This window comes from Pseudidiomarina sp., from assembly GCF_048268165.1.
GTDB lineage: Bacteria > Pseudomonadota > Gammaproteobacteria > Enterobacterales > Alteromonadaceae > Pseudidiomarina.
Map to the genome: position 1 here is coordinate 1 of NZ_JBLWWA010000003.1, position 57,671 is coordinate 57,671.

General features: G+C 47.4%; 57 protein-coding genes and 2 tRNA genes (1 of these 59 running past the window's edge). 25 read left to right on the forward strand and 34 right to left on the reverse strand.

Going from position 1 to position 57,671, the window contains the following annotated elements; all coding sequences use genetic code 11:
* Positions 1-137: 137 nt before the first annotated feature.
* A complete protein-coding gene (locus tag ACN0UY_RS08320; protein WP_417666219.1) occupies positions 138-1,790 on the reverse strand; it encodes a S8 family serine peptidase in 1,653 nt (550 codons plus the stop codon).
* A gap of 209 nt (positions 1,791-1,999) precedes the next feature.
* On the opposite strand from ACN0UY_RS08320, the gene trmA reads away from it, so the two are divergent.
* On the forward strand, positions 2,000-3,097 hold the full coding sequence (trmA, locus tag ACN0UY_RS08325; RefSeq protein ID WP_417666220.1) for a tRNA (uridine(54)-C5)-methyltransferase TrmA: 1,098 nt from the start codon (positions 2,000-2,002) through the stop codon (positions 3,095-3,097).
* 3 nt (positions 3,098-3,100) lie between these two features.
* Here trmA and ACN0UY_RS08330 read toward each other — a convergent pair whose 3' ends face one another.
* From ACN0UY_RS08330 to efp, 3 genes are all read right to left on the reverse strand, one after another.
* A complete protein-coding gene (locus tag ACN0UY_RS08330; protein WP_417666221.1) occupies positions 3,101-3,481 on the reverse strand; it encodes a MerC domain-containing protein in 381 nt (126 codons plus the stop codon).
* A gap of 63 nt (positions 3,482-3,544) precedes the next feature.
* Positions 3,545-4,516, reverse strand: coding sequence for an elongation factor P--(R)-beta-lysine ligase (gene epmA / locus ACN0UY_RS08335; protein WP_417666222.1), 972 nt, complete (start codon positions 4,514-4,516; stop codon positions 3,545-3,547).
* 11 nt (positions 4,517-4,527) lie between these two features.
* Positions 4,528-5,097, reverse strand: a complete 570-nt coding sequence (efp, locus tag ACN0UY_RS08340; RefSeq protein ID WP_128353000.1) for an elongation factor P — start codon at positions 5,095-5,097, stop codon at positions 4,528-4,530.
* A 111-nt stretch (positions 5,098-5,208) separates the two neighbouring features.
* On the opposite strand from efp, the gene epmB reads away from it, so the two are divergent.
* Positions 5,209-6,207, forward strand: a complete 999-nt coding sequence (gene epmB / locus ACN0UY_RS08345; protein ID WP_417666223.1) for an EF-P beta-lysylation protein EpmB — start codon at positions 5,209-5,211, stop codon at positions 6,205-6,207.
* On the opposite strand, the gene ACN0UY_RS08350 is transcribed toward epmB, so the two are convergent.
* From ACN0UY_RS08350 to ACN0UY_RS08360, 3 genes are all read right to left on the reverse strand, one after another.
* Complete coding sequence (locus ACN0UY_RS08350) at positions 6,204-6,716, reverse strand: DUF3016 domain-containing protein (protein ID WP_417666224.1); 513 nt, start codon at positions 6,714-6,716, stop codon at positions 6,204-6,206. The two genes, epmB and ACN0UY_RS08350, sit on opposite strands and share 4 nt — an antisense overlap.
* A gap of 152 nt (positions 6,717-6,868) precedes the next feature.
* Positions 6,869-8,503 (reverse strand): chaperonin GroEL, encoded by a 1,635-nt coding sequence (groL, locus tag ACN0UY_RS08355; protein ID WP_417666225.1) that lies wholly within the window; start codon positions 8,501-8,503, stop codon positions 6,869-6,871.
* A 13-nt stretch (positions 8,504-8,516) separates the two neighbouring features.
* A complete protein-coding gene (locus ACN0UY_RS08360; protein ID WP_128353004.1) occupies positions 8,517-8,810 on the reverse strand; it encodes a co-chaperone GroES in 294 nt (97 codons plus the stop codon).
* Positions 8,811-8,987: 177 nt separating this feature from the next.
* Here ACN0UY_RS08360 and cutA point away from each other — a divergent pair, with 177 nt between their 5' ends.
* From cutA to purD, 11 genes are all read left to right on the forward strand, one after another.
* The gene (gene cutA, locus ACN0UY_RS08365) at positions 8,988-9,311 is read left to right on the forward strand and encodes a divalent-cation tolerance protein CutA (protein ID WP_417666226.1); all 324 of its coding nucleotides are present in this window, start codon (positions 8,988-8,990) and stop codon (positions 9,309-9,311) included.
* Between the two features lie 5 nt (positions 9,312-9,316).
* Complete coding sequence (locus tag ACN0UY_RS08370) at positions 9,317-11,092, forward strand: protein-disulfide reductase DsbD (protein ID WP_417666664.1); 1,776 nt, start codon at positions 9,317-9,319, stop codon at positions 11,090-11,092.
* Between the two features lie 145 nt (positions 11,093-11,237).
* Entirely contained in the window at positions 11,238-11,702 is a 465-nt protein-coding gene (aroQ, locus tag ACN0UY_RS08375; RefSeq protein WP_417666666.1) for a type II 3-dehydroquinate dehydratase, read from the forward strand.
* 31 nt (positions 11,703-11,733) lie between these two features.
* Positions 11,734-12,195, forward strand: coding sequence for an acetyl-CoA carboxylase biotin carboxyl carrier protein (gene accB / locus ACN0UY_RS08380; RefSeq protein WP_417666227.1), 462 nt, complete (start codon positions 11,734-11,736; stop codon positions 12,193-12,195).
* A 23-nt stretch (positions 12,196-12,218) separates the two neighbouring features.
* Positions 12,219-13,568, forward strand: a complete 1,350-nt coding sequence (gene accC / locus ACN0UY_RS08385; protein WP_128353009.1) for an acetyl-CoA carboxylase biotin carboxylase subunit — start codon at positions 12,219-12,221, stop codon at positions 13,566-13,568.
* Positions 13,569-13,573: 5 nt separating this feature from the next.
* The gene (prmA, locus tag ACN0UY_RS08390) at positions 13,574-14,455 is read left to right on the forward strand and encodes a 50S ribosomal protein L11 methyltransferase (RefSeq protein ID WP_417666228.1); all 882 of its coding nucleotides are present in this window, start codon (positions 13,574-13,576) and stop codon (positions 14,453-14,455) included.
* Between the two features lie 124 nt (positions 14,456-14,579).
* Positions 14,580-15,545: a tRNA dihydrouridine synthase DusB gene (gene dusB, locus ACN0UY_RS08395; protein ID WP_417659008.1), complete on the forward strand. Its 966-nt coding sequence runs from the start codon at positions 14,580-14,582 to the stop codon at positions 15,543-15,545.
* A gap of 18 nt (positions 15,546-15,563) precedes the next feature.
* Positions 15,564-15,857 (forward strand): DNA-binding transcriptional regulator Fis, encoded by a 294-nt coding sequence (fis, locus tag ACN0UY_RS08400; RefSeq protein WP_128353012.1) that lies wholly within the window; start codon positions 15,564-15,566, stop codon positions 15,855-15,857.
* 68 nt (positions 15,858-15,925) lie between these two features.
* A complete protein-coding gene (purH, locus tag ACN0UY_RS08405; protein WP_417666229.1) occupies positions 15,926-17,494 on the forward strand; it encodes a bifunctional phosphoribosylaminoimidazolecarboxamide formyltransferase/IMP cyclohydrolase in 1,569 nt (522 codons plus the stop codon).
* 69 nt (positions 17,495-17,563) lie between these two features.
* Positions 17,564-18,415 (forward strand): class I SAM-dependent methyltransferase, encoded by an 852-nt coding sequence (locus tag ACN0UY_RS08410; protein WP_417666230.1) that lies wholly within the window; start codon positions 17,564-17,566, stop codon positions 18,413-18,415.
* 8 nt (positions 18,416-18,423) lie between these two features.
* On the forward strand, positions 18,424-19,713 hold the full coding sequence (purD, locus tag ACN0UY_RS08415; protein ID WP_417666231.1) for a phosphoribosylamine--glycine ligase: 1,290 nt from the start codon (positions 18,424-18,426) through the stop codon (positions 19,711-19,713).
* Positions 19,714-19,740: 27 nt separating this feature from the next.
* On the opposite strand, the gene maoP is transcribed toward purD, so the two are convergent.
* From maoP to ACN0UY_RS08435, 4 genes are all read right to left on the reverse strand, one after another.
* Entirely contained in the window at positions 19,741-20,106 is a 366-nt protein-coding gene (maoP, locus tag ACN0UY_RS08420) for a DUF413 domain-containing protein (RefSeq protein WP_417666232.1), read from the reverse strand.
* A 129-nt stretch (positions 20,107-20,235) separates the two neighbouring features.
* Positions 20,236-22,428, reverse strand: a complete 2,193-nt coding sequence (locus ACN0UY_RS08425) for a TonB-dependent receptor domain-containing protein (RefSeq protein ID WP_417666233.1) — start codon at positions 22,426-22,428, stop codon at positions 20,236-20,238.
* 2 nt (positions 22,429-22,430) lie between these two features.
* Positions 22,431-24,515 (reverse strand): cytochrome D1 domain-containing protein, encoded by a 2,085-nt coding sequence (locus tag ACN0UY_RS08430; protein ID WP_417666234.1) that lies wholly within the window; start codon positions 24,513-24,515, stop codon positions 22,431-22,433.
* Between the two features lie 125 nt (positions 24,516-24,640).
* Positions 24,641-25,927, reverse strand: a complete 1,287-nt coding sequence (locus ACN0UY_RS08435; protein ID WP_417666235.1) for an acetyl-CoA hydrolase/transferase family protein — start codon at positions 25,925-25,927, stop codon at positions 24,641-24,643.
* Positions 25,928-25,986: 59 nt separating this feature from the next.
* Here ACN0UY_RS08435 and ACN0UY_RS08440 point away from each other — a divergent pair, with 59 nt between their 5' ends.
* Positions 25,987-26,358: a DUF423 domain-containing protein gene (locus ACN0UY_RS08440; RefSeq protein WP_128353019.1), complete on the forward strand. Its 372-nt coding sequence runs from the start codon at positions 25,987-25,989 to the stop codon at positions 26,356-26,358.
* On the forward strand, positions 26,358-26,768 hold the full coding sequence (locus tag ACN0UY_RS08445; protein ID WP_417666236.1) for a hypothetical protein: 411 nt from the start codon (positions 26,358-26,360) through the stop codon (positions 26,766-26,768). Before ACN0UY_RS08440 ends, ACN0UY_RS08445 begins: the two co-directional genes overlap by 1 nt.
* A gap of 41 nt (positions 26,769-26,809) precedes the next feature.
* Here ACN0UY_RS08445 and ACN0UY_RS08450 read toward each other — a convergent pair.
* The 8 genes from ACN0UY_RS08450 to orn form a co-directional block, all read right to left on the reverse strand.
* A tRNA-Gly gene (locus ACN0UY_RS08450) sits at positions 26,810-26,885 on the reverse strand.
* Between the two features lie 34 nt (positions 26,886-26,919).
* On the reverse strand, positions 26,920-28,134 hold the full coding sequence (gene arsJ / locus ACN0UY_RS08455; RefSeq protein WP_417666237.1) for an organoarsenical effux MFS transporter ArsJ: 1,215 nt from the start codon (positions 28,132-28,134) through the stop codon (positions 26,920-26,922).
* Positions 28,134-29,129 carry an ArsJ-associated glyceraldehyde-3-phosphate dehydrogenase gene (locus ACN0UY_RS08460; RefSeq protein WP_417666238.1) on the reverse strand — a complete coding sequence of 332 codons (996 nt, stop codon included), beginning with the start codon at positions 29,127-29,129 and terminating at the stop codon, positions 28,134-28,136. The genes arsJ and ACN0UY_RS08460 overlap by 1 nt, the downstream gene beginning before the upstream one ends.
* Positions 29,130-29,158: 29 nt before the next feature.
* Positions 29,159-29,884 (reverse strand): metalloregulator ArsR/SmtB family transcription factor, encoded by a 726-nt coding sequence (locus tag ACN0UY_RS08465; protein ID WP_417666239.1) that lies wholly within the window; start codon positions 29,882-29,884, stop codon positions 29,159-29,161.
* 109 nt (positions 29,885-29,993) lie between these two features.
* Positions 29,994-30,069 (reverse strand) — tRNA-Gly (locus ACN0UY_RS08470).
* Positions 30,070-30,116: 47 nt separating this feature from the next.
* Positions 30,117-30,410 carry a hypothetical protein gene (locus ACN0UY_RS08475; protein WP_417666240.1) on the reverse strand — a complete coding sequence of 98 codons (294 nt, stop codon included), beginning with the start codon at positions 30,408-30,410 and terminating at the stop codon, positions 30,117-30,119.
* On the reverse strand, positions 30,407-31,729 hold the full coding sequence (locus ACN0UY_RS08480) for a hypothetical protein (RefSeq protein WP_417666241.1): 1,323 nt from the start codon (positions 31,727-31,729) through the stop codon (positions 30,407-30,409). The genes ACN0UY_RS08475 and ACN0UY_RS08480 overlap by 4 nt, the downstream gene beginning before the upstream one ends.
* Positions 31,730-31,758: 29 nt before the next feature.
* Positions 31,759-32,301 carry an oligoribonuclease gene (gene orn / locus ACN0UY_RS08485; RefSeq protein ID WP_417666242.1) on the reverse strand — a complete coding sequence of 181 codons (543 nt, stop codon included), beginning with the start codon at positions 32,299-32,301 and terminating at the stop codon, positions 31,759-31,761.
* A 90-nt stretch (positions 32,302-32,391) separates the two neighbouring features.
* On the opposite strand from orn, the gene rsgA reads away from it, so the two are divergent.
* Genes rsgA through ACN0UY_RS08500 form a run of 3 tightly spaced genes read left to right on the forward strand, consistent with a single transcriptional unit; the run spans position 32,392 to position 35,047 of the window.
* Positions 32,392-33,450 carry a small ribosomal subunit biogenesis GTPase RsgA gene (gene rsgA, locus ACN0UY_RS08490; RefSeq protein WP_417666243.1) on the forward strand — a complete coding sequence of 353 codons (1,059 nt, stop codon included), beginning with the start codon at positions 32,392-32,394 and terminating at the stop codon, positions 33,448-33,450.
* Positions 33,447-34,316 (forward strand): archaetidylserine decarboxylase, encoded by an 870-nt coding sequence (gene asd / locus ACN0UY_RS08495; RefSeq protein ID WP_417666244.1) that lies wholly within the window; start codon positions 33,447-33,449, stop codon positions 34,314-34,316. The genes rsgA and asd overlap by 4 nt, the downstream gene beginning before the upstream one ends.
* 2 nt (positions 34,317-34,318) lie before the next feature.
* Positions 34,319-35,047 (forward strand): glycerophosphodiester phosphodiesterase, encoded by a 729-nt coding sequence (locus ACN0UY_RS08500; protein WP_417666245.1) that lies wholly within the window; start codon positions 34,319-34,321, stop codon positions 35,045-35,047.
* Here ACN0UY_RS08500 and ACN0UY_RS08505 read toward each other — a convergent pair.
* The 4 genes from ACN0UY_RS08505 to nudC all read right to left on the reverse strand — a co-directional run bounded on the left by ACN0UY_RS08505 (position 35,044) and on the right by nudC (position 41,276).
* Positions 35,044-38,154, reverse strand: a complete 3,111-nt coding sequence (locus ACN0UY_RS08505) for an efflux RND transporter permease subunit (protein WP_417666246.1) — start codon at positions 38,152-38,154, stop codon at positions 35,044-35,046. The two genes, ACN0UY_RS08500 and ACN0UY_RS08505, sit on opposite strands and share 4 nt — an antisense overlap.
* 5 nt (positions 38,155-38,159) lie before the next feature.
* Positions 38,160-39,218, reverse strand: coding sequence for an efflux RND transporter periplasmic adaptor subunit (locus ACN0UY_RS08510; protein WP_417666247.1), 1,059 nt, complete (start codon positions 39,216-39,218; stop codon positions 38,160-38,162).
* Positions 39,219-39,338: 120 nt separating this feature from the next.
* A complete protein-coding gene (gene hemE, locus ACN0UY_RS08515) occupies positions 39,339-40,403 on the reverse strand; it encodes a uroporphyrinogen decarboxylase (protein ID WP_417666248.1) in 1,065 nt (354 codons plus the stop codon).
* A gap of 51 nt (positions 40,404-40,454) precedes the next feature.
* Entirely contained in the window at positions 40,455-41,276 is an 822-nt protein-coding gene (gene nudC / locus ACN0UY_RS08520) for an NAD(+) diphosphatase (RefSeq protein ID WP_417666249.1), read from the reverse strand.
* Positions 41,277-41,364: 88 nt separating this feature from the next.
* On the opposite strand from nudC, the gene rsd reads away from it, so the two are divergent.
* Positions 41,365-41,835: a sigma D regulator gene (rsd, locus tag ACN0UY_RS08525; protein WP_417666250.1), complete on the forward strand. Its 471-nt coding sequence runs from the start codon at positions 41,365-41,367 to the stop codon at positions 41,833-41,835.
* Positions 41,836-41,856: 21 nt separating this feature from the next.
* On the opposite strand, the gene ACN0UY_RS08530 is transcribed toward rsd, so the two are convergent.
* Positions 41,857-42,633: an FKBP-type peptidyl-prolyl cis-trans isomerase gene (locus ACN0UY_RS08530; protein ID WP_417666251.1), complete on the reverse strand. Its 777-nt coding sequence runs from the start codon at positions 42,631-42,633 to the stop codon at positions 41,857-41,859.
* An 87-nt stretch (positions 42,634-42,720) separates the two neighbouring features.
* Between ACN0UY_RS08530 and ACN0UY_RS08535 the strand changes: the two genes are divergently transcribed.
* A complete protein-coding gene (locus tag ACN0UY_RS08535) occupies positions 42,721-42,954 on the forward strand; it encodes a SlyX family protein (protein WP_181950962.1) in 234 nt (77 codons plus the stop codon).
* Between the two features lie 67 nt (positions 42,955-43,021).
* The gene (locus ACN0UY_RS08540; protein WP_417666252.1) at positions 43,022-43,894 is read left to right on the forward strand and encodes a phosphoribulokinase; all 873 of its coding nucleotides are present in this window, start codon (positions 43,022-43,024) and stop codon (positions 43,892-43,894) included.
* Positions 43,895-43,908: 14 nt separating this feature from the next.
* Here ACN0UY_RS08540 and ACN0UY_RS08545 read toward each other — a convergent pair whose 3' ends face one another.
* From ACN0UY_RS08545 to rpe, 8 genes are all read right to left on the reverse strand, one after another.
* The gene (locus tag ACN0UY_RS08545; RefSeq protein WP_417666253.1) at positions 43,909-44,766 is read right to left on the reverse strand and encodes a 23S rRNA (adenine(2030)-N(6))-methyltransferase RlmJ; all 858 of its coding nucleotides are present in this window, start codon (positions 44,764-44,766) and stop codon (positions 43,909-43,911) included.
* Complete coding sequence (locus ACN0UY_RS08550; RefSeq protein ID WP_417666668.1) at positions 44,767-45,168, reverse strand: OsmC family protein; 402 nt, start codon at positions 45,166-45,168, stop codon at positions 44,767-44,769.
* A gap of 42 nt (positions 45,169-45,210) precedes the next feature.
* A complete protein-coding gene (gene astD, locus ACN0UY_RS08555) occupies positions 45,211-46,680 on the reverse strand; it encodes a succinylglutamate-semialdehyde dehydrogenase (RefSeq protein ID WP_417666254.1) in 1,470 nt (489 codons plus the stop codon).
* Positions 46,680-47,708, reverse strand: a complete 1,029-nt coding sequence (gene astA, locus ACN0UY_RS08560; protein ID WP_417666255.1) for an arginine N-succinyltransferase — start codon at positions 47,706-47,708, stop codon at positions 46,680-46,682. The genes astD and astA overlap by 1 nt, the downstream gene beginning before the upstream one ends.
* 18 nt (positions 47,709-47,726) lie before the next feature.
* Entirely contained in the window at positions 47,727-48,929 is a 1,203-nt protein-coding gene (locus tag ACN0UY_RS08565; RefSeq protein ID WP_417666670.1) for an aspartate aminotransferase family protein, read from the reverse strand.
* Between the two features lie 225 nt (positions 48,930-49,154).
* Positions 49,155-49,742 carry an anthranilate synthase component II gene (locus ACN0UY_RS08570; protein WP_417666256.1) on the reverse strand — a complete coding sequence of 196 codons (588 nt, stop codon included), beginning with the start codon at positions 49,740-49,742 and terminating at the stop codon, positions 49,155-49,157.
* Positions 49,743-49,745: 3 nt separating this feature from the next.
* Positions 49,746-50,750 (reverse strand): tryptophan--tRNA ligase, encoded by a 1,005-nt coding sequence (trpS, locus tag ACN0UY_RS08575; RefSeq protein ID WP_417666257.1) that lies wholly within the window; start codon positions 50,748-50,750, stop codon positions 49,746-49,748.
* An 18-nt stretch (positions 50,751-50,768) separates the two neighbouring features.
* On the reverse strand, positions 50,769-51,440 hold the full coding sequence (gene rpe / locus ACN0UY_RS08580) for a ribulose-phosphate 3-epimerase (protein WP_417666258.1): 672 nt from the start codon (positions 51,438-51,440) through the stop codon (positions 50,769-50,771).
* A gap of 139 nt (positions 51,441-51,579) precedes the next feature.
* Between rpe and ACN0UY_RS08585 the strand changes: the two genes are divergently transcribed.
* Together ACN0UY_RS08585 and ACN0UY_RS08590 are read left to right on the forward strand one after the other, a co-directional pair.
* Complete coding sequence (locus tag ACN0UY_RS08585) at positions 51,580-51,882, forward strand: hypothetical protein (protein WP_417666259.1); 303 nt, start codon at positions 51,580-51,582, stop codon at positions 51,880-51,882.
* A 27-nt stretch (positions 51,883-51,909) separates the two neighbouring features.
* The gene (locus tag ACN0UY_RS08590) at positions 51,910-52,143 is read left to right on the forward strand and encodes a DUF2970 domain-containing protein (protein ID WP_417666260.1); all 234 of its coding nucleotides are present in this window, start codon (positions 51,910-51,912) and stop codon (positions 52,141-52,143) included.
* Here ACN0UY_RS08590 and prlC read toward each other — a convergent pair.
* Positions 52,118-54,175: an oligopeptidase A gene (gene prlC, locus ACN0UY_RS08595; protein WP_417666261.1), complete on the reverse strand. Its 2,058-nt coding sequence runs from the start codon at positions 54,173-54,175 to the stop codon at positions 52,118-52,120. The two genes, ACN0UY_RS08590 and prlC, sit on opposite strands and share 26 nt — an antisense overlap.
* A 103-nt stretch (positions 54,176-54,278) precedes the next feature.
* On the opposite strand from prlC, the gene ACN0UY_RS08600 reads away from it, so the two are divergent.
* A complete protein-coding gene (locus ACN0UY_RS08600) occupies positions 54,279-56,567 on the forward strand; it encodes a S9 family peptidase (protein ID WP_417666262.1) in 2,289 nt (762 codons plus the stop codon).
* Here the strand turns inward: ACN0UY_RS08600 and ACN0UY_RS08605 are convergent.
* Positions 56,564-57,283: a M48 family metallopeptidase gene (locus ACN0UY_RS08605; RefSeq protein WP_417666263.1), complete on the reverse strand. Its 720-nt coding sequence runs from the start codon at positions 57,281-57,283 to the stop codon at positions 56,564-56,566. The two genes, ACN0UY_RS08600 and ACN0UY_RS08605, sit on opposite strands and share 4 nt — an antisense overlap.
* A gap of 127 nt (positions 57,284-57,410) precedes the next feature.
* Here ACN0UY_RS08605 and gorA point away from each other — a divergent pair, with 127 nt between their 5' ends.
* A protein-coding gene (gorA, locus tag ACN0UY_RS08610; protein ID WP_417666264.1) for a glutathione-disulfide reductase crosses the window boundary here: on the forward strand, positions 57,411-57,671 show its start. The gene runs 1,092 nt beyond the window's last position; 261 of the gene's 1,353 nt are visible here — the first part of the coding sequence; it begins with the start codon at positions 57,411-57,413; its stop codon lies beyond the right edge, outside the window.

A 57,671-nucleotide genomic window follows, 5' to 3' on the forward strand; every position in this document is an offset into this window, starting at 1 on the left:
ATTTTAGAGATTTAACTCGCTGCGTCAAGCGCCTTTTTGACATTTTTAGGTGTTTTTTTGCTGACTGCTGGTTTTGTAATCAATGTGTATAAAAAAAGCTCGCCGAAGCGAGCTTTTTTGGTTTAATTACGGCCATATTACTTTTTAGGACCGCCTTTACCTGGGTTACCGCCACCGGTATCACCGCCAGTATCGCCACCGCCGGTAGAACCACCACAGCCATTCGCTGTTAAATAGTCTACTGCAGCTTTAGCTTGAACTAAGCCATGGCCATATGCGTTATCACGTCCGGCTGCACCTAAGTCTTTCGCTGATGCATGCAATGCATTACGAATGTCATTATTGGTACATGTTGTATGTTGTGACCAAACTAGGGCAGCAACGCCTGCAACATGTGGAGTAGCCATTGATGTGCCGTCAAAATATGCCCAGTCACTATCGGTAACGCCAACAGTTGTTGATGCGCCAACCTGACTCAACATTGCTGCACCGTCAGTATCGCTCACACCCACAGCTGGGATAGAAGCACTGTAACCACCGAGTGTACCTAGTAGTGCGCCCGGCTCATTGTTATAAACAACTGTACCAACACCACCACCAGCTTCACAGGCTTGAACTTTTTCAGCGAAAGAAATAACGCCACGTTCAATCAAACAAACTTTACCAACAGCATCATTACATGGTGCGTCGCCGATACCACAGTTTGCCAGTGCACCAGTCGCTTCGATACGCGCAGTGCCGTCCATGCCGGTAGCTTCAAAAGCTGTACCCGCAACAACGAGGTCTACTTTTTCACCCATACCGCGTGGTACTGAGGAAAGTACACTCACACCCGGGCCGGCAAGTTCAACTTGATCAGTTTGTTGTGAGAATGAAGCAATTTGTTCATTTGCGTCAACTGCTGCTACTGAAACAACTGCGTCATATGATGCAGGATAAGAATGGCGCGTGTTGCCATCATTACCGGCTGCCGCAATACTTAACACACCTGCGTCGTTCAATTGTGCGAAAGCGCGCTCTTCAGTACGGTTTGCACGTGAACCACCTAAGCTCATGTTAATTACGTCGGCACCATAATCTGCACATTGCTCTGCAGCGGCCATTAGCGACGATGAGTATGCCCAACCTGATGCTGAGAATACTTTAACGATGTGTAAGTTAACTTGACCACTTGGTAACACACCAACAACACCTTCACCATTGGTTAAGGCTGCAATAGTTCCAGCAACATGGGTGCCGTGACCGTTCTCATCGGTATACCATGTACCTGTACCGCTATCGTTGACACCGGTTACACCCGTGGTTTGAAGATCAGGGTGACCTAAGTCGTAACCTGAATCGATAATACAAACAGTACGCGAGCCTGCTCCAGCATCTGATACCTGGTCAGCTTGAACCAATTCAATGCCATAAGGCTTGTTAGGTTCCCACTGCGTATTCATTGCATAACGTTTTTCGTCTGGGGTTACGCTGATAACATTCGGGTTGTTCATTAAGCCATGAATGGCTGAATGAGGAACTTGAATGGCCATCGCATTAAAACGCTTATAACGCTGAAGAATTTTATTCTCTTTATTACCACCGCCGTCTTTCTCATCTTCATCGAGATAACCGTCATCATCTAAATGCAGAAAAGCTTCGATTTGATCTTTCGAGCCTGGTTTGAACTCGACAATAACGCGTTCCTTGTCGTTGTTCGCATGAGCTGGCCCATGTGCATTCACTGCAGTGCTTACTGCAAGCGAAAGTGCCGCTAATACTAGCGCACTGTTTTTGGTAGTGTTCGACATGAAATTGACCCTTTTTTATTATATTTTCTAATATGTTGTTCGTTCGCGATACCGACCTTATTCAATTCGCGATATCCCATACTCTAATATTTTATGACTATGCGCAACGTCATATTGTGAGTAAATTGTAAAGAACTTAAAGATTGCTTGACTAGACTTTTATGTGCTGCCCGCTACAATGCGCACCTTGATTAGGTTTTGGAGTTTTTATGACGCATTCAGCGATTGATTCAGACCAGTACGAAGCACAACTCAGCGAAAAAGCTGAGCGTTTAAAAATAATGCTGGCTCCGTTTATAACAACGGAACTTGAAGTGTTTGAATCACCCGCCACCCATTATCGCATGCGCGCTGAGTTTCGGGTGTGGCATGACGGCGATGATTTGTACTACATCATGTTTGATCCTGACACTCGTGAGAAGATACGTGTTGATGCTTTCCCAGTTGCAAACGAGCTTATCAACCAACTGATGCCGGCTGTACTGGATTACGTGCGTGATCGCCCAGCTCTACGGCAGAAGCTGTTTCAAGTTGAGTTTCTTTCAACCACAACAAACCAGGCATTGGTTTCTTTGCTTTATCACCGTCAACTTGATGAAATCTGGGAACGCGAAGCCCGTGCCTTGAAGGCACATCTGCAACAATATGGGGCCATTGAATTGGTTGGTCGCGCGCGCAAACAAAAAATTTGTGTTGATAAAGACTGGGTGACTGAAACGCTTACGATTAAGGGTAAGCCATATCATTTTCAGCAAGTTGAGAACAGCTTTACTCAGCCCAACGCGGCAGTCAATCAACACATGGTTACTTGGGCACTCGATGCCACAACCAACGCAACCGGCGACTTGCTTGAACTCTATTGTGGTAACGGCAACTTTAGCCTGCCGTTAGCACAGAACTTCCCGCGTGTGCTGGCAACTGAAATCAGTAAAACATCAGTGGCATCGGCGCGGTACAATTGTGAACTCAACACTATCAATAATGTGACTTTGGTGCGTATGTCAGCAGAGGACTTCAGCGCGGTTATGGCTGGTGAAAAAGAGTCTCGTAGAGCAAATGAAGCCAATTTAACTGACTTTGACTGCCGAACTGTATTGGTCGACCCGCCGCGAGCAGGGCTGGATGATGATACCGTGGCGTTAGTTCGCAATTACGACACTATTATCTATGTGTCCTGTAATCCGACGACCTTGGTTGACAATTTAACCGCACTGGCTAACACGCATGAAGTTGAGCGTGCAGCTTTATTTGATCAGTTTCCGTATACAGATCATATGGAAGCAGGTGTTGTATTGAAGAGAAAGTAAGAATTAACTGGTTGGTGCTAACGGGTTAATTGAACGGACCAAGCGTAAATTGACCCAGTGCGCCGCTATAATAAGACCGGCACCGATCAAAATTATCAACGGCTCGCCCATGTCACCAAGACTATCTTTGTGCCAATAAACAAAACCACCAGCAACAAGCAGAACCAGCGGGTACATGCGGGCATGTTGGCGCATACCAGAAACCAACGCAACTAACCCAAGTACGATACTCGTACCTAGAATCAAGCGTTCAAGTAGCTCTTCACCCAAAAACGATAAGCCAATCAGTGACAGTAGTGGAAGAATCACAGGCAGCAGTAAGCAATGTAACGCACACAAGGTGGTCACCCACATACCCGTTTTATCTAATGAACGCTGAGTCACTACTGTACTTGCTCCGCTAAAGTCATACCAAATTAAGAGTGTTATAGTATAACATTACTTTTTTTAGGCGCAAGTAATAGAAAAGGGAAGTGTTTGACGAATATCATCTAAATTTTCGGCAAGCATGAACAATCGGTCAAAACCTAAGGCTACGCCAGAACAACGCGGTAATCCGCTTTCGAGTGCTGCAACTAAACGAAAATCGACTGGTTTCTGCGGTTTATTGTGCTGGTTACGCAACCGATTATCCTGAACAAACCGAGTTTGCTGTTGTTTAGCGTCAGTGAGTTCCTGATAGCCATTAGCAAGCTCAATTCCGCCGGCATAAACTTCAAATCGGTAGGCCACACGCGCGTCATTTTCATTGAGTTCAGCGAGTGCTGCCTGGCTGGCAGGAAAATCATGAACCACGGTAATCGCGTTCTTCTCAAAGAGTGGCTCAATGACTACGGATATTGCCAGTTGTAGCAATGTATCACGGTCACTTTCGCGCGCGACAAGATCACTGATATGGGGGTAGCGACTCAAGCGTTTTTGTAATTCGATGACTGAAGCTTGCAGTGGGTTTATCTGTAGAAATTGTTCAAACGCTTGCTGGTAGCTGAGCCGAATAACTGGGCGCTCGCCTAACACCAATACCAACAGCTCAAGCACTTCGCTAATGAGCTGTTCCATCGAAAAGTTGATGCGATACCACTCAAGTAGTGTGAATTCTGGATTGTGGTGTCGCCCAACAGCATCGTCTCTGAATACTTTACCCAATTGATAGATTGACTGACCGTGCGCGGCCAACAATCGCTTCATTGCATATTCGGGGGATGTTTGCAGGTAAAAGTCACGCTGTGGAAAACGACTTAACTGGCAGGTGAGATTTTCAAGGTGAAGATCAGAAACGCCAAAGCGGCTCAATATGGGGGTATCGACTTCCAATACATCGTGCTTGGCAAAAAACTGACGAACTTTTTGCAACAATGCAGCTCGCCGCTTTAAGACATCAAGTGTGGCACTTGGACGCCAGTCATCAGAGAGCTGCATCGGTAACTGCTTTATTTCTGAACGCGAGAAACGTATTCGCCTGAGCGCGTGTCAACTTTGACAACTTCGCCCGTTTGCACAAATAGAGGTACGCGTACAACTGCACCCGTGCTTAGTGTTGCTGGTTTACCACCTGTACCGGCGGTGTCACCCTTCAGGCCTGGGTCAGTTTCAGTGATTTCAAGCTCAACAAAGTTTGGTGGGGTAACCGCAATTGGGTTGCCATTCCAAAGAGTCAGCGTGCATGTGTCTTGCTCAACTAACCATTTGGTCATATCGCCAACAGCTTTTGCGTCAGCTGCAAGCTGTTCAAAGGTTTCGTTGTTCATGAAGTGCCAGAACTCACCATCGTTATAGAGATAAGAAAGCTCTACATCGATAACGTCTGCGCCTTCAACTGAATCACCTGATTTAAAGGTTTTTTCAACAACTTTACCGCTGATAAGTTTACGAATTTTTACGCGGTTAAAGGCCTGGCCTTTACCTGGTTTAACAACTTCATTGTCAACGATGTTACACGGTTCGCCATCTTGCATGATTTTTAAACCGGCTTTAAATTCGTTTGTGCTGTAATTCGCCATAGCTTCCTCGTATGCTTTCAAATTAAGCGATTTCGGCGCCAATAATAAACCATAACGCATCAATTATCAGGTAAAATAATTCATGTTTCGCAACAAAAATGTGGAGAAGCAGTGCCAGAAACAAATTTTATACGCGTTCGTCCACAGTGGCAGCAAGAACTCGCACAATCCATCACCGACCCCGTTGAGTTGGCTCAGCAGCTTGAGTTACCGCAAAGCTGGGTTGAGCAACACCTCAGCGCGCGCAAACTATTTCCACTGCGCGTTACGCAATACTTTGTTGACCAAATGGAGCGTGGCAATACCGCCGACCCACTCTTACTGCAAGTCATGCCACAGGCTGACGAGTTTACGCAGCAACCAGGGTTCGTGACCGACCCGCTGGAAGAACAGGACAATGACCATCCTGGCATTTTACATAAGTATAAATCACGCGTTTTAGTCATTCTAAGAGGTGGTTGTGCGATTAATTGTCGCTATTGTTTTCGCCGCCATTTTCCCTACGACGAACATCATTTTGGCCGGGCGCAGCTCAACGAACTGATTGCTCTAATCGAAGCTGACGCCAATATCAATGAAGTGATACTAAGCGGCGGCGACCCATTGATGGCCAATGATCAGCAACTTGATACGGTGCTCACGGCACTTGAGCAATTACCGCAATTGAAGCGAATTCGAATTCATAGCCGCCTGCCGATTGTACTCCCCTCGCGACTCACCCACGAGCTTGCAAAGCGGCTTCAACAAAGCCGGTTACAAGCTATTCTGGTGCTGCATGCGAATCATGCAAATGAGATAACGCCAGCGCTAATGAATGCGTTAAAAACCTGGTCTGATGCCGGCATCACGCTATTGAACCAGAGCGTATTATTAGCCCAGATAAACGATAATGCGATAACCTTGGCTGAGTTAAGCGAAGCATTATTTGCTGCAGGCGTTTTGCCTTATTACTTGCATCAGCTCGACAAAGTAGCTGGGGCCAGCCATTTTTCGATAAGCGACGAAAAAGCCCGCAACCTTGAACAACAGTTGCGGGCCATGTTACCAGGGTTTTTAGTCCCTAAATTGGTGCGCGAAGTAGCTGGTGAAGCCAGCAAGACTCCACTTTAGCGTTTTGCGCTCGGAAAGGTTTCGTTAAACCACTCCATCATCAGTTGTTTTTCGAAATACAGGCTATCGTGGCTTGAACCTTGAATATTTCGCATATTGCGCGGTGGCGCTAACGACTTCAATTCAACCATATCCGCGCTGCTCAGTTCAGCACCCTGAGCGTCTGTATAGCGGTAAGAAATAACCAACTCGGGATACGAAACATCGTCCAATACGCGCTGAAAGCCGCTGGTAGTCGCTCCAAAAGTTGCGTCAACACGACCCGCTAAATCAACATCATTAAAGGTTACCTGCAGCGTATTGCTCTCAGGTAATTTGGCACCTAATTCAGCAACATATTCTTCAAACTTCGTTTTAGTTCGTTCTTCAAAACGGCTTTGCAACTCGTTGACCGCCTCAAAGTCAGAGAACGACTTTACTTCGTCCCACTTCACTTCAACTTTTGCAGCATGCACTGGCGCAATCAGCATGGCTGCCACGACCGTTACACTTGCTAGTAAAGTTTTCATAGTCACCTCCGATGGATGTTTGTGTCTTACGTACAAGTACTTAAGAGTATAGATCGAATTCAACTGGAATATATGACAATTATGACCAATAAAAAAAGGAAGCGCGAGGCGCTTCCTTTTTCTTTACATTCATAAAGCTGCATTAAGCGGGATTACATCATGCCGCCCATGCCACCCATACCGCCCATGTCTGGTGCAGAAGGTTCATCTTTAGGGATTTCAGCAATCATCGCTTCAGTTGTGATCATCAATGCGGCCACAGATGATGCGAATTGCAGGGCTGAACGGGTTACTTTGGTTGGATCCAAAATACCCATTTCTAACATGTCGCCGTATACGTCTTGACCCGCGTTGTAACCGTAGTTACCTTCGCCATTCTTAACGTTGTTTGCAACAACTGAAGCTTCAGCGCCAGCATTGGTAGCGATTTGACGCAATGGTGATTCCATTGCACGCAATGCCAACTTGATACCTACGTTTTGGTCTTCGTTGTCACCACGTAATTCGCTCAACTTGCTTGCTGCGCGAACCAAGGCAACACCACCACCAGGTACAACGCCTTCTTCAACTGCTGCACGTGTTGCATGCAATGCATCTTCAACACGGGCTTTCTTCTCTTTCATTTCCATTTCGGTTGCTGCGCCGACTTTGATTACCGCAACACCGCCAGCTAATTTAGCCAAACGCTCTTGCAGTTTTTCGCGGTCGTAGTCAGACGAAGTTTCTTCAATTTGCTGACGAATCTGAGTAACCCGAGATTCAATTGCCGCTTGGTCGCCGTTACCGTGAACAATGGTAGTGTTGTCTTTGTTAATTACAACACGCTTCGCAGAACCTAAATCTTCCAGCTGAGCTTTTTCAAGCTCCATGCCGATTTCTTCAGAAATCACTGTACCGCCAGTTAATACGGCAACGTCTTGCAACATTGCTTTGCGACGGTCACCAAAACCAGGTGCTTTTACTGCAGCAACTTTAACGATGCCACGCATGTTGTTCACAACCAACGTTGCCAAGGCTTCGCCTTCAACATCTTCAGCGATGATCAACAACGGCTTACCTGATTTCGCGACGCCTTCAAGTACTGGCAGTAATTCACGAATGTTAGAAACTTTCTTGTCAACTAACAGAATGAACGGGCTTTCAAGTTCAACAGTGCCGTTTTCTTGGTTGTTGATGAAGTAAGGTGACAAATAACCGCGGTCGAACTGCATACCTTCAACTACTTCCAGTTCGTCGTGCAGTGCTTGGCCTTCTTCAACGGTGATAACACCTTCTTGGCCCACTTTATCCATTGCTTTTGCAATGATTTCACCAATGGTGCTGTCAGCGTTTGCAGAAATAGTACCTACTTGAGCAATGGCTTTTGAGTTGTTGCATGGCTGCGACAATTCTTTCAATTCAGCAACAGCTGCAATTACAGCTTTGTCGATACCGCGTTTCAAATCCATTGGATTCATGCCCGCAGCAACAGCTTTCAAGCCTTCGTTTACAATTGATTGTGCAAGAACAGTTGCAGTTGTTGTACCGTCACCGGCTTCGTCATTGGCTTTAGACGCAACTTCTTTCACCATTTGTGCGCCCATATTTTCAAACTTGTCTTCAAGTTCGATTTCTCTCGCAACAGAAACACCGTCTTTGGTGATAACCGGTGAGCCAAATGATTTTTCTAGAACTACGTTGCGACCTTTTGGTCCCAACGTTACTTTCACTGCGTCTGCAAGAATGTTAACGCCTTTAAGCATGCGCTGACGTGCGTTATTTCCAAACTTAACTTCTTTAGCTGCCATGTTCGTTTCCCTCTTAACCTTCAATGATTGCTAGGATGTCTGACTCACTCATGATCAGGTACTCTTCACCGTCGATCTTCTGAGTTTTCACGCCATAACTTTCGTTGAACAACACGCTGTCGCCAACTTTTACATCCAACGCTTTCACGTCACCGTTTTCTAAGATGCGACCATTGCCTACAGCAACAACCTCACCGCGCGTCGATTTTTCCGCTGCTGAACCGGTCAGCACGATACCGCCTGCAGATTTGGTTTCTGCTTCTGAACGCTTAATGATCACACGATCATGTAAAGGACGAAGTTTCATCGTTGATAACTCCTAAACCTATTGGTTGTGGTTGATAATTCAGCTTCAGTGATGAGCCGAAGCTGTTAAAAAATTTGTTGTGTCCCTGTTTATGGGGGGTAAAAATTTGATATCAAGGTTTTCTGATAAATTTTTTTTGTTTTCGTATACTGAAAAAAACCAATAAAAGGTGTCTATATGAGTTCAGAACATCGCTTAGTCATTTGCAGCTGTCCGGATAAACATGTCGCCAAAGCCATCGCAGACAAAGTATTGCGAGCGCGTCGCGCTGCCTGTGTGAACATTTCGGCACCTTCTACGTCAATGTATTGGTGGGACGACCACATTCACGCAGACGAAGAAGTCTTGTTGCAGATCAAGACTACGGCAAGTGAACTTGATGAGTTATTCAAACTCATTCAAACTGCGCACCCATATGATGTTCCAGAACTTATCGCCGTACCTATTACCGAAGGCTCGGCGGAGTATTTAGGTTGGATTAAACAGGTCACACAATCATGATAGCAGTGTTATGCCGTTTACTAACGGTATTCGTAGTTGGGTTGTCATTGTTTTCAAGCATAACGGCACCAACCTATGCGCAGTCTCAGTTTGAATTAAATTCAAACGACCCATTCGCCCAACAAAACCAATTTTTACCCGTTGATGAAGCCTTTCAATTTGATTTTCGCCAACAAGGTAACCAGCTAACGCTTAGCTGGACTATCGCTGATGAATATTACATGTATCAGCATCGCTTTAAATTGAAGACACCGGTACAACTTGCTGAGCAACCAATGCTTCCTGAGGGGGAAGCGCATTTCGATGAGTTTTTCGGTGAAACCGTTGTCTATCGCGATCGCGTTGAATTAACGTACGTTCTAAATAAAGCCAGCCCCGATCAAGAATTTACCATTTCGTATCAAGGCTGTGCCGATGCTGGCCTATGTTATCCGCCAACCGAAAAAACAATTTATCTAAGCGCAGTAGCGGGTGACGGCTCACAAGCTATTGCCTTTGAACAGATTGCTGAGAATTCACAACAAACAACGTCTTCAAACTTCTTCGATATGATCACTGAGCAACCGCTATGGCTCGTGTTGTTGCTGTTTGTAGTACTTGGTATTGGCCTTGCGTTCACCCCATGTGTATTGCCCATGTATCCAATTATTTCGGCAATTATCATGGGGCACTCAGGTGCAGGCTCTAAGCAGCCAAAGCAATTAAGTACCCGACGAGCGTTCACACTGAGCTTGGCTTATGTGCAAGGCATGGCAGTTACTTATTCGATTTTGGGCGTGGTGGTTGCCTTGGCCGGTCTTCGCTATCAGGCCATGCTGCAACACCCAATCATTCTAATTACCTTAGCGATTGTGTTCGTATTATTGTCGTTAAGTATGTTTGGTGCATACACCATTCAGTTACCGCAGCGTTGGCAAAATTACTTGAATCAGCTGAGCCAATCGCAACGTGGCGGAGCCCACCGCAGCGTTTTTGTTATGGGCGCGATCTCAGGCCTTATCGCCTCACCATGCACCACTGCGCCACTTTCTGGCGTGTTGCTATTTATTGCACAGTCGGGCGACTTAACCGTAGGCGCCGCTGTGTTGTATGCGTTAAGCGTTGGTATGGGCCTGCCATTGCTCGCCTTTGGTGTTACTGGTGGCAAATTACTGCCCAAAGCTGGGGCGTGGATGAACACCATCAAGCGTGTGTTTGGAGTGGTGTTATTGGGTGTTGCTTTAGTACTGGTTGAGCGCCTTATCCCTTATACCCTTGCTGACTGGCTATGGATCGTGTTTATTGTTGTCGGCGCGCTGTACTTAATAATTGCTGATATACGCGAACTTCCGCGCTCAACTGCGAAGCGTTTTGCTGCCGTATGGCTGGTGACTGGCGCGGTATTAACTTATCTATGGTGGCCACAGGCGCATCACACGCTGCCGTTTCAACAGGTAACCAGCGTAACAGAAATTCAGCAACAGCTAGATTCTGCCGCGCGTAATAACCAACTGGTGATGCTCGATCTTTACGCGGACTGGTGTGTCGCCTGCAAAGAGTTTGAGCGTGAAACATTTGGCGCTGCCAACGTTGAACAGATCACATCAGACATGGTGCTGCTACAAGCGGATGTAACGGCTAATACGCCTGAAAACAGTGCAATTCTAAATGAATTCCAAGTGCTGGGCTTACCCACAATCCTCTTTTTCAAAAACCAGCAGGAGCTTAATCGCTCTCGCGTAACGGGTTTTATGAATGCTGAAAAGTTTACTGACCACATTAAAGAGTTAAAAACACGTTAAATCTTGCTGCGATCAGCGGTGATAAGACCAGTATTTTGCTGCGTTATTACATTTTTTCACTATAATGCTGAAATAGGTGTTGAATTAGGGGGGCTAATTGGCCTCTAATATCAATCTTGATACGTTCGCAGCAGATCGCAGCAATATGACAACAAATAACGATAAAAAATATAGAGTTCTTTTGCTCAACGGCCCTAACCTTAATTTGTTAGGTACGCGTGAGCCGCATATTTATGGCAGCGACACACTTGATCAGGTTGAACACCGTTTACGTGAACATGCAGAAGCCATCGGCATTACCTTAGACTGTCGACAGTCTAATGGTGAGCATCAACTCATTGATTGGGTGCACGAAGCCCGAACTTCGCATGTCGACTTTATTCTTATTAATCCCGGCGCGTATACGCACACCAGTATTGCACTGCGTGATGCGCTTGCAGGCGTCGCGATTCCATTTATTGAAGTGCATCTTTCAAACATTCACGCCCGCGAAGAGTTTCGTCGGCATTCATTTTTGGCAGATATTGCTAACGGGGTGATTTGCGGCTTAGGTGCGCAAGGTTACGACTTCGCACTGCAAGCAGCAAAACAACATCTTTCTAAGCAATAAATCTAATTAAACATTGGGGTCATCATAGATCATGGATATTCGTAAAATAAAAAAACTGATCGAACTGGTCGAAGAATCAGGCATCGCTGAGTTAGAAATTACCGAAGGTGAAGAATCAGTACGTATTCACCGTGGCGGAAGTCAAAGTGCGCCTATGCACTACCAATTCCCACCGCAACAAATGCAACACGCACCAGCTCCAGCACCGGCTCCTGCAGCCGCCCCGGCATCTGAAGCGCCAGCAGCGCCAGAAATTTCTGGCCATGTTATGAAGTCACCAATGGTTGGTACTTTCTACGCAGCTCCTGCGCCAGGCTCACCAGACTTTGTAACCGTTGGCCAACAGGTGAAAGCTGGCGAAACGCTGTGCATTGTTGAAGCTATGAAAATGATGAATCAAATCGAAGCTGATAAAGGCGGCGTAATAAAGCAAATCTTGGTTGAAAACGGCGAACCCGTCGAATTTGATCAACCTCTGTTTGTCATCGAATAAACGCATCGATACAGGACATCGTCATGTTAGATAAGGTAGTAATTGCAAACCGAGGTGAAATTGCGCTGCGTATTCTGCGCGCATGTAAAGAACTCGGTATCAAGACGGTCGCTGTGCACTCAACAGTTGACCGCAACTTAAAACACGTTTTGCTGGCCGATGAGTCAATTTGTATCGGCAAAGCGCCAGCAACCGACAGCTACTTAAATATTCCGCGCATTATCAGTGCTGCTGAAATTACGGATGCGGCTGCGATTCATCCAGGTTATGGATTTTTAGCTGAAAATGCTGATTTCGCCGAGCAAGTTGAAAATTCCGGCTTTATTTTCGTTGGGCCTACAGCTGATGTCATTCGCCTAATGGGTGACAAGGTATCCGCCATTGAAGCCATGAAGAAAGCTGGTGTACCGTGTGTGCCAGGTTCAGGCGGTCCGCTTGGTGATGATGAAGCGGCAAATATTAAAACCGCAAAACGTATCGGCTATCCAGTGATTGTAAAAGCTGCCGGTGGCGGTGGCGGGCGTGGTATGCGCGTGGTACGCAAAGAAGATGAATTGATTCGTGCCATTAGCACAACGAAAGCGGAAGCGGGTGCGGCGTTTGGCAACGATATGGTGTACATGGAGAAGTTTTTAGAGAATCCTCGCCATATCGAAATTCAAGTGCTTGCTGATGGACAAGGCAAAGCCGTCTACTTAGGTGAACGTGACTGTTCAATGCAGCGGCGTCATCAAAAAGTTGTCGAAGAAGCCCCAGCGCCAGGCATTACCCCTGAAATGCGTAAGTTCATTGGTGATCGCTGTGCAAAAGCGTGTATTGAGATCGGTTATCGCGGCGCAGGTACGTTCGAATTCTTGTACGAGAATGGTGAGTTCTACTTCATCGAAATGAATACACGAATTCAAGTAGAGCACCCAGTAACGGAAATGGTTACCGGTATCGACCTCATTAAAGAACAGCTGCGTATTGCTGCCGGTCGTCCGTTATCAATTTCGCAAGAAGACGTCGTTATTCGTGGTCATGCCATTGAGTGCCGAATCAACGCTGAAGACCCAGATACGTTTGTACCGTCACCTGGTTTGATTAGTCGTTTCCATCCGCCGGGTGGTTTGGGTGTTCGTTGGGACTCTCATGTTTATGCTGACTACAAAGTGCCACCAAACTACGATTCGATGATTGGTAAACTGATTACTTACGGTGAAAACCGTGACGTAGCAATTGCACGCATGCGCAATGCACTCAGCGAACTGATTATTGAAGGCATTAAAACCAACGTGCCACTGCAAAAAGACATTATGGCTGATGAAAACTTCCAGCATGGTGGAACGAATATCCACTACCTTGAGAAGAAACTAGGCATGGGTGGTCACTAACCCCCATGCCCTGGATTCAGCTAACCGTTTCTGCGCCCGAAAAGCATGCCCCACTGGTTGGGGATATGCTTGAGGGCAATGGTGCAATGGCGGTCACTTATCGTGATGCACAAGACAATCCTATTTTTGAACCCCCAATTGGCGAATTGATTTATTGGCAGGAAACCTTAGTTACTGGGTTATTTCCGGCCGAGACGGATTTAGCGCCGATTGTCGCGAACCTCAAAAAATCGCGTTATTTTCAAGACGGGTTCAATTACAAAACTGACCAACTTGAAGACAAAGACTGGGAACGCGAGTGGATGGATAACTTTCATCCTATCCAATTCGGTAAACGCTTATGGGTGTGCCCAAGCTGGCGTGAAATCCCAGAACCAGATGCAGTTAATATCATGCTCGACCCCGGCATGGCTTTCGGTACCGGCACGCATCCAACAACAGCGCTGTGCTTAGGCTGGCTTGATGGACAAGAGTTAAGTGCAAAAACCGTGGTCGATTTTGGCTGTGGTTCTGGCATTCTAGCGATTGGAGCCTTGCTGCTTGGCGCAAAGCGCGCAGTCGGTATCGATATCGACCAGCAGGCGTTGATTGCGAGTAAAGAAAATGCGCAGCGCAACGGTGTTGCTAAACAGCTCGAAGTTTATTTACCCAGCAACCAACCCACCTTGAAAGCGGATGTTGTGGTTGCCAATATTCTTGCTGGCCCCTTGCAAGAACTCGCTGATGTGATCACCGATTATGTTGCAGATAATGGTGAATTGGTCATGTCAGGTATTCTTGAGCGTCAGATACCTGCTGTTCAGGCTGCGTATCAAGATAAATTCGTATTTAGCCCGCCCAGCATCAAAGAAGGCTGGGTTATGCTGCACGCAAAGCGTAAACAGTAATAATCCAGCAGTTTGTCAAGAGCAAAAAGTACAAAAAAGACGGCTTTTGTACAAATTACAGCCTTTTCTTTAGCCGCCAAATTCCCTAAAATTTCCCACCCTTAAGTTGGACAGTTTTTAACCGATGCGGATCGGACCATATCATTTAGAAAATCCGGTAATACTCGCGCCAATGGCGGGAGTAACAGACCTCCCCTTCCGACGTTTATGTCGTGAACTTGGGGCTGGCTTGACGGTGTCTGAAATGCTTTCCAGTAATCCGCTAGTTTGGGATACCAAAAAGTCACGTGACCGAATGGAACACGCCGATGAACCCGGTATCCGTGCAGTTCAAATTGCTGGGTCTGAACCTGAATTGATGGCTGCCGCAGCCGTTCATAATGTCGAGAATGGCGCGCAGATTATTGATATCAATATGGGCTGCCCTGCCAAGAAGGTGAATAAAAAACTGGCTGGCTCAGCTTTGCTGCAATACCCCGAATTGGTTGCGGAAATTTTAACCGCAGTAGTTGCAGCAGTTGAGGTGCCAGTCACATTGAAAATACGTACCGGTTGGGATCCTGAGCATCGCAATGGTATCGAAATTGCTAAACTTGCTGAGCGGCTTGGCATTCAGTCGTTAGCGGTGCACGGGCGAACTCGCGCATGCATGTACAAAGGTGATGCTGAGTACGACACCATTCGGGCGATTAAAGCCGCAGTGCGTATTCCAGTTGTTGCCAACGGTGACATAACGTCGCCACAGAAAGCTAAACAGGTTCTTGAATACACTGGCGCCGACGCCATTATGATTGGTCGAGGCGCTCAGGGAAATCCATGGTTGTTTCGCGAAATTGCGCATTATTTGGCAACTGGCGAGCAACTACCGGCGCCAAGTGCAGACGAAGTTCGAACTGTCGTGCTACGACATGTTCATAACTTGCATCAGCATTATGGCGAGTTCACCGGCATTCGGATTGCCCGAAAACACGTGGGCTGGTACTTACAACAGCAGCAGCCCGCGTCAGCATTTCGTAGGGAGTTTGTTAGTATTGAACATGCTAATGAACAAATCGAAGCCCTGACGAAGTTTTTTGCAACAGTAAACTAGAAGAGATAGAGCGCACCTATGTTTGATCAAAACGCAAATCGTGACCCGATTTCTCCATTTACCACTCTTGGTAATAACGCTCAACCGAAGCCATTACGTGATTCGGTTAAGCAGGCATTGAACTCATTTTTAAAGCAACTTGATGGGCATGACCCTGAAGAGCTTTATGAATTGGTGTTAGCTGAGCTCGAAGCTCCGCTTTTGGAAGAGGTCATGACCTATACGCGTGGTAATCAAACCCGCGCTGCGACAATGCTTGGCATCAACCGCGGCACGCTGCGTAAAAAGCTGAAAAAGTACGGCATGAACTAATTGCCCCTGAAAAAGAGCGCCTGGTGTGCTCTTTTTTTCTTTGAAAACATCGAAAAGGTATAGCAACCATGCAACATCGTCCCATTCAACGCGCCCTTTTAAGTGTTTCTGACAAAACCGGCATCGTCGCTTTCGCACAAGCGCTCGTGCAACGTGGCGTCGCAATTTTATCAACTGGCGGAACAGCAAAATTATTGCGTGAAAACCAAGTTCCCGTAACGGATGTGTCGGAGCATACAGGGCAGTCTGAAATCATGGATGGCCGTGTGAAGACGCTTCACCCGAAAATTCATGGCGGTATTCTAGGGCGCCGCGATATCGATCAACAGGTGATGACCGAACAAAATATCGCCCCCATCGATTTGGTTGCGGTGAACCTTTACCCGTTCGCAGAAACAGTGGCGGACCCCAATTGCAGCCATGCCGATGCCGTTGAGAATATTGATATTGGTGGGCCGACCATGGTGCGCGCTGCGGCTAAAAATCATCGCGATGTAACCATTGTTGTTAACGCGACTGATTATGACCGCGTAATTGCGGAAATGGATGCAAACAACAATAGCCTTACCTTTGATACGCGTTTCGACCTTGCCATTAAGGCATTCGAACACACCGCGCAATATGACGGTATGATTGCCAATTATTTCGGCGCGCGCTTGCCACAACAAGAAAGCAAGTTTCCACGCACGTTCAATGCACAGTTCGAGAAAAAACAAGATTTGCGATACGGCGAAAACAGCCATCAACAAGCCGCTTTTTACGTTGAAGCAAAGCCAGCCGAAGCATCTGTTGCAACGGCAACTCAGATTCAAGGCAAAGCACTGTCGTTTAATAATATTGCTGACACCGATGCGGCACTTGAGTGCGTGAAGTCATTTCAGCAACCGGCCTGCGTTATTGTTAAACATGCAAATCCATGCGGCGTTGCGATTGGTGAAAATGCGTTAGATGCTTACCAACGGGCTTTTAAAACCGATCCGACTTCGGCATTTGGCGGCATCATTGCATTTAATCGCGAATTAGATACTGAAACAGCTAAAGCAATCGTTGAGCGTCAGTTTGTTGAAGTGATTATTGCGCCAACGGTCAGCTCTGCGGCACGCGACGTTGTTGCGGCAAAAGCTAACGTGCGTTTACTTGAGTGTGGCCAATGGCCAGCTGAGCGCGCAAATAGTCTCGACTTTAAGCGCGTTAACGGCGGTTTACTCGTGCAAGACAGCGATCACGGCGAAGTTGCGCTAGCTGACCTTAAAGTAGTTACCGACAAGCAGCCTAGCGATGCGGAAATGCAAGATTTACTGTTCTGCTGGAAAGTTGCCAAGTTTGTTAAATCGAACGCAATTGTGTATGCCCGCGATGGCATGACAATAGGCGTTGGTGCCGGACAAATGAGTCGTGTTTATAGTGCGAAAATTGCTGGAATCAAGGCTGCCGACGAGAATTTAGAAGTGCCCGGTTCAGTGATGGCCTCAGACGCATTCTTCCCGTTTCGAGATGGTATTGATGCCGCCGCTGCAGCCGGTATTACGGCAATTATTCAACCTGGTGGTTCAATTCGCGACGAAGAAATTATTGCCGCTGCGAACGAACATGGTATTGCGATGGTATTTACCGGCATGCGCCACTTCCGTCACTAGTCGGATTCGTTTGCCCAATGTGCCGACACGGTTTAGGATGAAAGCATCTTTCATATAAGGAGCAAGACAATGACTGTTAACAGCCGTATGTTTAATTTCCTCGTTATTCCCATTACCGTGTTGGGGCTGGTGGCCTGTTCTGAGCCGACCTCTTCGTCGATGGCTCAAGACAATGCACTGGAACAAGCTGTGCAAGCTGAATCCAGACAAGACACGAACAAAGCGCGGGATAAATTCCGAAACCCAGAGCAAACCTTAGCGTTCTTTGGCATTCGTCCAGATATGACCGTTGTGGAAATATCGCCGGGTGGCGGCTGGTACACAGAGATTCTTGCGCCTTATTTAAAGCAAAATGGCTTGCTGTACGCTGCTCATTTCCCAGCTGACAGTTCGAGTGGCTATTACGCGCGCTCGCGTGAGTCTTTTGTAGAGCGGGTTGCCAACGATGCTAATTTTGCCAACATTGTTGTCACAGAGTTTGCTCCGTTTAGCGAAGCAGAAATTGCGCCGCCGGGTAGCGCGGATATGGTGCTTACATTTCGTAATTTGCATAATTGGTATATGAACGGCGGCGAAGACGCGGTGCAAAATGCCTTCTTACAATTCTACACGGCGTTGAAGCCTGGTGGCGTACTCGGCGTTGTTGATCATCGTCTACCAGAAGACCGTCCAGATGCTGATATGGCGAGCTCTGGCTACATGAAAGAAAGCTTTGCCGTAGCTATGGCTGAAGCCGTGGGATTTGAGCTTGTTGAGCGTAGCGAAATTAATAGTAATCCGAAAGACACTGCTGACCATCCGCGCGGTGTTTGGACACTTCCACCGACTCTACGCTTAGGTGATGAAGACCGAGATATCTATAGCGCCATTGGTGAAAGTGACCGTTTTACCCTGAAATTTGTGAAACCTAAAACTGACTGAGAGAGTTCATGAACGTATTGGTTATTGGCGGCGGCGGCCGCGAACATGCCTTGGCGTGGAAAGCTGCGCAAGCAGCTGATGTACAGACTGTGTATGTGGCCCCTGGCAATGCCGGAACAGCAACTGAAGCGAAGCTGGAAAATGTAGCTATTGCCGCAGATGATGTTGAGGGTTTGCTTGCCTTCGCCAAAGATAAACAGATTGAAATGACAATTGTTGGACCTGAAGCGCCATTGGTGCTGGGTGTGGTTGATCGCTTTTTAGAAGCAGGGCTAACGATTTTTGGACCCACTCAAGCTGCAGCGCAACTTGAAGGTTCAAAAGCATTTAGTAAAGACTTTTTGGCCCGCCACAATATTCCAACGGCAGCCTACGGTACCTTTACTGAGGTGGAAGCTGCAAAGCATTACGTTCAGCAACAAGGCACGCCTATAGTTATCAAGGCCGATGGCTTGGCTGCGGGTAAGGGCGTAATTATCGCTCAAACGCAACAAGAAGCCTTTAACGCCATTGATGATATGTTGGCAGGCAACCGTTTTGGTGATGCTGGCAGCCGCGTTGTGGTTGAAGAATTTTTGGTTGGTGAAGAGGCTAGCTTTATCGTCATGGTTGATGGCAAAACAGCATTGCCATTTGCATCCAGCCAAGACCACAAAGCTCGTGATAACGGCGATAAAGGGCCAAACACAGGCGGTATGGGTGCTTACTCTCCAGCGCCAGTTGTGACCCCTCTGGTTCACGACTGGGTGATGCAGCATGTTATTGAGCCAACTGTGCGTGGTATGGCAGCTGAAGGGCATCCATACACAGGCTTTCTCTATGCGGGCTTGATGATTGCACCCGATGGTACAGCAAAAGTTCTGGAATTTAACTGCCGTTTTGGTGACCCAGAAACACAGCCGATTATGATGCGCCTGCGCTCTGATCTAGTCGCATTATGTCAGGCTGCTTGTGCGGGTGAACTGGCTGGGAAGTCAATCGACTTTGACCCACGTGCAACCGTTGGTGTTGTCATGGCTGCTGGCGGGTATCCAGAGAGTTATAACAAAGGGGATGTCATTATTGGCATCGATGCTGCTGAAGCCAATGGTGCTAAAGTATTTCAGGCCGGAACAAAACTTAACGATAATGGCGATTTAGTCACTTCCGGTGGTCGCGTTCTCTGCGTTACGGCAATCGGTGACAGTGTTACCGAAGCCCAGCAACAGGCTTATGCTGCGGTGCAGAAAATTAACTGGGATAACGTTTACTATCGCACGGATATTGCACATCGCGCGATTAAACGAGAACAGCAATAAAAAAACGCGCCGAAAGGCGCGTTTTTTTTAGTCTTCTACAACTAAATCGTCGTCGTCAGAAACAGTCACTTCAAACGCATCATCAGTATAACGACTGCGGCCGTACATGCTGCCAACTTTCGGACGATTGATACGCGCCTGATACTTTGACCATGCTTTTTCAACAGCTGTATCTGCAGCTTTTTCGCCACGAGCTACTGCAAGTAGAGACTGCTCTTCTGCTGACTCTGGTTCAAGCTCACCACTCATCAACGCCGCAATCAAACTGCCGTGTTTTGCCAACAGCTCACTTTCGCGAATTGAAAAGTCGCCCGAACGAGCAAAGCCATACGGGTAGTTTTTGAAGTCGTTAAACGCCTTCATAATAATTTGATCACGGTTCATTGTTGCCATTGTGTGCCCATCCTCCAGACCAACAACTACAGGTAAAGGGTAACGCTTCATTGCGTCACTGACGATATAGAGGCGAAAGCCTATGTTGTCAACAATTTTTCGCAAAATTTATATTTTTAAAACCAATAATTAAAACCGATAATAGGCTGAAAAACCTATACTCCGACCCGCCTCGGCCAATACCGGTAACGATGGATCGTGCTCTGATAAACCACTGACACGCGCATTGCGCCAATATTTACGGTCGGTCAGATTAAACAGTCCAACGGTTATGTTTAAATCATCATTCAGATACCAACTGGAGAGCCAATCGATGGTGGCATACCCAGGTGTCGAAAATAATAGCGCATCTGACTCATCGAATAATTGACGTTGTCCGCGCACAGCGGTTGCAATCAGGCGTGTATCCCAAGTACTGCGTTGATACTGAAGTTCTGCAATAACGCGCGGCGGAGCAACATCAGCAATATCGCGACCGGATTCACGGTCTTCGCCGCGACTGTATTCAGCGCTAATTGCCGTTGACCACGATGAGTTCCAGCGTTGCTCCCAATTCCCTTCAATACCTTCTATGACTACCTTTTCGCGGTTAATCGATTGAAATATCAATAATTGCCGCACTGGATCGAACCCCAATGAAGCGCGACTTTGAATAAATTCACTGTAACGGTTGTGATAGGCAGTCAATGACCATGAACTACCTTGAGCCCGACCTCTGAACCCGGTTTCAAAGGCATACCCACGTTCAGCCTTGAGGTCAGGATTGGCAATAGCCAGAACATTAAACTGTGGGTAATAGAGTCCAATATTCACATCAGAAAACGGCGGTGCGCGGTAACCGCGAGCGTACTGCGCAAACCACTCACTGTTGTTATTCACTGACCAGATTACACCGAGCTTGGGCAACCAAGCGTCATGCGTTAAGTCAGTCACTTCTGAATCTGGGTAGCGCTCTGCAAATAAGGGATCGTCTTGAGTTCGCAAGCGGTAATGTTCGTAGCGCAGACCAGGGCTTATAACCGGCCCATCGTTCCACAATTCAAATTCGTCATGAATGTAGACACCCAATTCAGTCACCCGACTGCGCGGGAAATCACGTAATGGGAAGGTTTCCCCAAGTAACGTTTTGGTGGTTACGCCCGTGGTTAAATTGGTTTGCGCCGCATCCCGCTGGTCTTCAAGTGTTGAACTTGCCAACTCAAAACCATAGCCAATACGGTGACGCGTTCCTGCAATATAAGCATCACTTTCTAAGTCAGCACCAGCCCCAGCGGTAACCTGCTCGAAATCGAATAAGCGCTCTATATCAAGGGGTTCGGGCAGTAACATACGCTGCTCGAATGAGTCTTGCTCAATGTCACTTTCTTGGTAATAAATGCGCCAACTACCGCGATCAATCCAGCCCAGCGGGGCCATATTTAATTCACCAAGCAAACGGTGTTGTTGACGGCTGTCATCGCCTATTAGACTCGTGGTGGCCGCAAGTCGGCCACTACCGATGATCGATTGGATGTCAGTATCACGGGACTCATTTAACGCATCCAATGTAAATTGCCATTCGCCAAACTGCGTATCGGTTGCTGCACGCAGCAATATGGCTTGTTGGCGTCGATGTTGCGCATCGCGTTTGTCCGCAGGCAAATCAGCCGAGCGCACATCTTCTCCGTACTGCACTGCTCCTGCAAGCAATAAGCTCGTTCCACCATCTGCGAACGCTGTAGCACCCATGATATTCGCGCGATGACTATCACTATGCAGGCCGGCTTGTAGGCGTGAGCCGCGTTTTCCGTCACGTAAAACGTCTTGTGCATCTAATAAATGCACAGCGACAACGCCACCTAGGGCTTTACTGCCATACATCGTGGAAGCCGGACCGCGCAATATTTCCACACGGCTGGCTAAACCGAGTTCGAGTAATCCTCGTCCGGTATTTGAATAGCTACCTACAGAAAAATGGTCAGCTACCGGTACTTGATCAATTACGACTGCGGTGCGGTTACCGCCAATACCGCGTATACGAAAACCGCTGTTACCAAACCGGCTATTATCGTCATCGAGGTCTACTCCTGGTTGATACCGCACTAAATCGGCGGCATTTATTACTATATTACGTTGCAGGTCTTCTTCGCTGATAATACTCACGGTACCTGCAACTTCTGAAAGTTGACGTGGTTGCCGGTGGGCAACCACGGTGATTGTTTCCATTACAGTTTCTTGCTGGTTTACTTCTGCTTCGTTCACGTCTTGTGGTAAAGCCAGTGTTGACTGGGGTATCAAACTAAATACCCCAGCCACAGCACCAGCAATTGCTGTAAGTTTCACGCTTAATACACCTCGTTCCGTGTGTTGTAATTGTTGAATTTGCCTGTTGGCGTAATCATTCTCTCGCCTTTGATAACGTGTTTCAGTTTGCGTGTTTTATCGTCAACGATAACGATGGCCGATTGCTCTTCCTGACCACTCCAAACAGAAAACCACACCTCGTCACCTGCCATGTTGTACTCTGGCTGCACGATGCGCTTGGGGCCCTCGCCTAAATCTGCCCATTCGGCGATTGGCAATGTTTGGTAACCGGCTTCTAAATCGTTGATGTTAAACACAGCAACAGACTGAGAAACTTTCGCGTCAGGGTTAAACGGCGTATCTACCCAAAGATTTGTAGATTTCGGATGGGTTTTGATAAACAACGAACCACCACCTTGCCCTTCAAGTACACGGACAACCTTAAAAGCGTTGTCTTTGTGCTTTTCTGGGTCCGTGCCTATCAAGGTAATATCCGCATTACCTAATGCACTGGTGGCCCATACAGGGCCGTATTTCGGATCGACAAAGTTCGCGCCGCGGCCTGGATGAGGAATACGTTTAACCGGAATTAATGCTTCTAATTCACGGTCGAGCGCATCCACTACAGCGATGGTGTCGTTCTCATTCGCTGCGGTCATAAAGTAACGGCCTGAGCGATCCCAACCGCCATCATGCAAGAACGGCGCAGCATCAATAGTGGTTACCTGCAAGTTATCGATGTCTGAATAATTAACCAGTTTAATCTGCCCGGTTTCTTTAACATTCACGATAAATTCAGGGTGCTTATGCGAACCAACAATCGCTGCAACACGAGGTTCTGGGTGGTACTCCTGAGTATCCACAGTCATGCCACGAGTCGACACGATTTTGTGCGGCTCAAGCGTTTGACCATCCATCAAAACATAGTGCGGTGGCCAATAGGCGCCAGCAATGGCAATTTTGTCCTCGTAGCCCTTGTAGCGTGAGTTCTCAACTGAACGCGCTTCCAGGCCAATCTTAATTTCTGCAACCACTTGTGGTGGGTTCATGTATAAATCGATCAAATCGATTTTCCCATCGCGACCTATCGTCGTGAAATACCGACCCGAGCTTGATGCGCGCGAAATGTGCACGGCATAACCCGTTTTCACATAGTTGAGTACCTTCTTACTCGCACCATCGATGATGGCAACTTCACCGGCATCGCGCAGAGTTACCGCAAACATGTTATCGACATCGTAATTATGCTGCGGCTTCTTCGGGCGGTCTTCTGGTTTCACATGAACAACCCACGAGCCTTTCATGTCTTTCATGCCCCATTCCGGAGGTGTCGGTGGCTCGTGTTGCAGGAAGCGCGCCATCAGATCAATGTCCTGTTCTGACAATTCACCCGACGTACCCCAGTTCGGCATACCACCGGGCGAACCGAAGTTAATCAGCGCCTTCAGATAGTCGGTGCCTTTTCGCTGTGTGATATCGGTGGTTAACGGAAGGCCTGTAGCGCCCTTACGCAATACACCATGACACCCCGCACAGCGTTGAAAATAGATTTCCTGGGCTTTTGCGAACTCTTCTTCACTGATATCTGGCGCGCCCGGAGTGCGCATCATTTTGCCCCCTGAAACTGCTGAAGGTGCGCCTTTGTATGATACTTCCGCTGCCGTTGACCCTTGGTGAGGCTGGCCTTCTGCACGATCTTTCAAACCAAGGTCAGCCCGAACCTTTGCAACGTCGTCGTCACTAACCTCGCCGCCACTATTGCCCCAACTGCTTAGAACATAGTTAGCAATATCTGCAATATCGTCATCGCTAATATGTTGCATGGGTGGCATCATTGCATTGAACTTTTGGCCGTTTACTTCAAGTGGCCCGGACATACCTTGCAGAATGGTCCGCACCACATGCAATTTGTCGCCGGTAACATTTGGGTTACCTGCAAGTGGGGGAAAAGCGCCCGGCAAACCTTTGCCGGTTAGCTGGTGGCAAGCTTGGCAGTTCGCCTCGTAAGCTTTTTTTCCATCATCCGACGCATAAGCAACCGTGCTTCCGGCAGTCAGAAGCATCCCGGTTGCTACTGCGAGCATAGATAATTTCGGGTACAGCTTTCTAACAACATTAGTTTTCATCAGACGTCCTCCTCTGGACACTCTCGATATGGGACTACCCTGTCTGATGTTAAGCCTAGCCAATGATTAAATTTTGATCTATGTCACTAAGGGGGGTGTGGCTATTGGGCATTAGTGAGTACCTCTTAGGAGGTACGCACTCTTAGACCCCAGTCATTCCATGCTTGCTTGGCTAATACTTCGCGAAACTGCGGTGCTGAAATATTAATCAATGCTTCAGCCCGTTCGGTTAAGCTTTTTGCGCGAAGATTGGCAACTCCATACTCGGTCACCACATAGTGCACATGCGCGCGAGTGGTTACCACGCCCGCTCCCGGATTCAGCATGCTGCTGATACGCGACACACTGCCGCCACAAGCTGTTGCAGGTAACGCAATCACCGAGCGTCCCCCCTCAGATAAGCTAGCGCCACGCACAAAATCCATCTGCCCACCCACACCTGAATATATTTTAGTTCCCATCGAGTCGGCGCAAACTTGACCGCTTAAATCGATCTGCAGCGCACTATTAATTGCCATCACTTGTTTGTTTTGTCGAATCACCGAAGTGTCATTGGTATATTCAACATCCAAAAATGCCACTAACGGATTATCATCAACAAAGTCATATAATTGCTGACTGCCCATTGCAAACGTGGTGACAATACGCCCACGATGCTTGCGTTTGCGCGAATTGTTAATCACCCCGCTCTCGACTAACGGCAGTACCCCATCCGAAAACATCTCGGTATGAATGCCCAAGTCGCGATGGTTACCGAGACAACGCAATGTCGCGTCTGGAATCGCGCCAATACCCATTTGCAGACAGTCACCATCGTTGATCAGCGAGGCAACGCGCTGGCCTATCTGTGTGGTGACGTCTGATTGTTTTGGTTGCGCATGCAGTGGCAACGGCGCTTCGAATTCAAAATAACGATCAATCTGTTTCAGTGAAATAAATGAATCACCATGCGTACGCGGCATGCGCGGATTAACCCAAGCAATAACCTTGCGCGCTACTTGCAACGCTGCGCGTGTTGCTTCAACAGAGATACCTAAACTGCAATTGCCGTGTGCGTCTGGCGCGGACACTTGAATTAATACGGCATCAAGCTTTTGCTCACCGGAACGGAATAACTTAGGAATTTCTGACAAAAACATGGGGACATAATCGGCTAAGCCTTCATTAACCGCTGATCGTGTTGATTTACCAACAAAAAAAGCACGTTGGCGCAAGTGCCCCTTTAATTGTGGATTATTCAATACTTCGCTGTGTTCAGTGTGCAACTGCAGCAAGGTTAAGTTTTCTCGTTGCATCGCAACGTCAGCCAGTCCATCAAGCAATTTGTAAGGCGTGGCCGCCATTGATTGACACCAGATAACATCGTTGTCTTCGAGAATTTGCAACGCTTCATGCGCACTTTGAACGAGCATAGTGATTCCTTTTGGGGTACATTTTAACGGTCATTCACAAACCTGAGTTTAAACATAGTATGAAAGTATTCGTTATGCTTGGTGCAATCAATATGGCGTTAGGGGTAATTCTTGGCGCATTTGGGGCACATGGATTACAGAAAATTATTAGTCCTGACATGCTCCAAGTGTTTCAAACTGGCGTGCAATACCAAATTTACCATGCCTTAGGGTTACTCATGGTGGCTGTACTGCTAATTCCGTACCCGAACGCCTCAGGCCTGCGCACCGGAGGATGGATTATGTTGGCCGGAATTATCTTGTTCTCAGGTAGCCTGTACTTACTTGCGCTAACCGGCATCAAGTTTTTTGGCCCCATTACACCCATTGGTGGTGTCTGCTTTATTGTGGCTTGGATTTGGATTTTTTGGGCCATGCTCAAGGAGTTTTAATGAAGACAATTCTGAGCGCATTAGGGGTGATTCTTTGTATGCCCGTCGCTTGGGCTGGCACGCCGCATTGGGAATCGTGCTGGCACGGTCAACAGCCAACAGCGCAAGGTTGTCAGGGGACTGTTGTGCTGTTGTCGGCTTACGATGCCAGGCAAATGTTACGAGAAAACAGTCATTGGCGTTTACCAACGCCAAAAGAAGTTGAGGGTTTAATCGCCACCGAGGGTTTTAGCGCATTGCGCCAGCATGCAAGCACTACGAACGTAAGCCATATACTAACCGATGCTTTTATGGCACACGGCACCGAGTTTCTTGCTACCACTGTGCATATCGAAAGCGGGCGCACCGAACTGCAACCGTGGCGTAAACCCGTGTTAATTATCTGGATAAATCTGGATAAGCCGGAATAAAAAAGCCCTGAAGCACTCAGTGCATTCAGGGCTTTGAATTTTGGAGCGAGAAACGAGATTCGAACTCGCGACCCCAACCTTGGCAAGGTTGTGCTCTACCAGCTGAGCTATTCTCGCATCAAATTAAGAGGGGGCATTCTATACATTGGCCTCAAGATGTCAAGCGTTGCTCACGGTCAGGTAAGAAGCTTATCGCAATGGTTGACCAAAGCAACAAAACGCACGAAATGATCAAACAAGCCATTAAGCCCCACTGTTGGTAAACCCAGCCCGATAATACGGTTCCAAGAAGACGGCCTGCCGCGTTCGCCATGTAATAAAAACCCACATCCAAGGACACGCCATCGGTGCGCGAATATGAAACAATCAGAAAGCTATGCAATGACGAATTAATCGCGAATAACACCCCAAACAGACCCAAACCGACCATGATACTGCTGGCAGTTGGTAAGCTTTGCCACAACGCAAGCGCCAATAAAAATGGGCTTAACGTGAGTAAGGCTCCCCATACTACAGCTTGTTTGCGCGGCGCTGTCTCACCACTTCGGGTAAATCTGGGTGCTAGCCCCTGCACAACACCATAGCCGATAACCCATAACGCCAAAAAGCTGCCTACCTGCCAATGACTCCAATTCAATTGACTTGCTAAAAATACCGGCAGAGCAACCACAAACCAAACGTCACGGGCGCCAAATAATAGGAAACGTGCGCCTGATAAAATATTAATGGGTTTACTTTTTGAGAGTAGATCTGTGAATTTGGGTTTGAACTTTGCTTTACCACTTTCTTTTTCTAAAAAGATCAGGCTACTCACCCAAACCAACGCCAACATAATGGCCATCGCCAACACTGCGCCTTGAAAACCAATAAGTGTTAACAGCAACCCACCTAGGAAGAAGCCAACGCCTTTCAAGGTGTTTTTGGAGCCGGTTAGCAGTGCAACCCATTTATACAATTGCCCCTGCTGGGAATCTGGCACCAGTAACTTTATGGTGCTTTTAGCGCTCATTTTGTTGAGATCTTTGGCGATTCCCGACAACGCTTGCGCAATCATGACCCACACCACGGTTAGCATGGAACTCGGCACAAGTAACATTGTTAGCGCAACGATTTGCACGCCTAAGCCGATATTCATGGTGCGGTTCAGGCCCCAACGAGCCCCTAGCCATCCACCAAACAGATTGGTTACAATGCCGAAGAATTCGTAAAACAAGAACAGCATGGCCACTTCAAGCGCGCTATAACCCAACTGGTGAAAGTGCAAAACCACCAACATACGTAGCGCACCATCGGTTAATGTAAACGCCCAATAGTTGCCCGTTACTAACATGTACTGGCGAATTGCTGGGGATAAGTTGGCCAGCATCAGCCAACCATCTCAATCAATTCAACGGTGCGGTTGGCGTAACCCCATTCATTGTCATACCACGCATATATTTTCACATGCGTGCCATTAATTACCTTGGTCGACAACGCATCAATAATGCTCGAACGCGGGTCTGTTTTATAATCAATTGAAACCAATGGCCGTTCTTCATAACCGAGAATACCTGCTAGTGGCCCATCTGCAGCCTCTTTCAACCAGCCATTGATTTCTTCCACTGAGGTTGGCTGCTTCACTTCAAATACGCAATCAGTCAGTGAGGCATTCGCTAACGGCACGCGAACGGCGTGGCCGTCGATTTTACCTTTCAGTTCAGGGAATATTTCCACAATTGCGGTGGCTGACCCGGTCGAGGTCGGTATCAAACTCATACCGCACGCACGTGCTCGGCGTAAATCTTTATGCGGCGCATCAAGAATACTTTGGGTGTTGGTTAAGTCATGAATCGTAGTAATTGACGCGTGTTTAATACCAATCTTGTCTTGCAATACTTTAACCACCGGCGCCAAACAGTTGGTGGTACACGACGCCGCTGTAACAATACGGTGCTTAGCTGGATCAAACAGATGATCGTTTACCCCAACCACAATATTAAGCGCGCCAGCCTCTTTCACCGGAGCAGACACTACAACACGCTTTACGCCCTGCTCAAGGTAGGTATTGAGAACTTCCACTGTCTTCATTTTGCCAGACGCTTCCAGCACGATATCGCAACCGCTCCAGTCATTTTCAGCAATGGTTTTGCACTGACTAAAGGCGATGCGTTTATTACCTATGACCAATTCGGAACCATCAGCTGCAGCTTCGTGCTGCCAACGACCGTGCACCGAATCGAAATTCAATAAATGGGCAAACGTGGCTGCGTCTGCGCCGGGATCATTCACTTTGACTATTTCTAGTGCTTGATTTTCCCATGCAATGCGCAAGGCTAACCGCCCGATACGCCCTAAGCCATTTATGCCTACTTTAATTGTCATGTGCTACTCCTTAATGGTCTTCACAGTATTCAAATACACCCATTTTTCACGTCCTGTTGCAGGTGAGGATTGTGTTGCGCGGTCAGTGCAATAACCCGCCGCATCCAATCAGGCATTCCTGTATTTAATTGATAATGCACCCAGCGCTGCTCTTTTCTATCAATCAGTAAACCGTATTCCCGCAGTTGGGCAAGGTGCCTAGACACTTTGGGTTGTGACATTCCCGTTGCATCCACAAAGTCACAAACACAGAGTTCATGATGTTTGTCTAACATTAAGATCATAGTCAGCCGCAGCGGGTCTGCCATAATCTTGAAAAAATCTTCGGGCGTATTAAACAGATGAGGCTGCTGCATGCGCTTACGTATAATCAGCAAAAACATACGAATGCGTTCGCTTAACTCTTGCGCTGTCCGCTTAAACGCATCAGCACTGGGGCTGGCAACTGGATCAGGGAAGTCCCACGCAATAAAATTCATGCCTTGAAAACTTGCCTGGCACTCAGTTCGTGCTCTATCGCAAAGACTAATCACGTAATCGAATCGAATATCTGGTAGGTCATCAACTGATTTTGAGCGCAAGCCCTCAGTGTTTAAGTTCAAACTTTGCAGCGCTGCTAAAGCTTCTGGCTCAACTTGGGTGGGTGCAGTTCCTGCACTGTAAACCTCTATCGCGTCACCTGCAAATTGACGCGTTATTGCTTCAGCCATGACTGAGCGTGCTGAGTTAGCCGTGCATAAAAATAGAATTTTCATGATATTGCGCTACCTATACATTCGATTTTTCATATATACGGTAAAACGAATATATTTAATAGGCAATAAAAAACCCGAAAGTTTTTAAGCTTTCGGGTTTTTTAGAATTTGGAGCGAGAAACGAGATTCGAACTCGCGACCCCAACCTTGGCAAGGTTGTGCTCTACCAGCTGAGCTATTCTCGCATGTGTTAACGAGGGCGTATTTTACGGATTCACCTGTTTTCGTCAACCTATTTTTTATTGTTTTGCGTTTGTCCGCTCGGTTTTTGAGCACCTGCGGAGCACCCCTCAGCCATTTCCCAAGCTATTGGAAATGGAGCAGCAACAGCATCACCTTGTTTATTTACGAAAACTAACGCGTTTTTCTCAACTGCAGTCAGCCAATTGGTGATGACATCAAACCGCACAATCCACCGGTGAAGTTCACAGCGCAACTGCTGTAACGACGAGTTCTCAGGACTTTGTGCGACGACAGGTGCTGATACCAAAACGAAAAATAACAGCAAGAACATGCGCATAATCATGACTTGTGCTCCTTTTCTTTACTTGCCGAAAGTTTATGTTCGAGCCCCTCTAAGCGCTGCAATTCTTCCCCTGGCATACTGATGTAAAATGCATTACTTACTAAAGGCATACCATCGGGCATCACTTTGTTCTCAAATACCAACTCAATGCTCAATTTGGCCATATGACTGTCATGACGAAAAGATGGATTCAAAAACAAATCAGGTTTCACGCCATTGGTGGTTATTTCTTGTGGGAAGTAAGCCGAAATAACCTGAGCAATACGTTTACCGATGAGCCGTTTGTAGTCCTGTTCATAATCATTTAATTTCGCATCAACGGGTAAATATCGGTACACCGAATAGGTCATATACGCCTCGGCGATCCGCGCCAGATCATCACGATTTCGTGCTGACGCGGCCTTTCCTAACACGCGTAAAATCGTATCTTTCGCATAATCTCTGAAGCTTTCGCGTAGCGCGGTTAGTGGCTGCCACTTCCGAGCCGTTAATATAGCCTTAGCACAATTTCGTGCTCTGCCGTCCCAATCCTCATAAAGTTCGGACATACTCGGTACGCCTGAGCCGTGAACTTCGAGCAACCATTGTTTCGCCGATTGGCTCATGCGCTCTTCAAAATAGCCTTCGAATTTACTAAACCGCGTTAGCGTGCCGCGCATCTGCGCCTTGAAACCGGGTTCCATATGCAATTGCAGCGGCATGAACCGCTGATTATGGTCACGATTGAACGCCAGCATTTTGGCCACAACACCATTTAATACACGCTCTTCGTCATTCATGGATGCACGAACCAGTGATTCAATGTAGAGATCGTAAAGTTGCTCGCGTGCTTGCTTGGCTTTGCGGCGCAAACGGTAAGGCTTGTGAGGAACATCTTGGGTTTGTTTTAAAAAGGATTCATACGCAATGATGGTATTGCGTCGTTCAGCCAAATAGAAATGACGTTGATGCGAGCGTACCTGCCGCCAAGCAAAAAAACCGAAACCAAAGAGTCTTTGCCCGCCCCACAACAATGGGGGAAGCAACCACCATATGTAGTTTGAAAACCAGCTACCCGGCAAGGAAAAAGGTACAGCTGCTTGTTTTATTTCCAACTCTGTTAGTGGCTGCTCATTGTCAACCGAAGGTGCGTACCAAACCAATTCCGCAAAGGCTTGCACCGGTAGCCAACGATTCACATGCCAAGCAAGATAAGCATCTTGCTCGCCATAAACTGTTTCAATGCGCTTTTGATGATCAACAAAAGCCACGTATTTCGGCGGGCCAAAGGTGAACCCTAGGATTACCACCAAACCTCCAGCAATAAGAAGTTTCAACACGAGCTTAAGCTTCCTTGTTGTTGTTATTATTATTTAAATAAGTGCGTACGGTAATACTTTAGTTCTTCAATAGATTCTCGAATATCTGCCAATGCTGTATGCGCACCTTGTTTAGTCAAACCCTCTGCAACTGTTGGTGCCCAGTATTTTGCGAGCTGTTTTAAGGTACTGACATCAAGGTTACGATAATGAAAATAAGCTTCAAGTTCGGGCATGTGCTTCGCCAAAAAACGGCGGTCCTGACAAATACTGTTGCCGCACATTGGTGAGCTTCCCGGCGTTACCCATTGTTGCAAAAACTCGATGGTTGCAGTGCTCGCTGCTTGCTCATCAATTTTGCTCGCTTGAACGCGCTCGACCAGTCCAGAATTAGTATGCGTGGTAACATTCCAGTCGTCCATTTTTTTCAAGTTTTCGGCCGACTGATGTACCGCGATTACGGGTCCTTCGGCCAGTACGTTAAGATCATAGTCGGTTACGATTGTCGCAATTTCAATAATATGGTCATAATCAGGCGTTAAGCCCGTCATTTCCAAGTCAATCCAAATCAGCCGTTCTGCGCTTGCGCTCATTCAAGGTACCTTATTTGATTACAATTAAGTTCAGGCACTATTGTGCTTAATAATGTATGATCGTTGCCAGTATGAACTGGAATTTAATTGATGGCAAAACAGCGAAAACTGAATAAAGGACAATTGCGTCGCATTCGCTCGAATCAAGAGAAGCGAATTCACCGTTCGGATAACGAGCTCGACGTTCCAGATGCCGTGCTAGAAAATTCTGAAGCCGGTATTGTCGTGAGTCGATTCGGTCAGCAAGCGATCATTTGTACCGACTCCGAGCCCGCACTGCGCTGCCACATTCGACGTGCTGTCGAGTCCTTGGTGTGCGGTGACAAGGTGGTTTGGCGTCGTTTTAAACAGCGCTCAGATGACATTGCTGGCGTTATTGAGGCCGTGCAGCCTCGGCGTTCGCTATTAAGCCGCCCCGATTATTACGACGGCGTTAAACCTGTTGCTGCAAACGTCGATCAGATCTTAATTATCTCGAGCGTGTTGCCTGCCTTTTCTTCGCAAATTATTGACCGCTATTTAGTCGCCTGCGAAGACATAGAAGTTACCCCTGTTATTGTGCTCAATAAAGCTGATTTAACAGCAACACTCACACCTGAAGAGCAGCGCGACATTGCTGAAGCTCTCGCCGTTTACCGAGCCATCGGGTACGAAGTTCTGGAAGTGAGTGCTAAACAGCCAGAGTCGTTAAGCGCATTGCAACAATTGCTCGATGGTCATGTCTCAATTGTTGTCGGCCAATCAGGCGTAGGTAAGTCCTCGTTAGTTAATGCGTTATTACCAAACATTGACGCCGAAGTAAGCCCGGTGTCAGATAATTCAGGATTAGGTCAGCACACCACCACAGTGGCAACCCGTTATGTTGTTCCAACTGGCGGTGTACTGATCGATTCACCGGGTATTCGAGAGTTCGCCCTGTGGCATCTGGACCCAGAACGGGTCGCTTGGTGCTATAAAGATTTTCGTCCATACTTAGGCCAATGTAAGTTTCGCGACTGTAAACACATAGATGACCCAGGCTGTGCACTCCAAGAAGGGTTAGAATCAGGTGAACTGCACGCGCTTCGGCTGTACAATTTCCACAAAATTATTGAGTCGATGGCCATTAAGAAGCCATCGCGAGCAACGTCTAGAGGTAAAAAAACGTGAACTGGGATCGCGCGAAAATTCAATTGCAACATTGGCTACCTAAACATGCCCTTTCACGCTTGGTGGGTAAATTTGCCGCCGCTCGTGCTGGTTGGTTTACACAAATGTTTATTCGCTGGTTCATTCGTCAGTACAAAATTGATATGAGTGAGGCGGTGCATGAAAATCCTCGCGCGTACAAAACCTTCAATGAGTTTTTTACCCGACACTTGAAACCGGAATTGCGACCTCTTAAAGCCGATAAGGCCAATCAGTTCGCTCACCCTGTTGATGGTGCGATTAGCCAGCTTGGCGATATTGAAGAAGGCCGTATATTTCAAGCGAAGGGTCACGACTATAGCCTTACTGAATTAGTTGGTGGTGACCCGCGCGATGCTCATGCGTTTCGCGAAGGTGATTTTGCAACGATTTATTTAGCCCCCAAAGATTATCATCGCATTCATATGCCATGCGATGGCGTTTTACGCAAAATGGTTTACGTACCCGGTGACCTGTACTCAGTTAACCCACTTACGGTTGCGCATGTACCGAATTTATTTGCCCGCAATGAGCGGGTTGTCGCTATTTTTGATGGTGAATTTGGTAAGTTTGCAATGGTGTTGGTTGGTGCGACCATTGTTGCCAGTATTGGTACCGTGTGGTCGGAAACGGTTACTCCACCGCGTGGCTCCAGTGTTCATGCTTGGGAATACCCGGCATCAGGTGATCAGGCTATTGCACTTAAAAAGGGCGAGGAAATGGGGCATTTTAAACTCGGTTCCACAGTCATTCTGCTGTTCCCCAACGATGCCATTGATTTCGAAGATGACCTGAAAGCCGGATCAGTAACCCGTATGGGTGAGCTTCTCGGTAAGCGCGACGACTAAGTATGCTAATCTTTGCCCATCGCGGTGCGAGTTTTGAGGCCCCGGAAAATACGATAGCGGCATTCAGTAAAGCGCTTGACGCTCAAGCCGACGGCATTGAGATTGACGTTTATCCTCTTGAAGACGAGTGGATTGTCTTTCACGATAGATATCTAGCACGTTTAACCGCCCATCAAGGGCGGTTACAAGATTTGACGCTTGCCCAGTTACGCACCCTGAAAGTATTTGGCCAACAAACGATACCCACACTGGACGAAGTATTGGACTATATTGGTGGACGCTGCCACGTAAATATAGAGCTGAAAGGTGCCGATATAAAACGTGGATTAACCCGCCATTTAAGGCGCGCAGTTGCTCAAGCGAATTTCCAGCCCGAACAGCTCATTGTCTCCAGCTTCAATCATCATTGGTTAGCCCAACTCAAGCACGATCACCCGCTGCAACTGATCGGTGCGCTCACGACCAGTTGCCCACTAACCTACGCACAATTCGCACAAACCCTTCAAGCTTGGTCCGTACATATCGATGTTGACTTTGTGACACAAGAATTCGTCGATGATGCGCATCAGCGCGGTTTGAAAGTGTTGGTGTTTACTGTCGATGAGCCGGATGACATGCGTGATTTAAAAGCGATGGGCGTTGATGGTATCTTCACCAACCACCCATCACTGGCGCGAAATGTGATCAGCGGGCTTTTTGTTGACGCCCGCGAATCAAATCACCTCGATTAAGCGTCTAAGTTACCCTTAGTATCTGGATGATTTACTTCTAACTCTGCAATCTCTTTAGAAACTTTCTCTGGCGAAGTCGTATTTCGTGCCAGCAGGGAATATAACGATGGAATAATAAATATCGTTAAAAATGCTGACAACGCCACACCGGCAAAAATAACGGTACCAATAACCATACGGCTTTCGGCACCAGGCCCTGAACCCAGAATCAGCGGAACAGCGCTCATTAGCGTTGTGAATGCTGTCATGACAATTGGGCGCAGGCGCTGCTGAGAACCTTTTACAATCGCTTCATCAAATTGCATACCGGCGTCACGCAATTGGTTGGTAAACTCAACAATTAGAATACCGTTCTTAGCCGCTAAACCGATAAGCATGACGATACCAATTTGGCTGTAAATATTGATGGTCATGCCGGTGACATACAGCCCAATAATAGCGCCCAAGAATGCGATAGGTACCATCAGCATAATCACCAACGGATGCACAAAGCTCTCAAACTGGGCCGCAAGCACCAAATAGGCAACCAATAATGCCAGCACAAAGACAAAGATGACCGAGCTGCCGCTCTCCTTGTACATCTGTGATTCGCCTTTGTAGTCGATACTCACGTCATCAGGTAACTCTGTGCGCACGATTTCTTCCAAATACGTTAATGCTTCACCCAACGAATAGCCTTCTGCCAAGTTCGCTTCAATGGTAATGCTGCGCATTCGGTTATACCGATTCAGCGATCCTGACGTGGCTTGTTCTTCCACCGTTACTAAGTTCGATAACGGAATTAACTGGCTTGAACTGTTCGAGCGCACATAAATATTGTCAATTGCCGTTGGGCTCCGGTAATCCGCGCGTTCGCCTTCCAAGATAACGTCGTACTCTTCGCCGCGGTCCAAATAGGTTGTCGCACGACGTTGCCCTAACATGGTTTCAAGGGTGCGACCAATATCACCCACTGACACGCCAAGGTCTGATGCCCGCTCCTGATTAATACGAATTAATAACTGTGGTAGAGTCGCTTTGTAATCACTGTCTAAGTCCATTAAGTTCGGATTTTGACTGGCTTTTTCAATGACAATATCACGGTACGCAGCGAGCTGTTCGTAAGTATTCCCTTGCAGAACAAACTGCACAGGGCGACCGTTACCGCCACTTATTCCACTGCGCATAAAGGCAAATGCCCGCACCCCAGTAACATTGTTTAGCTGTTCTGAAACTTCATCCATGAGCTCAAAAGTGGACCATTCGCGCTCTTCAAACGGAATTGCGCCGACAATCGCGACCCCCGCCGAGTTGCCCCAACCCGGTGAACGAATAATTAAACGGTCGATTTTGCCCTGATCAATATACGGCATCAGGATACTTTCAATCTCACGCATATTGGCAGAGTTCGACTCGAAGCTGGCTCCTTCTTCACTTCGTACCATGACATAAAAGGTGCCACGATCTTCAGGCGGAACAAACTCTTGCTCGATAAATTGCATCATGCCGTACGAAACCACGCCGGCCAAAATAACCAATAAGCCTGCCATCCACGGATAGGCGAGCGTACGTTTTAAAACACGCACATAACCGGACTCAACCCAGGCAAACACCTTATCGATGACGAGTCCGAATTTGCTGGAACGCTCTTTCTTTTTCAGAATTTTCGAGCTGAGCATGGGCGATAAGGTTAGCGCCGCGATACTTGAAAACGCGACTGCTGCCGCAATCGCCAACGCAAACTCGGTAAACAGCTGACCGATATTACCGTCTAAAAATGCAAGTGGGACAAATACTGAAATTAATACAAGTGTCGTGGCAACTACAGCAAAGCCGACTTCACGCGCCCCACGATATGCCGCCAATAACGGCGGTTCACCAGCTTCTATGCGCCGATAAATATTTTCCAGTACAACAATGGAATCATCTACCACCAAACCGATAGCCAAAACCAACGCCAACAAAGTCAATAAGTTGATTGAAAACCCCATCGCGAACAGCGCGATATAGGATGCGATGATGGCAACAGGTACCGTCAACGCGGGAATCAACGTAGCGCGAATATTCCCAAGGAACATGTAGATAACGATAACCACCAGACCCATTGCAATGCCAAGGGTGTTGTATACTTCGTCAATTGAGCCTTTGATGAATATCGACGAGTCATAGCTGGGCACAATAAACATTGTTTCCGGCAACGTCTGGGATATTTGGTCAATTTCGCGACGAACATTTTCAACAACTTCCAGCGTATTCGCTTTCGATTGCTTCACGATACCCACACCAACCATGTTGATGCCGTTACCACGGAAATCGGTTTTATCGTTTTCGGCGCCCATTTCGATACGAGCTACTTCTGCGAGGCGAACCAGTTGGCCGTTGTCGCCACGTTTGATGGTTAAGCGTTTAAAGTGCTCAGGCGTTAGATATGTACGTGCAACCCGTACAGTGAATTCGCGGTCTATTGATTCAACTTCACCCGCTGGTAATTCAACGTTTTCAGAACGTAAACGGTTTTCGATATCGGTAACTGTAATATTACGAGCCGCCATGGCATCACGATCGAGCCAAACGCGCATCGCGTAACGGCGCTCACCACCTAAATTGACGCGAGCAACACCGTCGACCACCGACAATCTCTCGGCTATATAGCGGTCCGCATAATCCGTCAGTTCAAGCACCGACATGGTTTCACTGCGTAAGTTGTACCAAACAATCGTACTTTCATCGGAGTTGGCTTTGGAAACTTCGGGCGGGTCAACTTGTTCTGGCAAGTTATCGACTACACGTGAAACCCGATCACGAACATCATTGGCTGCGGCATCTATGTCCCGTTCTAGAGTGAATTCGATGCTGATACGCGAGCGGCCATTACGACTACTCGAGTTGATGTTCTTAATGCCTTCAATACCGCTAATACGATCTTCTATCACCTGCGTGATTTGTGTTTCCACAATATCAGCCGACGCGCCGGTATAACTGGTATCAATCGACACAACCGGCGGATCAATGTCTGGATACTCGCGCAGCGGCAGCATTGTAAAGGCAACAATACCAAACACGATAAGCAAAATATTAACAACGGAGGCAAAAACCGGACGTTTTACCGAAATATCTGACAACAACATCGCGTTTAGCCCTCCCGAACGGTTACGGTAACACCGTCACGAAGACGAACCATCCCCTCGGTTACCACCTTGTCACCTGGCTCGATACCGTCCAGTACTTCAACAATGCCTGGCTTACGACGCCCGATAGTGACAGGCACTTGGCGTGCGATGTTCTCGGCATCAATGATGTAAACGTAGGTGCGATCATTAATCGGTACAATCGCCTTCTCAGGCAGAATCATCGTCTCATCGACGCTACGCAAAAGGTTTACACGTAACAACATGCCCGGGCGCAGTTTATTATCGTCATTGGGAATGGTTGCGCGTACCAAAATGGAGCGCGTTAACGGGTCGACGCGAGAGTCGATACTTAAAATTTCACCACGAAATTCTTCGCCCGGGTAGGCGCCGCTTCTTGCTGCGACACTTTGACCAGTGCGCAAGCTAGCAAAAAACAATTCAGGTACGTTGAAATCAAGTTTGATTGGTGTGACGTCATCAAGCGTTGTTATCTGTTCACCTGGCGACACCAATGAACCGACACTGACGTGACGGATGCCAAGGCGGCCATCAAATGGTGCAATGATGCGCTTTTGCGCAAGCTGTGTTTCGGCCACTTCAAGCGCTGCGATAATTTCTTTAACTTGCACGTCTTGAGTTTCTAATTGTTGCTGTGACGCAGCATTTTGACGACGTAAATCAACCAAGCGCTGATATTGACGATTGGCTTCTGCTAAGCGGAATTTCAATTCTTGCACACGAGCTTTTTCTTCACGTGAATCAAGCTCAATTAGCAAGTCGCCAGCTTCAACCACATCGCCATCATCAAAATGCACGGCCATAACGATATCTTGTGCTTGAGCGGTCACCACAATGGATTCATTCGCTTGAGCCGTACCTAGGGCTTCGATAACATCACGAAATTCACTAATTTGCGCAGCTTGCACACGAACAGGTACTGGGTTTTGTGGGCGCTCTTCTTTGCCGGCATTCGGGTCGGCAAAGCCGAAGAAATAGGCGGCCGCAGCGATTGCGATCACCACAAAAATAGTTATTGGATTAAAAAGATTTCGTGCTGCCATAAATCCCTCAGGTTACTACGTCGGCTTCATGTCATGGTCTGACACTATTGTAACCTAGGGATTCGATGGGGCATCCCCGCTTATCCGACAATAAGCGGGATTTACCGCAAATAAAGTAAATTACTTGTGATACGCAGGGCTTAGCTTGTGGACAGCTTCAATAAATGCACCTGCATGGTCAGGGTTTACTTCGGGGTGAATACCATGCCCAAGATTAAATACATGGCCAGTACCTGATCCATAACTTTCAAGTATCGTGGCTACTTCGGCCTCTATTCGTGCCGGTGGAGCGTACAGCACGCTTGGGTCCATGTTGCCTTGCAATGCGACCTTGTCATTTACCGCTTTGCGAGCGGTGCCTAAGTCCGTGGTCCAATCGACACCAAGCGCATCACAACCGGTTGCAGCCATGTCTGTTAACCAAGCGCCACCGTTCTTGGTGAATAACGTAATGGGTACTTGACGCCCGTCTGCGTGACGGGTTAGTCCGTTGACAATTTTCTGCATGTAATTCAATGAAAATTCGCGATAATCGCGTGGGCTTAATACACCGCCCCATGTGTCGAAAATCATAACCGCCTGAGCACCTGCAGCAATTTGCGCATTCAAATAACTAGTTACCGACTGCGCCAGTTTGTCTAATAACATGTGCATGGCTTGAGGTTCGCTAAACATCAGCTTTTTAACTTCACTGAAATTCTTAGTGCTACCGCCTTCAACCATATAAGTCGCGAGTGTCCAAGGGCTGCCGGAGAAGCCAATCAGTGGCACTTGACCATTCAGCTCGCGCCGAATAGTGCGCACGGCATCCATCACATAGCGCAACTCTTGCTCAGGATCTGGTACACCCAGCTTCTTGATGCTCTCTAAATCGCGTACCGGGCGCGCAAACTTAGGTCCTTCTCCAGCTTCAAAATAAAGGCCCAGCCCCATCGCGTCCGGAATGGTTAAAATGTCTGAAAATAAGATGGCTGCATCCAAAGCAAAACGACGCAGCGGTTGCAAAGTCACTTCACAGGCTAACTCAGCATTTTTGCACAAAGCCATAAAGTCGCCGGCTTGTTTACGAACTTCGCGATACTCTGGCAAATAACGCCCAGCCTGGCGCATCATCCAAATAGGTGTGCGTTCTGTCGGCTGGCGCAATAAGGCCCGAAGATACAAATCATTTTTTAATTCAGACATGTCTATGATTATCCAATTTAACCATTAATTAATGCGCGCATTTTAGCAGTATTAGGATTTGCTTTCCTGATCAATTTCAGCTTTTAACCGCATGATTAATTTATTTGCGATGGTGCCTTCCGCAGGAATTCGCGGTAATTTATCGATGTCGTACCAACCTCCTTCTTCCAGTTCAAAGGGGTCAATGCGCACATCACCACTTGCCCACTCGGCGATATAACCAATCATTAACGAGTTCGGGAAAGGCCACGACTGACTGCTCACATATCGGGCGTTCTTTATTCGCACGCCTGCTTCTTCCATCACTTCACGTTCAAGGGTCTGCTCCAATGGTTCGCCAGCTTCAACAAAGCCAGCTAAAACAGAATAAAGTCCCTCTGGATGCCTTTTGCCACGGGCCAGCAATATTTGTCTGCCTTTTCGTATGGCCACAATGATACATGGTGAAATACGTGGGTAGCAGCGGTGCTGGCAGCTGTGACAATGCATTGCGATTTCCCAGTCAACAGCTTGCATACGCGAGCCACAGCGCCCACAAAATCGGTGCGTGGACAGGAAGTCTGCAACTTGTTTTGAGCGTGCCGCCATAGCAAACATTTCCGTATCGGTGCCAATAATTAACTCACGCACACTAAGAAACTCACCAACCGCAGAAAAATTGGTGTCACCAAAATCAGCGACGACCAGATAACAATGACGTTCTCTTAATTCACCGATGAATACCGTTTTATATTCTGATAGATCAGGAAATGGCATTTCATCCAACAAGCCATGAGGAATTTGCTTTTCTTCGGTAAGAAGAATTTCACCGCCAGAAATAACAAACCACCACACCGGTTCATCCTGAGCTGGACGTTGATAGGGTTTATTCATGTAAATTAGCCCGCGATTAATCGAAAACAGTTGACGCTAGCTTAGCATCATCAGTAGATTGGTTGCTATCAATCAAACGGAGATGAACATGTTAAAACGTAGCGAGCAGGCCAAGCAACGTTGGGGAGGAGCCCAGGCTGCAGTGGACACCTGGTTACAAGAACGGCAAGCGCTGCTTATCGAATATTTTAAGCTAGCTGGATTGCCGCCCTATGAGCGTGATGCTCACGCTCTACCTGCAGCTCAAGACATATCTAATTTTTGCGGGTTACTGATGGATTACGTTTCGTCCGGTCACTTCGAAGTTTACGACTCAATTATTTGCAACAGTAAGAATGCACCCGAATCAACCCGAGCATTAGCTGAAGAAGTATTCCCGTTAATTAGTGACACCACGGAAATTGCACTAGATTTTAATGATAGCTACGCCGACGTGACACCGGAAACGAAGTTGAACGGCTTTGACAGTGACTTATCGAATTTAGGTGAGGCGCTTGAACTGCGTATGGAGTTCGAAGATAGGTTATTAAATACGTTAGAGCAGCATAAGCTGCTCTAACGTCATTGCATTCAAAGCCAATTATTGCTTAGCTTCGATTTCAACTGGCTGTTCTTCCATTGCTTCTGGGTTAACAATATTCAGAAGCTCAACTTCAAACACCAAGGTGGCGTTCGGTGGAATTTGACCATTACCAGCGCCGCGTTCACCGTAGGCTAAATCAGCAGGAATCACGAAGCGGTATTTATCACCAACGCTCATCAATTGAACACCTTCAGTCCAACCAGCAATAACACGGTTTAATGGCAGAACCAACGGTTCGCCGCGATCTACTGAGCTGTCAAAAACTTCGCCGCTGATCAACGTGCCATGATAATGAACTTCAACTAAATCTGTTGCTGTAGGTTGTGCACCGCCCTCAGGGCCTTCTTGCAATACTTCATACTGCAACCCAGACTCAGTTACTGTTACACCTTCTTTTTTGGCGTTTTCTGCTTGATAAGCTTCGCCTTCTTCCAATGCTTTACCGCCGACCACAGTTGCACGTTGTTCTGCAATTTGCGTTTGCATAGCAGTGATTAACTCTTCTGCTTCTGCTTGTGAAATTTTCGCTTCGCCTTTCACTGCATCGACAAAACCGGCAATAACGAGGTCACGATTCAATACAAACTCAGCTTCTTCTTGGCGATTCAATGTGTCACCAACATATTCACCGAGTGTAGAACCAAAAGCGTAGGCCATTTTGTCCTGTTCTGCCTCTGGCGCAGCTTCGCTCACAGGGAATTTCTCTTGTTGCATACAACCAGTTACTGCAAGCGCTACAACAGCCAGCGCCAATGGCTTTTTAAATTGCTTCATTTATTGTCTCCAGGATTGAATTCTGTGTCAGAGTAAGTTGTAATTCGTCGCGCTGAATATACTACACATAAATAGGGGTGTTTGCCTATGGCTGCGCAACACGATGATGAATTATCGCGACGTATTGCAGACCTTGAGAGCCAACTAGCTTTTCAAGAAGATACAATTGAAACACTGAACCAGCTAGTCACTCAACAGGCGGGCGAACTTCAACTCTTGCATCATCAGATGCGTTTATTGGGTGAAAAGTTCCAACAAATAAGTGATCCCGAAGGTTCCTCTTCCAATGACCCGTCTCAGGAAGTTCCTCCACACTACTAACATGCGCAAAACTTGACCCGATGTGACTGACCCCGTATAACATTCTTTCTACGTTTTCGGAGGTTTCATGTCGGTACAACACCCAATCATCGCAGTCACCGGCTCATCAGGAGCTGGGACCACCACAACGAGCCAAGCGTTGCGGCATATTTTCCGCTCTTTGGACGTTGAAGCTGCGTGTGTTGAGGGCGATAGCTTCCATCGATACTCACGGCCGGAAATGGAACTGGCAATTCGAAAAGCTCAAGAACAAGGGCGTCACATCAGCTATTTTGGCCCGGAAGCTAACGATTTTACGCGCTTAGAAGCACTGTTTCGCGAATACGGGGCGACTGGCAACGGACAGATTCGTCGTTATTTGCATAATTTTGATGATGCTGTTCCCTACAACCAGGTACCCGGCACCTTCACCCCTTGGGAACCACTCACGGCAGGGACTGATCTACTGTTCTACGAAGGCTTGCATGGCGGTGTGTCAGGCGATGGTTACAATGTGGCTCAACATGTTGATTTACTCATCGGCATGGTTCCAATTGTCAACTTGGAGTGGATTCAGAAGCTGCTGCGGGACACCTCTGAACGTGGTCACTCTCGCGAAGCCGTAACGCAAAGTATTGTGCGTAGTATGGAAGACTACATCCATCATATTGTGCCGCAATTTTCACGTACCCACATAAATTTCCAACGTGTTCCTACGGTGGATACGTCAAATCCATTTAGCGCCAAAGACATTCCATCACTTGACGAAAGTTTTGTCGTTATCCGGTTTCGGGGCATGAAAAATGTCGATTTCCCCTATTATCTGCGCATGATAGATGGGTCATTCATGTCACGGATGAACACGTTGGTGGTTCCGGGCGGAAAGATGGTGTTCGCTATGGAGTTAATTTTAGCGCCGCTTATTGAGGAAATCCTCGATAAACAGCGCAAAGGCGCCTAAAGCTTTTCACGCATTTACAGCCAGAGGCTTTGATATTCAGCACCGCGGTCTTGGGCAAGAATCGGGGTTAGATAATCCATAATGTCGTTTATCTGCTGCGTTAATCCGAAGGGTGGATTAATAAACAGCATGCCGCAGCCATTTAACTTGCTTGAGTCTGTTGCCGCACGAATTAATAAATCGACCGCAAATAGTTTTTCCACCCCCGGTATAGATTTCACCTTTTGATGGAAATCACCGACAGTTAATGGGTCTTTAATGGGGTACCACACTGCATAAATACCAGTGGCCCAGCGTTTAACGCCTTCTTGGAGAGCTTTAACAACTTGCTCAAACTCGTCACGCTGCTCAAACGGCGGATCAATCAGCACCATGCCGCGTTTCTGTGGGGGCGGTAGGAGAGCTTTTAATGCGCCATAACCGTTGGTATGTTCAAGTACCTTGATTTGCTTGGCCGCCGGAAATTCATTACGCACATTTTCGCTCAATGCGCCGCTGTCTTCCCGGTGCATTTCACATAAGGTGAGTTGGTCTTGTTCGCGTAAATGTTGGGCACTAAACCATGGCGAGCCCGGATACCAGCGTAATTGTTCCGGCTGATTCGGGTCGTTTACCTCACGAACCAAATTAACGTATCGCTTAATTGATTCTGGTAGATCACTACGGTTCAATAAGCGCCCAATGCCCTCGATCGCTTCGCCCGTCTTCTGCGCTTGTTCACCGGTCAGGTCGTACATGCCGATACCTGCATGGGTATCGAGTAACCAAAATGGCTTTTCTTTTTGCTGCAAGTAGTCAAGTGCTACACATTGCAGCACATGCTTGAGCACATCGGCAAAATTGCCAGCATGGTAACTATGCCGATAATTCATTTACACGTTCTCAATACTGTAACTGTGGGTAAGTTGCACCGATGCTTCGAGCATTTTCGCAACCGAACAATACTTATCCGCCGACAACGCGACGGCCCGTTCAACATGCTTCTCCGCAACATCAGTGCCAGTCACAATAAAATGCAAATGCACTTTGGTAAAAACGGCAGGCACTCCATCAGCACGTTCACCTTTCACTTCGCAACGCACCGCAGAAACTTGCTGGCGAGCTTTTTCTAAAATACTCACCACGTCCACTGAGGAGCAGCCTCCAGCGGCCATCAATACCAACTCCATTGGGCTTGCAGCCTCGGCTTTATTGCCGTCCATTGTCACTGAATGGCCCGAGCCCGACTCGGCTTCAAATACTAATCCGTCGCGCCAGTTAACCGTTGCTTGCATTGCTGCTGCCATCAGGTGCTCCTTCGTGAATGTATGTTTTAACTAAAATTTAAGGCCTGGTGCGAGCTTCTCAGGCATTGCAACATGCTCAGCTTCAACTGATGCAACCGGATATGCGCAATAATCAGCGGCATAATAAGCACTGGCACGGTGGTTACCACTGGCGCCCACGCCACCAAATGGTGCCGCACTACTTGCACCTGTAATCGGCTTATTCCAGTTCACAATGCCGGCGCGGATGCGCTTAAAGAAATACCGGTAGGTTTCTTCACTATCACACAGAATGCCCGCTGATAGACCGTACTTGGTATTATTGGCTTCTTTAATTGCCGCATCAAAATCGGTGTAACGGTAAACCTTCAAAAGCGGCCCAAAATGCTCAATGTCCGGCATTTCTTCAACATGCGTTACATCCAAAATACCTGGCGTCACAAAACCAAGATTGTGATCTTTTTGCAGCATTTTTAATAAGATTTTAGCGCCAGCGTCAATCAGATCATTTTGCGCCTTGACCATATCTGTGGCTGCTTTAGCTGAAATCATTGCTCCCATAAATGGTTGCGGGTCAGCTTCATAATCACCAACTTGAATATTTTCTGTCACTTCAATCAGGCGTTTCAATATGGCATCGCCCTGCGGTCCTTTTTCAATAAACAAGCGACGTGCACACGTACAACGTTGACCGGAGGTAATGAATGCAGATTGCACAATGTCGTGCACTGCGGCGTCGATATCCGCGACATCTTTTACGATGAGTGGATTATTACCACCCATTTCAAGAGCTAAAATTTTATCTGGGCGACCGGCATACAATTTGTGAAGTACATGCCCAGTATTCGAAGAACCGGTAAAGAAAAGCCCATCGATTTGTGGGTGAGCCGATAGCGCTTTGCCGGTATCAACCAAGCCTTGAACAAGGTTCAATACGCCTTTCGGCAAGCCTGCCTTTTCCCACATTTTGACAGTAAACTCTGCCACTTTAGGCGTCATTTCGCTGGGTTTAAATACAACGGTATTACCCGCCAACAATGACGGCACAATGTGCCCATTTGGAAGGTGGCCTGGGAAGTTATAAGGACCATACACAGCAACCACACCATGTGGTTTGTGGCGTATAAATGCTTTAGCTCCCGGCATTGGGTTTTCGACGGTACCGGTACGCTCGTGATAAGCACGTTCAGAAATGGCGACTTTACCAATCATTGCACCAACTTCTGTTAGTGTTTCCCAAATAGGCTTACCGGTTTCTTCGGCAATGATATGAGCAAATTTTTGCTTATTTTCTTCCAACAGTTCGGCAAATCGCTTACAAATTGCTAGGCGGTCTTCAAAACTGCGATCGGCCCAATCAACGAAAGCTGCTCGAGCTGCCATTACAGCTGCGTCAACTTGCTCTTCGGTGGCTGCTTTACCCTCCCAAACTACTTCGTTACGGGCTGGGTCAACCGACTTAAATAATTCGCCTTCTCCGGCAATCCAATTGTTATTAATAAATAAATTCTGGTCTGACATTAGTTTGCTCCTGTCAATGTGACAAATCGAACGTTATCGCCATTTTGTACTTGCAGTGCTGCAGCCGTTTTCGCATCAAGCACCACATGATCATCAGCGAGCTCAAGGCGTGCTTGTGCGGCACGGAAGTTTGCCACTTGTGTGTTGCAGACAATAAACCGCGGCTGTTCTTTCGCAACATCTCCAATCCGTATTGGTAAGCGCTTACTTTCCCGTACGCTCTTGATATTAGAAACTTCAGCTTCTACCGTAGGGCCCGCATCAAAAATATCTACATATCCGCGACAGCGAAACCCTTCACTTTGCAACATTTTTAATGCTGGGCGCGTATTCTCGTGCACCTGACCAATCACCGCTTGCGCCTCTGGTGGCAGTAGCTTCACGTATATAGGCAATTGCGGCATCAACTCAGCCACAAACGTTTTTTCGCCAATACCTGTTAAGTAATCGGCTTGCGTAAAATCCATTGAGAAAAAGTGTTGCTGCAACCAACCCCAGAAAGGTGATTGCCCATTTTCGTCAGAAACGCCGCGCATTTCAGCGATGGCCACTTCGCTAAATCGGTTTCTAAATTCAGCCATAAACAACATACGAAAGCGCGACAACACGCGACCATTCATATTCTTTCTAAATGGCTCGCGTAAAAATAGCGTGCATAACTCACTGAACCCGGTGTAATCGTTACACAACGTCAGTGTTTCAAGTGCGTTGTAGATATCCAATTCTTTTGAATGGTGTGTCACCTTGCCTAAACGGTAATGATAGAAGGCATCGGATAGGCCAACTGCAGCTTCAATAGCGCTGCAGCCAACCACTTCTCCGGTGTCCGTTTCTTCCATGACAAACAAATAGCCCTCATCACCGGGCTCACTCACCTGTTCACGAGCAAAGGCTTCTTGAGCCCGAGCTATGCGGCGACGCAATAAATCTTCGTCAACAGGCAATGAGGTAAACCCGTGACCTGATTCAACTGCACACCGGTAGAGCGCCGCATAGTCCTGCGGTTTAATCGGACGAACCACTAGCATAAGGTGTCTCCGTTTAGCTTAGCCAGCAAGCTTTGCGACTGCTCGCTCAAATCGCGCCAGCCCTTCAACAATATCTTGCTCGGGAATAATCAACGACGGTGTAAAACGGATAACACTTGGCCCAGCGATAAGCACCATGGTGCCTTCATCGGCTGCGGCGTTGAGAAAATCACGTGCTTTGCCGTCAAATTTGTCATTCAACTCTGCACCGATCAGCAGGCCCTTGCCGCGAATGTCTTTGAAAATGCCGTATTTTTCATTAATTTCATGCAGTTTGTTTTTGAACAACTGCTCACGAACCTTCACACCTTCAAGTACGTCACTGGTATTTACAACATCAAATACGGCTTCAGCGACAGCACAAGCTAATGGGTTACCCCCATAGGTGCTGCCGTGCGTGCCAGGTTTTAGGTGTTGGGCAATTTCATCCGTTGTTAACATTGCGCCAATCGGGAAACCACCGCCTAGCGCTTTAGCGGTTGATAGAATATCAGGGCTCACGTCAAGTTGCTGGTATGCGTACAAGCTTCCTGTACGACCAAAACCTGTTTGAACTTCATCAAATACCAACAACGCATTGTATTTATCACACAGCGCTCGCACGCCTTTTACGAAGTCTGCATCAGGGCTAATAACGCCGCCTTCACCTTGCAGAGGTTCCATCATTACCGCACAGGTTTGTTCAGACATGAGTTTTTCAAGTGCAGCAAGATCGTTATAATCAACATGTTCTACCGCGCCAGGCTTCGGACCAAAGCCTTCTGAGTACGCAGGTTGACCACCCACGGTAACGGTAAAGAACGTGCGGCCGTGAAAACCTTTATTGAACGCAATAATTTGATTCTTTTCTGGACCAAATTTATCCAATGCCCAGCGACGTGCCAGTTTTAATGCTGCTTCATTGGCTTCGGCGCCTGAGTTGGCAAAATACACACGATCAGCGAATGTCGCATCTGTTAATTTTTTAGCCAAACGAATTGCTGGCTCGTTGGTAAATACGTTGCTCAAGTGCCAGAGCTTGTTACCTTGCTCGGTTAATGCTTTAACCATTGCTGGGTGGCAATGCCCTAAACAGTTAACCGCAATACCGCCAGCAAAATCGACATATTCTTTACCTTCTTGGTCCCAAACACGAGACCCTTCACCTTTCACTGGAATCATTTTTGCCGGGTTATAGTTCGGCACCATCACTTCATCAAATAAAGCGCGATTAACGTTGATCTTAGCAGTCATAAGGTTCCCTCGTTGCCATGCAAATTAGTTTAGTTTGGCCGCTGAATAATAGCCGTATTGAGTGCGCATATTATTGCAGAAAAAAGCATCGCTGTCGTGCTTGAAGCTTAGAAAAAGCGGGGGATTTCGGAGAGTTAGTTTATTTTGCAACACGCCTGCATAAGTATGCATGAAGCAGCAAATTTGAGTGAATAGTTAACGCAAAAATGACGCTTACCTGGTCGCACAAAAGGCCAAGAATTGTCGGAAAACGTCATGCCCATATTCAGTTTCAATTGCCTCGGGATGATATTGAACGCCCCAGATTGGCATATCCACATGGCGAATTGCCATCACTTCACGCGAACCATCTTTAGCTTCAGTCCATGCGTCCACGATAATTTCTTTGGGTATAGAGCTGGGCGCTAAAACGAGTGAGTGATAACGGGCGACCTGAAATGGGCTTGGTAAGTCTTTGAACAACCCTTCATTTCCATGATGCAATACAGACGTTTTGCCATGCATCACCTGCTCGGCACGTACCACCTGAGCGCCAAAAACCTGCCCTATAGCTTGATGCCCAAGGCACACACCAAGTATGGGTAGCTTACCGGCAAAATGGCGAATTACCTGCAAAGAAATCCCAGCCTCATTCGGTGTACAAGGGCCGGGAGAAATAACAATACCACTTAGCGGCAATTCGCTGATTTGTTCAAGGGATATCTGATCGTTACGAACAACATGCACCTGTGCGTCTAGTTCACGAAAATAACGCACAACATTATGGGTGAACGAGTCATAGTTATCGATCATTAACAACATAAGTTATGGCCGCGGAACGAACCCAATAACGTCATAAACCTTCCGGAGCGTTTTCGCAGCATGGTCACTTGCAGCGTCGGCCCCCTGAGCCATAACCTGATTCAGGTAATCACGATTATTGCGCAACTCTTGGTATCGCTGTTGAACGGGTTCCAGCATGGCCACAACGGCGTCAGCCGTGTCACCCTTCAAATGGCCATACATTTTGTCTTCGTATGCAGGCACCAAATCAGCAATTGGCTTGCCTGTTGCGGCGGACAAGATTGATAGCAGGTTAGATACACCCGGCTTTTCTTCGGTATCAAAATAAATGCGGGCTTGCTCATCCGAGTCTGTTACTGCACGTTTTAATTTTTTTGTGATTTTCTTCGGGTCTTCCAACAACCCAATATAATTATTTGGGTTCTCGTCAGACTTTGACATTTTCTTGGTCGGCTCTTGCAAACTCATAACCCGCGCTCCAACTTCCGGAATGAACGGGTCCGGTATGGTAAACACTTCGCCATAAATGTTGTTGAACCGTGTTGCCACATCGCGCGCTAATTCAAGATGCTGTTTCTGATCATTGCCAACCGGCACTTCATTTGCTTGATAAAGTAAAATATCTGCCGCCATCAATGCTGGATAAGTAAACAAACCAGCATTGATGTTATGCGCGTGCCTATCCGACTTGTCTTTGAACTGGGTCATTCGGTTTAACTCACCCATCTGGGTATAACAATTTAAGACCCAAGCCAGCTGAGCATGTTCAGGCACGTGCGATTGTACGAAAATGATACTTTTTTCTGGGTCTAAACCACAGGCCATGTAAAGCGCAAGGCCGTCTAGTGTTGCCTCACGCAATTTTTCTGGATCCTGACGCACCGTAATCGCATGCAAATCAACCAACATAAAACGGCAATCATGAGTTTCTTGCATTTTTACCCACTGACGCAGGGCGCCAATGTAATTACCAATCGAGAGTTGTCCTGACGGCTGACAGCCACTTAATACAATGGGTTTACTCATAAATTTTTATATCCGTTATTAAGCTACAGTTGCTAATTGTTTCCGCATTTCGCCGATTACTTTGGCATAGTCGGGTTGATTAAATATTGCGGAGCCTGCGACAAACATGTCGGCACCGGCTGCTGCAATTTCAGCGATATTGTCTACTTTAACGCCGCCATCTATCTCTAATCGAATATCGCGTCCGCTAGCGTCGATTATTTTACGTGCCTGGCGCAATTTATCTAATGTTGCAGGAATAAATGACTGACCACCAAATCCTGGGTTAACCGACATCAGTAAGATTACATCAACTTTATCAAGTACATAATCTAAATAATGCAAAGGCGTAGCCGGATTAAACACTAAGCCTGCTTGACACCCTGCTGCCTTAATTTGCTGCAAAGAACGGTCGATATGTGTCGATGCCTCGGGGTGAAAAGTAATAATCGAGGCGCCCGCAGCAGCGAAGTCATCGATCATGCGGTCGACCGGTTGCACCATTAAATGAACATCTATCGGTGCTTTGATACCGTAATCGCGAAGCGCCTTACAAACCATCGGTCCAATGGTGAGATTAGGGACGAAATGATTGTCCATCACATCAAAATGAACGACGTCAGCACCTGCGCCTAATACACGGTCGACTTCTTCACCAAGCCGCGCAAAATCTGCCGATAATATTGATGGTGCGATTAAAAATTCGCGCATAATCACCTCGCCAGTCAAAAAGAGGCCATAGTGTAGCAAAGGTTCGCCGGCTTGGCAGTCAAAAAAATAATGCAATAGACTTGGCAGATAAGCTTATTTCCTGCTATTTTAGTAGTTCATTTATTAAGCGGAGTAGTCCATGAAGCTGTCAGTTATGTCAGTCTTATTGATTGCAAGCATTGTGCTAATTAGCGCAGTGAGTGCTGCTGCGTGGCAAAATGAATCGACTAAATCGCTCGAAGAATGCAAAGCTATGATGCATAACAGCGAACAACCCAACGCTCAAACCGTCTGCCAAGCGCCTGAACAAAGTGTGACATGGACCAGTTGGTTTAGCGGTAAAAGTCGCTCAACTCAATTCCATTTCCTCGATTTATTCGAACTGCTATTTGGTTCAGCTGAATCTAAAAAGCGCGATTACAATCAACCTATTGGTGGTTAACCCGCTAATTGACAGCACTGAGTAGCCATGTCTTCAGAAAAACATTCGGACAAAACTTCAGACCAAACTTCAAAACCTGGTTTTTTCGATATCGTAATTAGTGTGCTTGCGGCACTGTTTGGTGTGCAATCAGACAAAAATCGCCAACGCGACTTTAATCACGGTAATCCCGCAATTTACGTCGCAGTTGGCGCTGTGTTTGTCATTCTATTCGTAATTTCTCTGGTGCTGTTGGTTAGCTGGGTTGTTCCAGACTCGTAATACCCGTATGACGCAACAAAGCTTCAACGTCTGGCTCACGGCCTCGAAACTCCTTAAATAGCTCCATCGCATCACGTGAGCCGCCGCGCTCCAAAATGGCACGCAAAAAGTCTTGCCCTGTTTCGCGATTAAATATCCCCTCTTCTTCAAAGCGCGAATAGGCGTCAGCTGACAATACCTCGGCCCATTTGTAGCTGTAATAGCCCGCTGCATAGCCGCCAGCAAATATGTGACCAAAGCCATGCTGAAAGCGATTGTACGAAGGCGGTTTTCTTACCGCGACTTCATCACGCACTGCATCAAGAATGGCTTGAATCTGATCGCCCTTCTGGGGGGCATAATCGCGATGAATACGCAGATCAAACAAGCTAAATTCGAGCTGTCGAACCATTTGCATCGCTGATTGGAAGTTACGCGCAGCCAGCATGTTGTCTAATAAATTTTGCGGTAAGGGCTCACCGGTTTCGAAATGGCCAGAGATCATGGCCAGTGCTTCTGGCTCCCAACACCAATTTTCAAGAAACTGTGACGGCAGTTCAACCGCATCCCAAGCCACACCGTTAATTCCTGACACACCAGCAACGTCCACTTTGGTTAACATATGGTGCAGGCCATGGCCAAATTCATGGAACAATGTTAGCACTTCGTCATGAGTAAACAGCGCAGGTTTGTCGCCTACAGGTTTATTGAAGTTACAGGTCAAATAAGCCACCGGCAATTGCAGTTCATGCGTCGCGGTAATTCGACGTACTGCGCACTCTGCCATCCATGCTCCACCGCGTTTCCCTGCGCGCGCATACAAATCTAAAAAGAAACTACCGCGCACATCGCCGTTGTTATCCGTGATAACAAAATAACGCACCTGAGGATGCCATGCTGCAACGTTCTCTTGCTCCTCAATACGTATTCCAAACAATGTTTGAACCACGGCAAATAAACCCTGCACAACCTGTTGTTCTGGAAAATAGGGACGTAACTGCTCATCGGAAATAGCGTAACGTTGTTGTTTCAGCTTTTCGCTGAAATAGCCAACGTCCCAGGCATCTAAATGATCAACACCAAAGTTTTCAGCGGCAAACTTCAGAACATCCTGATAATCTGCATGGGCCTGCGACAATGAATGTTTGGCTAAGTCCTGTAGAAACTGTTCAACCTGATCTGCTGACTCAGCCATTTTTGTCGTCAACGACAATTCCGCATAGTTGGCGAACCCCAGTAGCTCTGCTAGCTCATGTCGCAGCGCTAAGGTTTCAGCCATGATGGCGGTGTTATCAAATTGCCCAGCTTGCGGACCTTGATCAGATGCGCGCGTGGTAAATGCTTCGTACATAATACGGCGCAGTTCAGCGTTGTCCGCATAGGTCATTACCGGCAAATAGCTAGGGAAGTCTAAGCCAAAGCGCCAGCCTTCTTGATGATGCTCTGCTGCGGCAGCTTTGGCGGCCGCAATAGCGCTTTCTGGAAGCCCTGCCAGCATGTCTTCGGTTGTTACGAGGTAGTGCCAGCCGTCGGTCGCATCGAGTAAGTTATTACTGAACTGAGAAGACAGATCAGATAGCTTCGTTTGAATTTCAGCATAGCGTTGTTTCTTATCGGTCGGTAAAGCAATGCCTGACAATTCAAAGTCACGCAGCGTGTCCGTCACAACTTTACGCTGGGCCTCGGTAAGCTGCTCGAAGTTGTCACTTGCTCGCAATGTTTTAAAAGCGTTGTATAAGCCTTCGTGTTGGCCCACAAATGTACCGTATTCAGACAGTTGTGGCAGACAGTTATCGTGAGCCTCTCGCAGTTCTTTCGAACTGACCACAGCATTTAAATGGGATACCGGCGACCAACTGCGCTCCAACAAGTCATCAACCTGCTCGAGAGGCTCCACCAATCCATCCCAGCTGTAGTCACCTGCGGCTACAACCGCCTCGATTGTGTTCTTACAGTCTTTAATCCGTTGCTCAATAGCCGGTATAACATGGTGCGGCTCTATTGCCTCAAACGGGGGTAAATGGTAATCAGTGAGCAAAGGGTTTTGACTCATGGAACATCCTCTTGAATAATGCGTGGATACTTTCGTCTTCTGCATAAGTATGGGCGTCGTGCAATTTTTCAAGGTCACACCGCCCTCACAACAGGGAATTACAATGACACAACAATCAATATCATGGCTACGTCAAACCTTTATTGGCGTCGCTTCCGTTGCCTTTATAGCAGGTTGTAGCACACTTCCGGGTAACGGAGAACAACAGGACACGAATCAATCGACAGGTACAGCAGCTGTTGAATTTGACGCGCTCTATCAAGAAGGCAAATATAATGCCCGTGGCGTTGGCCCAACACGTTGGCTGGCTGACGGCAGCGGCTACACCGTGTTAGAGAGCGCCGAGGATGGTGGTCACCACATTGTACGATACCACCCACAAACCCAGCAGCGAACTGTGTTGGTGAATGCTGAAGATTTACGCCCCGATAATAATTCTGACCCACTCAAGGTTGCCGACTACAGCTGGTCAGATGATGGCAGTAAGTTACTCCTATTCACCAACACGAAGCGCTCATGGCGCACCCATACTCTTGGTGACTACTGGGTATTTGATTTATCCACCAAGAAGTTACAACAACTGGGCGGTAATGCTGACGCGTCAACATTGCAGTTTGCCAAGTTCGACCCACAAGCGACTCGTGTAGCGTATGTGATGAAAAACAACATCTATGTTGAGAATCTTAACTCATCACGTATTACGCAACTGACAAAAGATGGCAGCGACACTATCGTCAACGGCACCTTTGACTGGGTGAACGAAGAAGAGTTTTTCTTGCGCGATGGTTTTCGTTGGAGCCCTGACGGCAGCTCAATTGCCTACTGGCAATTGGACACCGAAGGCACCCCGTTGTTTACCATGATTAATAACACTGATGAATTGTACCCAACGTTAAAACAATTCCCTTATCCAAAAGTTGGCGAGACCAACGCCGCAATGCGAATTGGTGTAATGCCTGCCCAAGGTGGCGATACAACGTGGATGAAAGTTCCTGGTGACCCACGTCAGAATTACTTAGTGCGCATGCAATGGGCTGGCAACAGCTCACAGCTGCTCATTCAGCAACTCACTCGCTCGCAAGCCGTTAATACAGCTTTTTTAGCCAATGCGAAAACAGGAGCCGTGCAACAGCTTTTACAAGAAGTCACCGAGAGCTGGGCGGAATATGTTGATGACCTGCAGTTTATTGACAACGGTAAATCATTTACATGGCTCAGTGAGCGCAGCGGTTTCCGTCATATCTATGTCGTACAACGGGATACCGGACGACTCAGCACCATCACCCGAGGCAACTGGGACGTTATTGAGGTTCTTCAAATCAACGAAAAAGACGGTTGGGTCTACTTTATTGCTTCACCCGAAACACCACTTGAGCGTTATTTGTTCCGCGCAAGTTTAGATGGTAGCGGCAAGCTTGAAAGGCTCACGCCAGATCAACCGGGAACGCATAGCTACCAACTTTCAGCGGATGCGAAATATGCGGTGCATACGTTTTCAAATGTCGAAACGATGCCGATTGTCGATATGATCACGCTGCCAGAGCATAAGAGTATTCGCGTCATCAAAACCAATGATGAGGCTCAGAATGCGTTTGACAAGCTCAAGCGTGGTGCGTTTGAGTTCTTTCAAGTTGAAGCGCAAGACGGTCTGAAACTGGATGGCTATCTCATGAAGCCAGCAGATTTTGATCCGAACAAAGAATACCCTATCGTCTACTACGTTTATGGCGAACCTTGGGGCCAAACGGTGGCAAACAGTTGGGGTGGTGAGCGCTTTTTGTTTCATACCTACTTAACCCAACAAGGCTATTTAGTCGCTTCTGTTGATAACCGCGGTACTCGTTCACCACGGGGTTTTGAATGGCGACGTTCAATTTACAAAAATTTAGGCGTCGTTACCGTTCGCGATCAGCATGACGCTTTGCAGGCAATGCTCGACCGCTGGGACTTTATTGATGAAGACCGGGTAGGCATTTGGGGGCATAGTGGTGGTGGTTCGCAAACCCTTAATGCGCTGTTCCGCTATCCGGACTCGTACCATGCGGGTATGGCGCTGGCGCCTGTACCGGACTTAACGTTGTACGATACAATTTATCAGGAACGCTACTCGGGATTATTGCCGGAAGCCGCCGATAGTTATCGTGAAACTTCGGCAATTACCCATGCCGAAAGTTTACAAGGTGACTTGTTGCTGGTGCATGGAACGGGCGACGATAATGTTCATTTTCAAGGTTCAGAACGGCTCGTTAATGAACTGATAAAACATGGCAAGCAATTTGATTATTTCGCCTACCCTAACCGCACCCATGGGATTAGCGAAGGTGAAGGAACCACGCAACATTTGCGCACCATGATGGTTGAGTTTTTAAAGCAAAACCTACCGACTAATTAATCACTACCTTCGTCGCAATAATCCAGGTAATCCGCGTTCAGCACGGTCACTCCGTGCTGACGCAACCATGCCTCAGCTGCCTGATAATCCGGTGAGAGCTGCGCAACCAAACGCCAAAACGACTTGCTGTGATTAAACTCTTTTAAATGGCACAGTTCATGTATTACCACGTTACGTACCACCCACGGCGGCGCTATCCATAACTTCCATGTGAATTTCAAAGCTTGCTTACGGGTACAATGCCCCCACTTGCTGGTGAAATCACCAATACTCCAGGTACTGGGAGTTAATCCGTGGTGCTCGGGCCATGTTGCAAAAAAATCGTCAAGCCAGGCTTCGGCCTGTCGTTTATACCAGCCAATAACAGTTAAGCGTGGCTCTTTATCCGCCTGACTTCGCGCTGTTTTCGTAACAAACAATTCAGCACCATAACGCTCAGCACTTTTTCGTGTTGCAGTAGCAACTTTCAAGGTCATCGGCTCACCCAGCCAACGTAAGCGCTCACCAGATTCCCACAACCGCGGAGCCAAGGCATCAAGCTGCCGCCGTTGCCGCTGCAAATGCTTATCTATCCACGCGTGCTTATCATTCACAAAGGCGCGAATAGTCGCCTCCGACATATGCCAAGGCGCTTGAACTTCAAGCTTTCCCTTCGCCACCTTGATGGCCAGGTTGCGTCGCCGCTTACTGCGATTGATTTGATAGATAAGGGTCATCGGTATTTTCGTCGGTTAATTGGCTGTATCCGTCGGAGCGCGCATTGCACCCATCTGCGTTTTCAGCGATCATAGGCGCATTCATTTAGCAGATACAACACTCTAGCATGTCACAGGAGTAGAGCACATGACCCGACATTACGATTATCTTGCCATTGGTGCTGGTAGCGGCGGCATCGCCTCAGCGAACCGCGCAGCTATTCGCGGTGCTAAAGCTGCGGTGGTAGAAGCGAAGGCCGTGGGCGGAACATGCGTCAATGTCGGCTGTGTACCAAAAAAAGTTATGTGGTACGGCGCACATATTGCCGAAGCGATTAAATACAGTTCGGCCTACGGCTTCGACCTTGAACAAAAAGGATTCGACTGGAGCACCTTGGTTAAAAATCGT

Excerpts from the sequence above, each read along its gene's own strand:
- ACN0UY_RS08320 (WP_417666219.1), bottom strand. The coding sequence starts at position 1,790 with ATGTCGAACACTACCAAAAACAGTGCGCTAGTATTAGCGGCACTTTCG.
- trmA (WP_417666220.1), top strand. The coding sequence starts at position 2,000 with ATGACGCATTCAGCGATTGATTCAGACCAGTACGAAGCACAACTCAGC.
- epmA (WP_417666222.1), bottom strand. The coding sequence starts at position 4,516 with ATGCAGCTCTCTGATGACTGGCGTCCAAGTGCCACACTTGATGTCTTA.
- efp (WP_128353000.1), bottom strand. The coding sequence starts at position 5,097 with ATGGCGAATTACAGCACAAACGAATTTAAAGCCGGTTTAAAAATCATG.
- ACN0UY_RS08350 (WP_417666224.1), bottom strand. The coding sequence starts at position 6,716 with ATGAAAACTTTACTAGCAAGTGTAACGGTCGTGGCAGCCATGCTGATT.
- groL (WP_417666225.1), bottom strand. The coding sequence starts at position 8,503 with ATGGCAGCTAAAGAAGTTAAGTTTGGAAATAACGCACGTCAGCGCATG.
- ACN0UY_RS08360 (WP_128353004.1), bottom strand. The coding sequence starts at position 8,810 with ATGAAACTTCGTCCTTTACATGATCGTGTGATCATTAAGCGTTCAGAA.
- cutA (WP_417666226.1), top strand. The coding sequence starts at position 8,988 with ATGAGTTCAGAACATCGCTTAGTCATTTGCAGCTGTCCGGATAAACAT.
- aroQ (WP_417666666.1), top strand. The coding sequence starts at position 11,238 with ATGACAACAAATAACGATAAAAAATATAGAGTTCTTTTGCTCAACGGC.
- accB (WP_417666227.1), top strand. The coding sequence starts at position 11,734 with ATGGATATTCGTAAAATAAAAAAACTGATCGAACTGGTCGAAGAATCA.
- accC (WP_128353009.1), top strand. The coding sequence starts at position 12,219 with ATGTTAGATAAGGTAGTAATTGCAAACCGAGGTGAAATTGCGCTGCGT.
- prmA (WP_417666228.1), top strand. The coding sequence starts at position 13,574 with ATGCCCTGGATTCAGCTAACCGTTTCTGCGCCCGAAAAGCATGCCCCA.
- dusB (WP_417659008.1), top strand. The coding sequence starts at position 14,580 with ATGCGGATCGGACCATATCATTTAGAAAATCCGGTAATACTCGCGCCA.
- fis (WP_128353012.1), top strand. The coding sequence starts at position 15,564 with ATGTTTGATCAAAACGCAAATCGTGACCCGATTTCTCCATTTACCACT.
- purH (WP_417666229.1), top strand. The coding sequence starts at position 15,926 with ATGCAACATCGTCCCATTCAACGCGCCCTTTTAAGTGTTTCTGACAAA.
- ACN0UY_RS08410 (WP_417666230.1), top strand. The coding sequence starts at position 17,564 with ATGACTGTTAACAGCCGTATGTTTAATTTCCTCGTTATTCCCATTACC.
- purD (WP_417666231.1), top strand. The coding sequence starts at position 18,424 with ATGAACGTATTGGTTATTGGCGGCGGCGGCCGCGAACATGCCTTGGCG.
- maoP (WP_417666232.1), bottom strand. The coding sequence starts at position 20,106 with ATGGCAACAATGAACCGTGATCAAATTATTATGAAGGCGTTTAACGAC.
- ACN0UY_RS08430 (WP_417666234.1), bottom strand. The coding sequence starts at position 24,515 with ATGAAAACTAATGTTGTTAGAAAGCTGTACCCGAAATTATCTATGCTC.
- ACN0UY_RS08435 (WP_417666235.1), bottom strand. The coding sequence starts at position 25,927 with ATGCTCGTTCAAAGTGCGCATGAAGCGTTGCAAATTCTCGAAGACAAC.
- ACN0UY_RS08440 (WP_128353019.1), top strand. The coding sequence starts at position 25,987 with ATGAAAGTATTCGTTATGCTTGGTGCAATCAATATGGCGTTAGGGGTA.
- ACN0UY_RS08445 (WP_417666236.1), top strand. The coding sequence starts at position 26,358 with ATGAAGACAATTCTGAGCGCATTAGGGGTGATTCTTTGTATGCCCGTC.
- arsJ (WP_417666237.1), bottom strand. The coding sequence starts at position 28,134 with ATGCTGGCCAACTTATCCCCAGCAATTCGCCAGTACATGTTAGTAACG.
- ACN0UY_RS08460 (WP_417666238.1), bottom strand. The coding sequence starts at position 29,129 with ATGACAATTAAAGTAGGCATAAATGGCTTAGGGCGTATCGGGCGGTTA.
- ACN0UY_RS08465 (WP_417666239.1), bottom strand. The coding sequence starts at position 29,884 with ATGAAAATTCTATTTTTATGCACGGCTAACTCAGCACGCTCAGTCATG.
- ACN0UY_RS08475 (WP_417666240.1), bottom strand. The coding sequence starts at position 30,410 with ATGATTATGCGCATGTTCTTGCTGTTATTTTTCGTTTTGGTATCAGCA.
- orn (WP_417666242.1), bottom strand. The coding sequence starts at position 32,301 with ATGAGCGCAAGCGCAGAACGGCTGATTTGGATTGACTTGGAAATGACG.
- rsgA (WP_417666243.1), top strand. The coding sequence starts at position 32,392 with ATGGCAAAACAGCGAAAACTGAATAAAGGACAATTGCGTCGCATTCGC.
- ACN0UY_RS08500 (WP_417666245.1), top strand. The coding sequence starts at position 34,319 with ATGCTAATCTTTGCCCATCGCGGTGCGAGTTTTGAGGCCCCGGAAAAT.
- ACN0UY_RS08505 (WP_417666246.1), bottom strand. The coding sequence starts at position 38,154 with ATGTTGTTGTCAGATATTTCGGTAAAACGTCCGGTTTTTGCCTCCGTT.
- ACN0UY_RS08510 (WP_417666247.1), bottom strand. The coding sequence starts at position 39,218 with ATGGCAGCACGAAATCTTTTTAATCCAATAACTATTTTTGTGGTGATC.
- hemE (WP_417666248.1), bottom strand. The coding sequence starts at position 40,403 with ATGTCTGAATTAAAAAATGATTTGTATCTTCGGGCCTTATTGCGCCAG.
- nudC (WP_417666249.1), bottom strand. The coding sequence starts at position 41,276 with ATGAATAAACCCTATCAACGTCCAGCTCAGGATGAACCGGTGTGGTGG.
- rsd (WP_417666250.1), top strand. The coding sequence starts at position 41,365 with ATGTTAAAACGTAGCGAGCAGGCCAAGCAACGTTGGGGAGGAGCCCAG.
- ACN0UY_RS08530 (WP_417666251.1), bottom strand. The coding sequence starts at position 42,633 with ATGAAGCAATTTAAAAAGCCATTGGCGCTGGCTGTTGTAGCGCTTGCA.
- ACN0UY_RS08535 (WP_181950962.1), top strand. The coding sequence starts at position 42,721 with ATGGCTGCGCAACACGATGATGAATTATCGCGACGTATTGCAGACCTT.
- ACN0UY_RS08540 (WP_417666252.1), top strand. The coding sequence starts at position 43,022 with ATGTCGGTACAACACCCAATCATCGCAGTCACCGGCTCATCAGGAGCT.
- ACN0UY_RS08545 (WP_417666253.1), bottom strand. The coding sequence starts at position 44,766 with ATGAATTATCGGCATAGTTACCATGCTGGCAATTTTGCCGATGTGCTC.
- ACN0UY_RS08550 (WP_417666668.1), bottom strand. The coding sequence starts at position 45,168 with ATGCAAGCAACGGTTAACTGGCGCGACGGATTAGTATTTGAAGCCGAG.
- astD (WP_417666254.1), bottom strand. The coding sequence starts at position 46,680 with ATGTCAGACCAGAATTTATTTATTAATAACAATTGGATTGCCGGAGAA.
- astA (WP_417666255.1), bottom strand. The coding sequence starts at position 47,708 with ATGCTAGTGGTTCGTCCGATTAAACCGCAGGACTATGCGGCGCTCTAC.
- ACN0UY_RS08570 (WP_417666256.1), bottom strand. The coding sequence starts at position 49,742 with ATGTTGTTAATGATCGATAACTATGACTCGTTCACCCATAATGTTGTG.
- trpS (WP_417666257.1), bottom strand. The coding sequence starts at position 50,750 with ATGAGTAAACCCATTGTATTAAGTGGCTGTCAGCCGTCAGGACAACTC.
- rpe (WP_417666258.1), bottom strand. The coding sequence starts at position 51,440 with ATGCGCGAATTTTTAATCGCACCATCAATATTATCGGCAGATTTTGCG.
- ACN0UY_RS08585 (WP_417666259.1), top strand. The coding sequence starts at position 51,580 with ATGAAGCTGTCAGTTATGTCAGTCTTATTGATTGCAAGCATTGTGCTA.
- ACN0UY_RS08590 (WP_417666260.1), top strand. The coding sequence starts at position 51,910 with ATGTCTTCAGAAAAACATTCGGACAAAACTTCAGACCAAACTTCAAAA.
- prlC (WP_417666261.1), bottom strand. The coding sequence starts at position 54,175 with ATGAGTCAAAACCCTTTGCTCACTGATTACCATTTACCCCCGTTTGAG.
- ACN0UY_RS08600 (WP_417666262.1), top strand. The coding sequence starts at position 54,279 with ATGACACAACAATCAATATCATGGCTACGTCAAACCTTTATTGGCGTC.
- ACN0UY_RS08605 (WP_417666263.1), bottom strand. The coding sequence starts at position 57,283 with ATGACCCTTATCTATCAAATCAATCGCAGTAAGCGGCGACGCAACCTG.